The organism is Halanaerobium polyolivorans (assembly GCF_020711195.1).
Lineage (GTDB): Bacteria > Bacillota > Halanaerobiia > Halanaerobiales > Halanaerobiaceae > Halanaerobium > Halanaerobium polyolivorans.
Genome location: NZ_JAJFAT010000006.1, coordinates 57,672 through 115,342, shown reverse-complemented (window position 1 = coordinate 115,342; position 57,671 = coordinate 57,672). Strand labels below are relative to the sequence as shown.

The 57,671-nt window shown below is 33.6% G+C and carries 59 protein-coding genes and 3 tRNA genes (2 of these 62 cut by a window edge); 6 read left to right on the top strand and 56 right to left on the bottom strand.

Annotated features, from left to right (window positions below; all coding sequences use genetic code 11):
- A protein-coding gene (locus LJ207_RS05820; protein ID WP_229345049.1) for a 4Fe-4S binding protein crosses the window boundary here: on the top strand, positions 1-248 show its 3' end. The gene continues 514 nt to the left of window position 1, outside the view; 248 of the gene's 762 nt are visible here — the last part of the coding sequence; its start codon lies off the left edge, out of view; it ends in the stop codon at positions 246-248.
- A 415-nt stretch (positions 249-663) separates the two neighbouring features.
- Here the strand turns inward: LJ207_RS05820 and LJ207_RS05815 are convergent, their stop codons facing one another.
- Both LJ207_RS05815 and LJ207_RS05810 read right to left on the bottom strand, forming a co-directional pair.
- Entirely contained in the window at positions 664-1,125 is a 462-nt protein-coding gene (locus LJ207_RS05815; protein ID WP_229345048.1) for a hypothetical protein, read from the bottom strand.
- A gap of 107 nt (positions 1,126-1,232) precedes the next feature.
- Complete coding sequence (locus tag LJ207_RS05810) at positions 1,233-1,574, bottom strand: DUF4870 domain-containing protein (protein ID WP_229345044.1); 342 nt, start codon at positions 1,572-1,574, stop codon at positions 1,233-1,235.
- A 315-nt stretch (positions 1,575-1,889) separates the two neighbouring features.
- On the opposite strand from LJ207_RS05810, the gene LJ207_RS05805 reads away from it, so the two are divergent.
- Positions 1,890-3,128 carry a BaiN/RdsA family NAD(P)/FAD-dependent oxidoreductase gene (locus tag LJ207_RS05805; RefSeq protein ID WP_229345041.1) on the top strand — a complete coding sequence of 413 codons (1,239 nt, stop codon included), beginning with the start codon at positions 1,890-1,892 and terminating at the stop codon, positions 3,126-3,128.
- 54 nt (positions 3,129-3,182) lie between these two features.
- Here LJ207_RS05805 and LJ207_RS05800 read toward each other — a convergent pair whose 3' ends face one another.
- Positions 3,183-3,704 (bottom strand): peptidylprolyl isomerase, encoded by a 522-nt coding sequence (locus LJ207_RS05800; protein ID WP_229345038.1) that lies wholly within the window; start codon positions 3,702-3,704, stop codon positions 3,183-3,185.
- Between the two features lie 127 nt (positions 3,705-3,831).
- On the opposite strand from LJ207_RS05800, the gene LJ207_RS05795 reads away from it, so the two are divergent.
- On the top strand, positions 3,832-4,872 hold the full coding sequence (locus tag LJ207_RS05795) for a mechanosensitive ion channel family protein (protein ID WP_229345036.1): 1,041 nt from the start codon (positions 3,832-3,834) through the stop codon (positions 4,870-4,872).
- 15 nt (positions 4,873-4,887) lie between these two features.
- On the opposite strand, the gene LJ207_RS05790 is transcribed toward LJ207_RS05795, so the two are convergent.
- From LJ207_RS05790 to nth, 15 genes are all read right to left on the bottom strand, one after another.
- Entirely contained in the window at positions 4,888-6,294 is a 1,407-nt protein-coding gene (locus tag LJ207_RS05790; protein WP_229345033.1) for an FAD-binding oxidoreductase, read from the bottom strand.
- A gap of 35 nt (positions 6,295-6,329) precedes the next feature.
- The gene (locus LJ207_RS05785) at positions 6,330-7,301 is read right to left on the bottom strand and encodes an electron transfer flavoprotein subunit alpha/FixB family protein (protein WP_229345031.1); all 972 of its coding nucleotides are present in this window, start codon (positions 7,299-7,301) and stop codon (positions 6,330-6,332) included.
- A 2-nt stretch (positions 7,302-7,303) separates the two neighbouring features.
- On the bottom strand, positions 7,304-8,071 hold the full coding sequence (locus LJ207_RS05780) for an electron transfer flavoprotein subunit beta/FixA family protein (RefSeq protein ID WP_229345028.1): 768 nt from the start codon (positions 8,069-8,071) through the stop codon (positions 7,304-7,306).
- Between the two features lie 40 nt (positions 8,072-8,111).
- On the bottom strand, positions 8,112-9,212 hold the full coding sequence (locus LJ207_RS05775; protein ID WP_229345025.1) for a YkvI family membrane protein: 1,101 nt from the start codon (positions 9,210-9,212) through the stop codon (positions 8,112-8,114).
- 192 nt (positions 9,213-9,404) lie between these two features.
- Positions 9,405-9,480: transfer RNA gene (locus LJ207_RS05770), tRNA-Phe, on the bottom strand.
- A gap of 25 nt (positions 9,481-9,505) precedes the next feature.
- Positions 9,506-9,582 (bottom strand) — tRNA-Met (locus LJ207_RS05765).
- 8 nt (positions 9,583-9,590) lie between these two features.
- Positions 9,591-9,666, bottom strand: a tRNA-Lys gene (locus LJ207_RS05760).
- 106 nt (positions 9,667-9,772) lie between these two features.
- Complete coding sequence (locus tag LJ207_RS05755) at positions 9,773-11,005, bottom strand: LysM peptidoglycan-binding domain-containing protein (RefSeq protein WP_229345022.1); 1,233 nt, start codon at positions 11,003-11,005, stop codon at positions 9,773-9,775.
- Positions 11,006-11,051: 46 nt separating this feature from the next.
- The gene (gene trmL, locus LJ207_RS05750; RefSeq protein WP_255666775.1) at positions 11,052-11,537 is read right to left on the bottom strand and encodes a tRNA (uridine(34)/cytosine(34)/5-carboxymethylaminomethyluridine(34)-2'-O)-methyltransferase TrmL; all 486 of its coding nucleotides are present in this window, start codon (positions 11,535-11,537) and stop codon (positions 11,052-11,054) included.
- Between the two features lie 35 nt (positions 11,538-11,572).
- A complete protein-coding gene (locus LJ207_RS05745; protein ID WP_229345020.1) occupies positions 11,573-12,328 on the bottom strand; it encodes an MBL fold metallo-hydrolase in 756 nt (251 codons plus the stop codon).
- A gap of 54 nt (positions 12,329-12,382) precedes the next feature.
- Positions 12,383-12,937 (bottom strand): ECF transporter S component, encoded by a 555-nt coding sequence (locus tag LJ207_RS05740; RefSeq protein ID WP_229345017.1) that lies wholly within the window; start codon positions 12,935-12,937, stop codon positions 12,383-12,385.
- Between the two features lie 161 nt (positions 12,938-13,098).
- Positions 13,099-15,201, bottom strand: coding sequence for a SpoIID/LytB domain-containing protein (locus LJ207_RS05735; protein WP_229345015.1), 2,103 nt, complete (start codon positions 15,199-15,201; stop codon positions 13,099-13,101).
- Between the two features lie 18 nt (positions 15,202-15,219).
- Positions 15,220-16,533 (bottom strand): PhoH family protein, encoded by a 1,314-nt coding sequence (locus tag LJ207_RS05730; RefSeq protein WP_229345014.1) that lies wholly within the window; start codon positions 16,531-16,533, stop codon positions 15,220-15,222.
- A 44-nt stretch (positions 16,534-16,577) separates the two neighbouring features.
- Positions 16,578-17,006, bottom strand: a complete 429-nt coding sequence (locus LJ207_RS05725; RefSeq protein ID WP_229345012.1) for a PPC domain-containing DNA-binding protein — start codon at positions 17,004-17,006, stop codon at positions 16,578-16,580.
- A gap of 4 nt (positions 17,007-17,010) precedes the next feature.
- On the bottom strand, positions 17,011-17,664 hold the full coding sequence (nth, locus tag LJ207_RS05720; RefSeq protein ID WP_229345010.1) for an endonuclease III: 654 nt from the start codon (positions 17,662-17,664) through the stop codon (positions 17,011-17,013).
- A gap of 142 nt (positions 17,665-17,806) precedes the next feature.
- On the opposite strand from nth, the gene LJ207_RS05715 reads away from it, so the two are divergent.
- Entirely contained in the window at positions 17,807-18,406 is a 600-nt protein-coding gene (locus LJ207_RS05715) for a 5' nucleotidase, NT5C type (RefSeq protein WP_229345008.1), read from the top strand.
- Here LJ207_RS05715 and LJ207_RS05710 read toward each other — a convergent pair.
- The 29 genes from LJ207_RS05710 to pta form a co-directional block, all read right to left on the bottom strand.
- Positions 18,365-20,014: a nucleoside kinase gene (locus LJ207_RS05710; RefSeq protein ID WP_229345005.1), complete on the bottom strand. Its 1,650-nt coding sequence runs from the start codon at positions 20,012-20,014 to the stop codon at positions 18,365-18,367. The genes LJ207_RS05715 and LJ207_RS05710 overlap by 42 nt on opposite strands.
- Positions 20,015-20,027: 13 nt before the next feature.
- Positions 20,028-21,113, bottom strand: coding sequence for a tRNA epoxyqueuosine(34) reductase QueG (gene queG / locus LJ207_RS05705; RefSeq protein ID WP_229345003.1), 1,086 nt, complete (start codon positions 21,111-21,113; stop codon positions 20,028-20,030).
- Positions 21,106-22,245 carry an MFS transporter gene (locus LJ207_RS05700; RefSeq protein WP_229344990.1) on the bottom strand — a complete coding sequence of 380 codons (1,140 nt, stop codon included), beginning with the start codon at positions 22,243-22,245 and terminating at the stop codon, positions 21,106-21,108. The genes queG and LJ207_RS05700 overlap by 8 nt, the downstream gene beginning before the upstream one ends.
- 5 nt (positions 22,246-22,250) lie before the next feature.
- Positions 22,251-23,534 (bottom strand): EF-P 5-aminopentanol modification-associated protein YfmH, encoded by a 1,284-nt coding sequence (gene yfmH, locus LJ207_RS05695; protein WP_229344987.1) that lies wholly within the window; start codon positions 23,532-23,534, stop codon positions 22,251-22,253.
- Between the two features lie 5 nt (positions 23,535-23,539).
- Positions 23,540-24,811, bottom strand: a complete 1,272-nt coding sequence (yfmF, locus tag LJ207_RS05690; RefSeq protein WP_229344984.1) for an EF-P 5-aminopentanol modification-associated protein YfmF — start codon at positions 24,809-24,811, stop codon at positions 23,540-23,542.
- Between the two features lie 6 nt (positions 24,812-24,817).
- Entirely contained in the window at positions 24,818-27,631 is a 2,814-nt protein-coding gene (locus tag LJ207_RS05685; protein WP_229344982.1) for a UPF0182 family membrane protein, read from the bottom strand.
- A 23-nt stretch (positions 27,632-27,654) separates the two neighbouring features.
- A complete protein-coding gene (locus LJ207_RS05680) occupies positions 27,655-28,965 on the bottom strand; it encodes an amidohydrolase (RefSeq protein WP_229344978.1) in 1,311 nt (436 codons plus the stop codon).
- Positions 28,966-28,987: 22 nt separating this feature from the next.
- Entirely contained in the window at positions 28,988-29,509 is a 522-nt protein-coding gene (locus tag LJ207_RS05675; RefSeq protein WP_229345126.1) for a CDP-alcohol phosphatidyltransferase family protein, read from the bottom strand.
- Between the two features lie 7 nt (positions 29,510-29,516).
- On the bottom strand, positions 29,517-29,825 hold the full coding sequence (locus LJ207_RS05670; RefSeq protein ID WP_229344976.1) for a hypothetical protein: 309 nt from the start codon (positions 29,823-29,825) through the stop codon (positions 29,517-29,519).
- A 91-nt stretch (positions 29,826-29,916) separates the two neighbouring features.
- Positions 29,917-31,290, bottom strand: a complete 1,374-nt coding sequence (locus LJ207_RS05665; protein WP_229344974.1) for a deoxyribodipyrimidine photo-lyase — start codon at positions 31,288-31,290, stop codon at positions 29,917-29,919.
- A complete protein-coding gene (locus tag LJ207_RS05660; RefSeq protein WP_229344959.1) occupies positions 31,287-32,099 on the bottom strand; it encodes a mechanosensitive ion channel family protein in 813 nt (270 codons plus the stop codon). The genes LJ207_RS05665 and LJ207_RS05660 overlap by 4 nt, the downstream gene beginning before the upstream one ends.
- Positions 32,100-32,276: 177 nt before the next feature.
- Positions 32,277-32,576, bottom strand: coding sequence for an HU family DNA-binding protein (locus LJ207_RS05655; protein ID WP_229344956.1), 300 nt, complete (start codon positions 32,574-32,576; stop codon positions 32,277-32,279).
- Between the two features lie 104 nt (positions 32,577-32,680).
- Positions 32,681-33,715: an NAD(P)H-dependent glycerol-3-phosphate dehydrogenase gene (locus LJ207_RS05650; RefSeq protein ID WP_229344954.1), complete on the bottom strand. Its 1,035-nt coding sequence runs from the start codon at positions 33,713-33,715 to the stop codon at positions 32,681-32,683.
- Complete coding sequence (gene plsY, locus LJ207_RS05645) at positions 33,715-34,326, bottom strand: glycerol-3-phosphate 1-O-acyltransferase PlsY (RefSeq protein ID WP_229344951.1); 612 nt, start codon at positions 34,324-34,326, stop codon at positions 33,715-33,717. The genes LJ207_RS05650 and plsY overlap by 1 nt, the downstream gene beginning before the upstream one ends.
- 14 nt (positions 34,327-34,340) lie before the next feature.
- Entirely contained in the window at positions 34,341-35,657 is a 1,317-nt protein-coding gene (der, locus tag LJ207_RS05640; protein ID WP_229344940.1) for a ribosome biogenesis GTPase Der, read from the bottom strand.
- A complete protein-coding gene (locus LJ207_RS05635) occupies positions 35,650-36,948 on the bottom strand; it encodes a DUF512 domain-containing protein (protein ID WP_229344937.1) in 1,299 nt (432 codons plus the stop codon). The genes der and LJ207_RS05635 overlap by 8 nt, the downstream gene beginning before the upstream one ends.
- A gap of 125 nt (positions 36,949-37,073) precedes the next feature.
- Positions 37,074-39,350, bottom strand: a complete 2,277-nt coding sequence (locus LJ207_RS05630) for a bifunctional 4-hydroxy-3-methylbut-2-enyl diphosphate reductase/30S ribosomal protein S1 (protein WP_229344934.1) — start codon at positions 39,348-39,350, stop codon at positions 37,074-37,076.
- A 150-nt stretch (positions 39,351-39,500) separates the two neighbouring features.
- On the bottom strand, positions 39,501-40,088 hold the full coding sequence (locus tag LJ207_RS05625; RefSeq protein ID WP_369414162.1) for a lysophospholipid acyltransferase family protein: 588 nt from the start codon (positions 40,086-40,088) through the stop codon (positions 39,501-39,503).
- 3 nt (positions 40,089-40,091) lie between these two features.
- A complete protein-coding gene (gene cmk, locus LJ207_RS05620) occupies positions 40,092-40,745 on the bottom strand; it encodes a (d)CMP kinase (protein ID WP_229344929.1) in 654 nt (217 codons plus the stop codon).
- A 32-nt stretch (positions 40,746-40,777) separates the two neighbouring features.
- Positions 40,778-41,134: a chorismate mutase gene (gene aroH / locus LJ207_RS05615; RefSeq protein ID WP_229344926.1), complete on the bottom strand. Its 357-nt coding sequence runs from the start codon at positions 41,132-41,134 to the stop codon at positions 40,778-40,780.
- A gap of 15 nt (positions 41,135-41,149) precedes the next feature.
- Positions 41,150-41,866: a ribonuclease III gene (rnc, locus tag LJ207_RS05610; RefSeq protein WP_229344924.1), complete on the bottom strand. Its 717-nt coding sequence runs from the start codon at positions 41,864-41,866 to the stop codon at positions 41,150-41,152.
- A gap of 72 nt (positions 41,867-41,938) precedes the next feature.
- On the bottom strand, positions 41,939-42,172 hold the full coding sequence (locus LJ207_RS05605; protein WP_229344923.1) for an acyl carrier protein: 234 nt from the start codon (positions 42,170-42,172) through the stop codon (positions 41,939-41,941).
- A gap of 163 nt (positions 42,173-42,335) precedes the next feature.
- The gene (gene fabG / locus LJ207_RS05600; RefSeq protein ID WP_229344921.1) at positions 42,336-43,085 is read right to left on the bottom strand and encodes a 3-oxoacyl-[acyl-carrier-protein] reductase; all 750 of its coding nucleotides are present in this window, start codon (positions 43,083-43,085) and stop codon (positions 42,336-42,338) included.
- 29 nt (positions 43,086-43,114) lie between these two features.
- Positions 43,115-44,062 carry an enoyl-[acyl-carrier-protein] reductase FabK gene (gene fabK, locus LJ207_RS05595; RefSeq protein WP_229344919.1) on the bottom strand — a complete coding sequence of 316 codons (948 nt, stop codon included), beginning with the start codon at positions 44,060-44,062 and terminating at the stop codon, positions 43,115-43,117.
- 1 nt (position 44,063) lies between these two features.
- Positions 44,064-45,077 carry a phosphate acyltransferase PlsX gene (plsX, locus tag LJ207_RS05590; protein WP_229344917.1) on the bottom strand — a complete coding sequence of 338 codons (1,014 nt, stop codon included), beginning with the start codon at positions 45,075-45,077 and terminating at the stop codon, positions 44,064-44,066.
- 147 nt (positions 45,078-45,224) lie between these two features.
- On the bottom strand, positions 45,225-45,398 hold the full coding sequence (gene rpmF / locus LJ207_RS05585) for a 50S ribosomal protein L32 (RefSeq protein WP_229344915.1): 174 nt from the start codon (positions 45,396-45,398) through the stop codon (positions 45,225-45,227).
- A gap of 22 nt (positions 45,399-45,420) precedes the next feature.
- Positions 45,421-45,891, bottom strand: coding sequence for a YceD family protein (locus LJ207_RS05580; RefSeq protein ID WP_229344913.1), 471 nt, complete (start codon positions 45,889-45,891; stop codon positions 45,421-45,423).
- A gap of 82 nt (positions 45,892-45,973) precedes the next feature.
- Positions 45,974-47,170: an acetate/propionate family kinase gene (locus LJ207_RS05575; RefSeq protein WP_229344912.1), complete on the bottom strand. Its 1,197-nt coding sequence runs from the start codon at positions 47,168-47,170 to the stop codon at positions 45,974-45,976.
- 23 nt (positions 47,171-47,193) lie between these two features.
- Positions 47,194-48,192: a phosphate acetyltransferase gene (pta, locus tag LJ207_RS05570; RefSeq protein ID WP_229344910.1), complete on the bottom strand. Its 999-nt coding sequence runs from the start codon at positions 48,190-48,192 to the stop codon at positions 47,194-47,196.
- Positions 48,193-48,358: 166 nt separating this feature from the next.
- Between pta and LJ207_RS05565 the strand changes: the two genes are divergently transcribed.
- The gene (locus tag LJ207_RS05565; protein WP_229344908.1) at positions 48,359-49,645 is read left to right on the top strand and encodes a tRNA(Met) cytidine acetate ligase; all 1,287 of its coding nucleotides are present in this window, start codon (positions 48,359-48,361) and stop codon (positions 49,643-49,645) included.
- Between the two features lies 1 nt (position 49,646).
- Here LJ207_RS05565 and LJ207_RS05560 read toward each other — a convergent pair whose 3' ends face one another.
- The 3 genes from LJ207_RS05560 to LJ207_RS05545 form a co-directional block, all read right to left on the bottom strand.
- Entirely contained in the window at positions 49,647-50,657 is a 1,011-nt protein-coding gene (locus tag LJ207_RS05560; protein WP_229344907.1) for a PDZ domain-containing protein, read from the bottom strand.
- Positions 50,650-50,832 (bottom strand): hypothetical protein, encoded by a 183-nt coding sequence (locus LJ207_RS05555; RefSeq protein ID WP_229344905.1) that lies wholly within the window; start codon positions 50,830-50,832, stop codon positions 50,650-50,652. Before LJ207_RS05555 ends, LJ207_RS05560 begins: the two co-directional genes overlap by 8 nt.
- A gap of 290 nt (positions 50,833-51,122) precedes the next feature.
- On the bottom strand, positions 51,123-51,437 hold the full coding sequence (locus LJ207_RS05545; protein ID WP_229344903.1) for a patatin-like phospholipase family protein: 315 nt from the start codon (positions 51,435-51,437) through the stop codon (positions 51,123-51,125).
- A 288-nt stretch (positions 51,438-51,725) separates the two neighbouring features.
- Here LJ207_RS05545 and LJ207_RS05540 point away from each other — a divergent pair, with 288 nt between their 5' ends.
- Positions 51,726-53,267 (top strand): Na+/H+ antiporter NhaC family protein, encoded by a 1,542-nt coding sequence (locus LJ207_RS05540; RefSeq protein ID WP_229344902.1) that lies wholly within the window; start codon positions 51,726-51,728, stop codon positions 53,265-53,267.
- Positions 53,268-53,348: 81 nt separating this feature from the next.
- Here LJ207_RS05540 and tilS read toward each other — a convergent pair whose 3' ends face one another.
- The 6 genes in view from tilS to recG are tightly spaced (at most 35 nt apart) and all read right to left on the bottom strand, a layout consistent with a single transcriptional unit that may run on beyond the window.
- Positions 53,349-54,116: a tRNA lysidine(34) synthetase TilS gene (tilS, locus tag LJ207_RS05535; RefSeq protein ID WP_229344900.1), complete on the bottom strand. Its 768-nt coding sequence runs from the start codon at positions 54,114-54,116 to the stop codon at positions 53,349-53,351.
- A gap of 15 nt (positions 54,117-54,131) precedes the next feature.
- Complete coding sequence (locus tag LJ207_RS05530; RefSeq protein ID WP_229344899.1) at positions 54,132-54,509, bottom strand: YccF domain-containing protein; 378 nt, start codon at positions 54,507-54,509, stop codon at positions 54,132-54,134.
- 21 nt (positions 54,510-54,530) lie between these two features.
- Positions 54,531-55,469 carry a 1,4-dihydroxy-2-naphthoate polyprenyltransferase gene (locus LJ207_RS05525; RefSeq protein ID WP_255666772.1) on the bottom strand — a complete coding sequence of 313 codons (939 nt, stop codon included), beginning with the start codon at positions 55,467-55,469 and terminating at the stop codon, positions 54,531-54,533.
- 35 nt (positions 55,470-55,504) lie between these two features.
- The gene (coaD, locus tag LJ207_RS05520) at positions 55,505-55,990 is read right to left on the bottom strand and encodes a pantetheine-phosphate adenylyltransferase (RefSeq protein WP_229344897.1); all 486 of its coding nucleotides are present in this window, start codon (positions 55,988-55,990) and stop codon (positions 55,505-55,507) included.
- A 12-nt stretch (positions 55,991-56,002) separates the two neighbouring features.
- Positions 56,003-56,542, bottom strand: a complete 540-nt coding sequence (gene rsmD, locus LJ207_RS05515; RefSeq protein ID WP_229344895.1) for a 16S rRNA (guanine(966)-N(2))-methyltransferase RsmD — start codon at positions 56,540-56,542, stop codon at positions 56,003-56,005.
- A gap of 26 nt (positions 56,543-56,568) precedes the next feature.
- Positions 56,569-57,671, bottom strand: partial view of an ATP-dependent DNA helicase RecG gene (gene recG / locus LJ207_RS05510; RefSeq protein ID WP_229344894.1) — the 3' portion only. 955 nt of this gene lie beyond the right edge of the window; only the last 1,103 of its 2,058 coding nucleotides appear in the window; the start codon falls outside the window, past its right edge — the gene reads right to left on this strand; its stop codon occupies positions 56,569-56,571.

The window sequence follows — 57,671 nt, the reverse complement described above, 5'->3', positions numbered from 1 at the left end:
TCTTAAATATAGCTCCTAAAACTGATAAAAAAGTTACTATTGAGTCAAAAGAACTATGTAAAGAATGTGGACTTTGTGCTAAAACCTGTCCAATGCAGTTAGAACCATATAAAAATTTTAATGAAGATAATCAGTTTGAAAGTGAAGAATGTATTCGCTGTGATGTCTGTGTTCAGAACTGTCCAATAGATATTCTTGAAATTAAAAGCATAGATGATGATAGTGAAGAGCTAAAAAAAGCTCAATAATTATATCTTTTAATAAAGTATAATAGCTATATACAAAAGACCTCTTGGGCATATCAGAGCTTAGGAGGTCTTTACTTCTTTAGTTTGAATCATTAATTCCTATTTTAAGTTTGCAGGCTATTTCCCTTAATAAGACTTAGGGCAATTTACTTCTTTTGAAAAATTTAGCTGCTTAAACTCAAAGAGGAATCCTTTTAATAGTCGAGATATTATAATCTCAATCCATTAAGGATTCCTCTTAAATTATATTTTAGTAGTACAAACTATTTATTATTAGCAAAATTATTAGTGATTATTTTCATTGTCAAGCAAATTTAGAAAAAGTTTGAGCTAAAAAAACACCACCCTATTTGCATTAATTGCCAGGAATGGTGCTAAAAAAATGATATTTGATTAATTTTTTGCTCTATAATTTTTAAATATTAATATCTATTAAAGCTGTAACACCTACTTCTTCTATTCTTTCTACATTTTGCAAATTACCAGGATTTTTAGTATTAATAGGGACAAGAGCCCTTATTCTAAAATCTCCTCCCCTAAAATCACCTTCAAGTTGGGCCACAGCTTCAACTCTATTGATTGCTTCTTCTGGTCCTGCCACCTGAACCGCTCCTACATAAGTTCCTGAACCTACTGTAACTATAGGAACCACCTTTGTCTTCTGCTGGACCTCAACTCCTCTATTTAAAGTGAGAGTATTTATGAAATCATTGATAGGTTCTGCAAAACGATCTACAACTACTCCAATCCCGAGTGTTTTAAACAGCCTATCCAAAATACTTGAAGCATGAGCAGTCTGCATAAAAATAGGTGCTGCTATCAGCAGGCAAATCAAAATAATTAAAATTGTATTTGAAAAAATAATATTTTTAAACAAGGTCTTCCTCTCCTTTTTAGTAATTATTTTACCAAGATTAAGTGTTTTAAGTATTAAAGCCCCCCGGGATTAAATTGAATTTTTAATCCCGAAGGGTATAGAAAATATTAGTTCATTTTTGAAAGCCGCTCCTCTGCAAAATCACCAGCAATTGGTAGTTTGTAGAGTTCTCCCTGATAAGCTTTTACCATCAATATCAGCCAGAGCACTATCCCCAAAATAGAAAGCAAAAATGAAATAAGCCAGCCTAAAATAGGAATCCAACCAATTACAATTGTGATTACAAATAAGGCCAGAAAGGTTACCAATGACTGCATAGCATGAAATCTTACATATTCGTTTTCTTTTTCTAAAAACAAGAAGACAATTCCAGTAATCCACCCCAACACATAAGTCAGCAGAGCTTCAAGATTTTCATCAATACCTAAAACAGTATTCTTCTCAGCCATAATATTCTCCTTTCTTTAAAAGAGTTATTAAAAATTAAATTCGATTTTAAATGATTTAGATTTTAATTTTAAATAGTTCTCTTTTCATTAATTAAATTATCCATTCAGCTGATTATTCCTTCTTATGCTATAATAATTTTTAAGAATAGTTAGATATAAAAAATCAATTTTCTCAACTTTGATCAATCTCTATATTATTTAATCGAAAGAATAGACACATAGCCTTAGCTTTTATATAATATTATTAATGACATTATTTAGTGCAAATTCACTCAATTTCACTAGTTTAAAATATTTTTAAATAAGGATGGTTTTATGAAATTAGATCTTATCATAATTGGAGCTGGTCCTGCAGGTCTTTTTACAGCTATAGAGGCAGCTTCACCAGATAAAAAAATATTAATACTTGAAAAAAATTCTACTCCGGCTAAAAAACTTTTGATTACAGGGTCAGGTCAGTGCAATTTAACCCAAGCTGGAGATATTAATGATTTTTTCAAGCATTATGGAGAAAAAGAGAATTTTCTTAAAGGTGCACTTTATAGTTTTGATAATCAAGCTCTGCTTAATTTTTTCAGAGAAAGAGGTATTGAATTTGAAACAAGAGAAAAGTCAAAAATCTTTCCTGCTTCAGGTAAAGCAAAAGATATTCTTGAAGTTTTATTAAAAGAAATTAATCAATTAGGCATTAAAATTCAATATAATCAGCCTGTTAAAACTGTTGATTACAATCAAAACAATAACAATTTTAAAGTAAGCACTATAAATAAGGATTATTATTCCGATTTTTTAGTTATAGCTACAGGTGGAAAGTCTTATCCTAATACTGGTTCAACTGGAGATGGTTATAGATTTGCAGCTTCTCTAGGCCACAGCATAGAAAAAGTTAAAGCAGCTTTAACTCCAATTAAGATAAAAAACTATCAGTACTCTGAATTAGCAGGTGTTTCCTTAAGAAAAGTTGAACTATCACTCTGGAGAAATAAGAATTTAATTAAAAGGTGGTCAGGTGACCTTCTTTTTACCCATCAGGGTCTTTCAGGTCCTGCTATTTTAAATTATTCCAGATATATAATAAGTTCAGATATAATTAAAATCCATCTTATCAATGCAGAAAACGAAGCTATTTTAGATCAAAGATTAATCAAGTTGATCAAAAATAATGGCAGCACCCTATTTAAAAATCTGCTTAAAGATCTAAAACTACCGGCTCGTTTGAGTCAAAAAATTTCAAGAGAATTAGGAATTGATTTAAATAAAAAAGCAGCTCAAATAACTAAAGAAGAGAGAAAAAAACTTGTAAAATCACTTTATGCTTTAGAATTTGAAGTTAAAAGTTTGGGCTCTTTTAAAAAGGCAATGGTTAGTTCAGGGGGAATAAATCTCCAAGAAATCAAGCCGGCAAGCATGGAATCTAAACTAAAAGATAAACTTTTTGCAGTTGGAGAAGTCCTTGACATTGATGGAGATACAGGAGGTTATAATCTTCAGGCTGCTTTTTCTACAGCTTATCTTGCGGGAAGAGAAATTAAACAAAGATTTAAAGATAAATAAAGGCCAGCTATTTGCTGACCTTTAATTGTTGATATTTTTAGCCAATGTTTTAACTTAAACTATTTCTGGTGCTTCATATTCCTGACCAAATAGTTCTACCTCTACCTTAGAAATAACCTGGTCTTCTAAAGGCATATCACGAGCATCTGTTTTGACATCAGCAACTTTATCAACTGCATCCATACCTTCAATTACTTCACCAAAGGCTGCATACTGACCATCAAGGTGAGGTGCATCCTGATGAACTATAAAAAACTGTGATCCTGCAGAATTAGGGTTTTGACTGCGGGCCATGGAAATAACTCCTCTTTTATGGCTGAGGTCATTATCATAACCATTGCTGGCAAATTCACCTTTAATTGCATAACCTGGATTACCTCTGCCAGTACCTTCTGGACAACCGCCCTGGATCATAAAACCTTTGATTACCCGATGAAATTTTAGCCCATCATAATAATCTTTTTCGGCCAGATCGATAAAATTATTGACTGTATTTTCAGCTTGTTCAGGATATAATTCTAATTTAATCTCTTCACCACTATTTAAAATAATTTTTACTTCTGGATTTTTATCCACAATAAACCACCTTTCTTCTTAAAATAATTAATTTGACTTATTTAATTATAATAGATAATCTCTTTAAAAACAAATAATTTGCATTAAAGGGGCAACTTTTCTTATAATAGATTAGAGGTGAGTAAATATGCTGTATAATTTTGCTTTGAGTTTAGGTATATTTCTTCTTATTTATTTCATTTTGCTTCAAGCCACCAGATTAATTTTAAAAAAAGTCTCTGGAGAAAAATATAAAAAGATCAAGGAAAATCTTAAATTGCCAATCTTTTTACTCTTTTTGAATATCGCTCTTTTAATACCCTTTGCCTTTACAGAAGAACTTAATCTTTTTTGGGGGAATTTAAAACATCTCTTAGATATAACATTAATTTTTTCGATCTCCTGGATACTTATTAAACTTCTAAAAGTATTTAAAATCTTTATGGCAGAAAAACATCGGGTAGATGTTAATGATAATTTAAAAGCAAGAAAAATACACACCCAATATAATATCTTAGAAAAGGTTATTACAGTTATAATAATCTTTTTTGCAGTATCTACTGCCTTAATGACCTTTGAATCAATCCAAAAATTCGGAATAAGTCTTTTTGCCTCTGCTGGTGTGGCCAGTATTATCATAGGTTTTTCAGCTCAAAAAATAATTGCTTCCATTATTGCTGGAATTCAGCTGGCTGTAGCTCAGCCGATTAGAGTTGATGATGTGGTAATAGTTGAAGGTGAATGGGGCTGGATAGAAGAGATTAACTTAACCTATGTTGTAGTTAAAATCTGGGATCAAAGAAGGCTTGTTGTCCCAACAACCTATTTTATAGAAAACACCTTTCAAAACTGGACCCGCAAAACTTCCTCTATTTTGGGAACTGTTTTCCTTTATACTGATTACACAGTAGCAATTGATGAAATCAGAAAAGAACTAGATAGATTATTAGAAGATAATGAACTCTGGAATAATCAAGTTAAGGTGATTCAGGTAACTGATGCAACTGAAAAATCAATGCAGCTTAGAATCTTAGTCAGTGCAGATGATTCTCCAACCGCCTGGGAATTAAGGGTCTTTTTAAGAGAGCATTTAATTAAATTTATTAAAGAAAATTATCCAGAAAGCCTGCCCAAAACAAGAGTAGAATTCCCAAACAAAAACAAATCACCTAAAGCTGAGCAGCAATAGGTGATCTAAAAATTATTATTTTCTAATGATGCTTTTACCCGAATTTAAAATATCATTTGGGTCAAAAGCATCTTTTATTTTTTCCATTATTTCTAGTTCTCTCTCTGAATACATCATTTTCAAATATTCTAAACGCATTTCGCCAACTCCATGTTCACCGGTAATTGTTCCTCCGATATCCACTGCATTCTGATAGATATCCTTTTTCAAGCTTTCATAATAATCCGGTTTAGAGCCAGCTTCTTTTAAAATAATAACATGTAAATTACCATCTCCGGCATGGGCCACCACCGGACACCTAGTATTATATTTTTCTTCAAGTTCATTTAAAATATTTAAATATTCACAGAGCTTACTTCTTGGAACTGTCACATCAGGACTATCAATAATTTTATCAGAAATAGCCGGTAAAATATGGCTTCTAATCTCCAAAATATCTTTGCGCTCAGCTGTGGTCTGAGCAATTAACATATCAACCGCATTATGCTCAGCAGTAATTTGGTCAATCTGGGCTCCTATCTCAAAAAGATCATCTTCTTCTGCTTCAGAGAGCATAATCATTAAAAAATATTCTCCATTTTGAGCTGGCCATTTTTTCCCTATATCAGCTGCAGCCAATTCTATTTCATCTTTTTCCACATATTCTAAGGCCATCGGTATAATACCTTTTTTTAAAATCGCCGGAACAGCAGCAAAAGCATCTTCTCTGCTGGCAAAAGCAACAATTAAAGTTCCATTTGCCTTTGGCTCAGGATAAAGTTTAAGGCTAACTTCGGTAATAATACCAAGGGTGCCCTCACTACCTATCATCAACTGCATTAAATCATAACCGGCATTGTTTTTTAATAATTTACCTTCACTACCACCATAATGAACTATTTCTCCTGTTGGTAGTACAACTTCCATACCGAGAACCTGATTTCTCATAATACCATGCTTAACAGCTCTTACACCACCTGCATTCATAGAGGCCATTCCTCCTACCTGCGCTCCTTCATCTCCAGGATGGAGAGGAAAGTAAAGGTGGTCATTGCTTTTTAATCTTTCATTTAAATCACCCAAACTAACAGCAGCCTCACATTTTAAAAGCATATTTTCTTCATCTAATTCTAAAATTTTATTTAACCTTTCTAAAGATAAAATAATGCTTTCTTGAGCAGGAATCGTATTTGCAGAAAGTGCAGTACCCGCACCTCTGGCAATTACATTAATTTTTTCCTGATTGGCATATTTTAAAATTTGCGAAATTTCTTCTGCATCAGCAGCTTTAACAACAACTGAACCTTCTATTGGCTCAGGAGCTACCAGAGTATAATTATCATTTGTACTTTCTCTGCTGTATGATAAAACTCTTTCCGGGTTTTGATCTACCCATTTATCACCAACAATTTTTTTTAAATCATTAATAACTACTTGCTTCATTATTTTTCCTCCAATATAATTCGATAAAGATATTTTTAATTTTTAAGCATTTCAATAAGTTCCGGAATAACTTGATAGAGATCAGCTACTATTCCATAATCAGCAAGATTAAAAATTGGGGCAGAAGGATCAGTATTTACTGCCACAATAGTCTCTGCTTCTTTCATCCCTGCTAAATGCTGAGGTGCTCCAGAAATACCAAAGGCAAAATATAGTTTTGGTTTTACTCTTTGCCCACTATAACCTACCTGATATTCCTTTGCTATTAAACCAGCATCTACAACATCACGAGAAGCTGCCAGCTGGCCACCTAAAAGATCTGCTAATTCTTTAAGTAATTTAAAATCTTCTCCGTTTTTGACACCACTTCCACCAGCTACAATTATATCTGCTTCTGCAATATTAATTTCTCTATCACTCAATTTTTTTATATCCTTTAAATTAGGATTATCCTTAATCTTTGTTTCTAAAGCTATTATTTCTCCCTGTCTGGACCTATCTGCAGTACCTTTTTTGAATTCTTGATAGCGAATTGTTGCCATTTGCGGTCTGCTATCAGATTTAATGTGAGCCAGAATATTTTCACTAAAAGCAGGTCTGATCTGAATTAAATTACCAGCTTCATCGATATCTAAAGCTGTACAGTCAGCTGTTAAACCTGTTTTGAGTCCAGCAGCAATTCTAGGAGCCAGTGAACGGCCAAAATTTGTTGCTCCTGTTAAAACTATTTCTATCTGAGCCTTTGCTAAAAAGCTGAGAATGTTTTCTTTGTATATAAATTCATCTGGATTAGCAAAGACTGGATCTTCCATATAATAAACCTTATCTGCTCCATGGGCTATCAATTCAGAAAAATCTATTTTTTTCGGGAGCAAAAGTAGAACTGATAAATTCAAATCAGCTTTTTCTGCCAGTTTTTGACCCTTATTTAGAAGCTCGAATACAACCGGGTGTATTTTATTCTGACTGTATTCAGCCAGAATTAATAATTCTTTTTTTGCTGCCATAGTTAATCCTCCATCAAATTTTTTTCGATTAATATTTCTTTGATTTTGTGATAAGCACTTTCTTTTTCTTCTTCACTAAAGACCTTTGTCTTTCTACTAATTTCTGCAGGAACAACTATATTATCCACCCAGGTTGGTGAACCTTTAAATCCAACTTTATCAATTTTTAGCTTTTCTTTAATATCTGCCAGAGTTAAATTCTTTACCTCAGCTTTTCTGGCCTTCAGTTTAGCTTTAAACGAAGGTAAACGAGGTGTATTAATATCTTTGGTCACAGTTATCAATAAAGGGTAACTAAAGCTTTTACTGTAATTGGCCTGCCAGAGTGAAGTTTTAATCGTAATTTCACTTTCATTTAGAGAAATCAACTCACTAACATAGGCTGCATGATTGATATTTAAAAACTCAGCAGTCTGAGGACCTACTTGAGCTGTATCACCATCTACACTCATCTCACCTGCAATAATGAGATCATAAGCACCGATAGTTTCTACTGCTGCTGCCAGGCTGGCTGAGGTAGCAATGGTATCAGCACCTGCAAACTTTTGATCACTTAAAAGATAAGCATTATCTGCTCCTCTGGCTACAGCTTCTTTAAGAGCCTCTTCTGCTCTGTTGGGCCCCATACTTAAAACACTGATTTCTGCTCCTGTTTGTTCTTTAATCGCTACAGCAGTTTCAAGGGCATTTAAATCAAAAGGATTAACCTCTACTCCAGCTGATTTTCTATCTATTCTTCCCTTTTCAGAATCAAATAAAACTTTATCCATCTCAGGGACCTGTTTAATCAGAACTATAATATGCAAGCTATCAACTCCCAAATCTTCTTTTGATTAATCTATAAAATACCGGGATAATTAGAACTGGTATACCTAAATATCCTAAAAAGCCATATCCTCTAGCCACCAGTGGAATCAGACCAAAACGGGCTATAGACCAGGTTAATACTACAAAGACTAAAGAGGCAAATATAGAATGGCTGCGGCCTGTATTATCATTAGGCCACCAGGCAATAATTCTCTTAACTCCTCCAAAAACAAAATTAACCCCGGTTGAAATAACACCTAAAATAATCAAGGTAGAAATAACATTTTCTGCTAGAGCTCCCCCAACTCCATTATTAACCACAAAAATTGTAGGAACTGGAATTTCCAAAATATCCGGATAATAAGCTAAAACAGTTAATGAAGCTAAAGTTAGTAAAACTCCATTAATGACAAAGCCAGCCCAGGCTGCTTTTAGAGCATCTTCTCTAGTTTCTAATACATCTGCTACTGCTACATATGCTCCAACTGCAATCGCTTGAAAACTGGCATAAAGCAGCATACTCCATAAGGCTGACCAGACATTAGTTTTTGCAGTTTGATCAGATATTACTGCTATTATTCTGGGAAAACTGGCAACTGCATTTGCCCCATAAACCACAATTACACCAATAATTATTGCTATACCTATGTAAGTTGCTGCCTTTCTAACAACCTTTGCCCCAAAAATAGTGAGAAAAAAGATTATTACTGCAATAATAATTGTATTAGGTAAATAAGGTGTTCCTAATGCAGATTCAATTGTACTACCACCTGTTGCAAAAGCAACTGCTGTTGCTACTCCCATTGTCATAACAAAAATTATTTCATATAAATTAGAAAAAATTTTGTGATATGGATAATAAAACTCATCTGTCCAACTTCTGTAATCATATGTCTTGTTAACTACACTGAAATCCCAGGCATAATAAAAAATTATGGCATCTATTCCCATTGCTAAAATAGGAGTAAATACAGAATACCAACCATGCATGACAAAAAATTCTGCTGCCTGCCTACCTGAAGCAAAACCACCACCAAAATGAGTTGTAAACCAAACAAAAGCTACACTTAAAAAAACCGGAACTGCAAATTTACTTTTCTCCACTACTCAAACTCCTCTACTAAATTATTTGAAAATATTTATTGACCCTACTTTAGCACAGCAAAGTAAAGGCTTATTTAATTATAAATTAATCTTTTTTAAGTGTCAAGGAGTAGGCTGAGATTTAAAATTGTGGTATTTTTTTCTTATCTTAAATAAAAAAAAGACAAGCTACTGCCTGCCTTAATTACGAAATGGTGGTGAGAGACAGAATCGAACTGTCGACACGTGGATTTTCAATCCACTGCTCTACCAACTGAGCTATCTCACCCTATTTAAGTTTAAAAAAATAAAAATGGTTGCGGGGGCCGGATTCGAACCGACGACCTCCAGATTATGAGCCTGACGAGCTACCGGACTGCTCCACCCCGCGTCAATAAATGGTGAGCCATGGAGGAATCGAACCTCCGACAACCTGATTAAAAGTCAGGTGCTCTACCAACTGAGCTAATGGCCCATTTAACCAGCGACAGTTTATATAATATCACCCATTTTAATACTTGTCAAGAAAAAAAGCAATATAAGCAGACATTTTTGCCTGCTTATATCTTTGCTAATATTTTTTAAGGTAAGTATTTTCTTGGATCTAAGGGTTCGTCATTTCTTAAAACCCCAAAATGAAGGTGAGGGCCTGTACTCATTCCCGTATTACCAGAAAGAGCTATTCTCTGTCCTTGTTGAACATTTTCACCCCTAGAAACTAATAATCTAGAGTTATGTCCATAAAGGGTTTCTATATTATTACCATGATCAATAACCACAGTATAACCGAAACCATTCATCCAGCCACTATGTGTCACCTGACCTGAAGCTGCAGCTTTTATATCAGTTCCTGTTGGAACAGCAATATCAAGTCCATTATGAAATGATCTCTCATTATTTACCGGATGATCCCTCCAACCAAACTCTGAAGTTACTCTCCCTCTAACAGGCCAGATTATAGAACCTTTTTCTAATCGAATTGGTCCTGATCTACTGGCACCTTTAATTACTAATTCCTGTCCAGCATAAATTCTATCACCCTGAAGATCATTATTTGCTCTAATATCTGATGTTCTTGTACCATATTGTTGAGCAATAACACTTAAAGATTCTCCAGGTTGAACTTCATGTTTCAAATTATTTTCAGAACTTCCACTACTATTATCTCTATTATTTGAGCTCTGCTGACTATTTGTTGAGTTAGGAAGTCTTAGTTCCTGACCTTCTCTAATAAAGTCTGAACTGATATTATTTTTAGCAATAATATCCTCTACCTTAAGATTATTTCTATTTGCAATCTGGGAGAGTGTATCACCTCTCCTGACTGTATAAGTAGAACTTTCAGCTTCTTGCTTTTGATCATTACCACCAATAGCTTCTACCGGTATTTTTAAAGTCTGCCCATAATTAATTCTTTCAGAAGTTAATTTGTTAAAATTTTTAATTTCTGAAACAGTTAAATTACGGCTGTTTGCAATATTAGAAAGAGAATCTCCTCGACTAACTATGTATAACTCATATGACACTTTTTCAACGAAAGAATTTTTTAGTACCTGGTAAGTCTCTCTGCCAACTATACCATCAACCGTTAAGTTATTACTCCTCTGAAAGTCTTTAACTGCTTCTTCAGTTCCGCTACCAAAAATCCCATCCGTTGAAAGCTCATAACCCAGTTCTGCTAAATACTTCTGCACTTCTAGAACTTCACTTCCCCGATTATTTAATCTTAAATTATAGGCAAAAGTACTGAAACTAAAAGCCAAAAGCAAAATTACTAAAATTATTAAAATCCTATTAAATCGACTTTTTTCCATTTCTCCCCTCCTTTCACAACTCTAACTATATATTTCTAGATAAAGACTATATTTCCTTTTTGAATCTACCTTTTTTATTTAAATTATTAAAATTATTTTGTCTTAATGCCTCATAAATGATTATTGAGACAGAATTGGCAAGATTTAAGGAGCGCAAACTGTCTTTCATAGGGATTCTAATACAATATTCTAGATTATCTTTGAGTAAAGTTTCGGGAAGACCGGCAGTTTCTTTACCAAATAGAAAATAATCATCAGCTTGATAATTCATCTCATGGTAGGATTTTGGAGCTTTGGTTGTTGCATAAAAAAATCTCCCACCTTTATTTTGCTTGAAAAATTCAGCCAAAGAATCATAATAACTAATATCTAATTTATGCCAGTAATCAAGACCAGCTCTTTTTAAATGCTTATCTGAAGTTGAAAAGCCAAGTGGTCTAATCAGATGCAGAGCAGAATCTGTAACTGCACAGGTTCTGGCAATATTACCGGTGTTTTGTGGTATTTCTGGTTCTACAAGCACAATATTCAAAATGATCACCTTTAAAAATAACTTTTATTTTGTAATTAAACTTCAATCGTTAAGCCATCATAAGCAGGGCTAACATTTTTAGGTAAATATTCTGCTAACTCTTGATGTTCAAGCCTGTGTGAAATATGAGTTAAATAGCCGTGTTTTAAGTCCAGTTTATTGACAAGCTCTACAGCTTGATCAACAGACATATGAGTGGGATGCTCGGTATATCTTAAAGCATCAATTGCAGCATACTCTATCCCTGCTAAAAGTTCAAAAGATTGTTCAGGTATTTTGCTGCAGTCTGTTAAATAAGCAAAATTATTGATTCTATAAGCTAAAATTTTATTTTTGCCGTGATAAATTGGCACAGCTTTTATCTTCAAATCTCCCAGTTTAAAACTCTCTGCTGCCTCTTTTAAGATAACCTGGGGCACTCCACCTGCATTATTTCCTGAAAATATATAGGGGAAAATCCTTCTAATGTGAGCAAGGGTTTGCTGATCTGAATAAACAGGCATCGCTTTATTTTGATACCAATTAAGAGCTCTGATATCATCAAATCCCATAATATGATCTGCATGTGCATGGGTCATTAAAAGAGAATCTACATCTTTGATCTCATTTTCTAATAACTGCAGTCTCATTTCAGGTGGGGTATCTATTAATAAATTGTATTTACTGCTTTTAACATAAATTGAAGTTCGGTTTCTTTTGTTTTTTGGATTATTTGATTGACAGGTCTCACAATCACAGGCTATAACAGGAACTCCGTGGGAGGTTCCGGTTCCTAAAAATGTTATCTGCAAACTAACAGCTCCCTTCCCTATAAATTTTATCTCAGGAGATCATTTTTGTCAAACTTAGTTGATTTTTTCTACTGCTTTTATCAAACCTTTTTTGCGCAAGAAATTAGCCAGTTTTTTATAGACCAAAACTGTTATTGCTGAATTTAAAAAAGCCTTTGTTAGATTAAAAGGAATAATCCCCGGCAGCATCATCTGCCTAACCTGCTCTCTGGGAATTCCATAAAAAATAGGGTTTAAAAATAGGTTTGCAAAAGCCATTACTATAACCATTGCAGTTGAACCCAATATTAAACCTTTAATAGCTCCACTGCGGCTGTGGTGTTTTTGATAAAAATAGCCAGCAATTGCTGCAAAAGTTCCGGTAGATAAAAAATGCATAAAAGCACCAAAAGGTCCCCCTAAACCTGTAAATACTGCCATCAATATAGCAAGGATAAAGGTTGAAGCAAGAGCTGGACCTGGGCCATATAAAAAGGCTATTATTAAAATTGGAACATCACCAGGCTCATAAATTAAAAATGGTAAAAATAAAGGAAAACGAACTAATAACATTAAAACAAGTGAAAAAGCTGATAAAACAGCAATATTGGTTATTTTCTTAACTTCCATTATAGACCTCATTTCGAAATAATATTTTTAAAATATAAGAAAACTAAGCTGCTCAATAGTAATAATCATATTTATTTTTCACAATATTAATTATATACAAATCTCTTCTTAAACGCAAGTTCTTGCTGAAGTTAACCCCCAGCAAGAACAAAAATAAATATTTAATTATTGTTGTTATATTCTCTGATTTCAACTCCAGGATAAAAGTGGCTGATAATCTGGCTATAATTCCAGCCTTCAGCTGCCATTCCAGCTGCTGCTGATTGATCCATCCCAAGATTGTGTCCCCAACCAGAACCATAGATATTTAATTCTTTTAAATAGCCATTACTATCCATTATACTGTTAAATTTAAAGCGGCTGCTTCTTAATCCGCCTAAAACCCTTCTAATTTGAGAAGAGTTGAACTCTCTACTAGCATCTTCACCAACTATTCTAAGTGAAGTTATTGTACCACCTGTAGCTCTTTTTAAAACCTCAATATTTTTTATTTTACCCAGCTCGGTTCTATCTTCAATAACAGAAACAGGAACTTTGACCTGCCAGCGATAACTGCTGCTGTTGAAATCTCTAGAATAAGAAGGGGGATCATTTTTGAGCCATTCTTTAAGTTCTGCTGGAGGAAGTGGAAAATCAAAGTTTTCACCTTTCATTTGATTTGCTCCCCTTAAATAAGGTAGATCTGCAACCCAAATCTCATCACTACGTTCAGTAAAGCCTCCACTATTACTGCTGAATACAGCCTCTATAATTCTATCTCCATAATATACACTTTCTCCTCTGGTTGCCAAAACAGCATTAGAGGTTCTTGGATTTTCATTACCTACCCCATTATAAGCTGCACAGTGAACTGTAGAACAGAGATCATAACCTTCACCACTGTGACGCCCGAGATTACTTAGAGTATAGCTTCTAGCTGCAACTGCTTGAGCTTTAAGGGATTCTTCAGGCCAACTAGAATATATTTCAGATGGCACTACAGATAAAAGATAGGCTGTAAGATCAAGCTCATTTATCAAAGTAAAGCTGTTTTCAGCTCCTTTGATAATCATATCTCCTCTATATTGTCTGTCTGCTCTACCCTGCCAGAAATAACCCTGACCATATTCTACATTATAAACATAAAATGAAGAATTATCTGCTTCACTGTAAAGCTGATATTCATTTTCAAGTCTACCAAATTGAACTTTTTGCTCTCCATCACTAATAGTTAAAGAATTATCATCAATCTCCAGTAAATAGTTTTTTCTAGCCTCACCATTAAATAGAATCTTACCTTGATATATAATTGAAAAAGGATCAGAATACTGGAATAATAAAGTTCGATTGCCAGAACTGAGCCCGATTCTTAAAAGCTCAACCTCTGTTTCTGTTTCTAGCTCTTCTATATCCTGCCAATTAGCTTCTAAAATAAATGGATTTATCTCTTCTCTTTTTTCTTCCTCATCATCAGGCCTTAAATAAGGATAATGCTCTTGATAATAATCGATTCTTTGATTAGCTTCATCTATATATAAGCCAAAAGAAAGGCTTCTCTGCCAGTGATCATATGCCTTAACATCTTCACCTGCTTTTTCCAGCATTAAGGCCATTTCTCTAAAAAGATAATTCTGGGTCCTATCAGCCTGGTAGGAATTATTTAAGTCCTCATAAGCCTGATAGTAATTACCAAGCTTTTGATTTAACTCAGCTCTGAGCAACTTTACTTGAGCCCGATTAAGATTAAGTCCTTCCAGCTGTTTTAAAAATCCTTCTGCCTCAGCTAATTTATCTAATTCTAGCTGTGATTTAATTAAATAATAATATTTTTGATATTGATCTCGCTTAGATATTATATCTTCAGCTTCTATCATATTCTGCAGTAGATAATTTGCTGCCTGAGCATTATTTAACTTATAAAAACTAACTGCCAGTTCTATAATATCTGCTGCTCGATTGGATAAAATAGCGGTCTTTAACAACTCTCTATTTTCACTTAGCAAATCATTTTTATCATTATAAATTACAGCCAGGTTGCGTCTGCTTTCCAAGTTGAAAGGATCAAGCTCAAGTATCTCTTCATAGTAATTTACAGCGGTTTGATAGTTTGCAGCATAAAAAGCTTCAACTGCTTCAGCTGAATATTGAGCTATTCTTCTCTCTATATTTTCCTGAGAAAAAGTAATATTATCTCCAGGCTGTTGATTTAGGAAATGGTTAAAGCCTGGAATTAATAACCCGGTTAAAAATGTTGTAATAATTATTAATCTAAAAATCTTTTTCATTAAATACATCTCCATTAGTTAAAGAAGTTTACTAGCTATTTCAGCTAGTTCTGATCTTTCGCCCTGTTTTAACATTATATGACCTGATATTTTTTGATCATGGAATTTGTGAGCTAAATAATTCAAACCATTTTTATGAAAATTCAAATAGGGATTATCAATTTGATAAGGGTCACCGGTAAAAACGAGTTTAGTATTTTCTCCGGCTCTGGTTACAATGGTTTTTACTTCATGTAAAGAAAGGTTTTGAGCTTCATCAATGATGATAAATTGTTCTGGAACAGACCTACCCCTGATATAGGTCAAAGCTTCAATTTGAATCAGCTTTGAATTTAAAAGTTTTTCATAGGCATATTTGCTGTCATTATTACGGTGAACAATAAATTCGAGATTATCAAAAATAGGCTGCATCCAGGGAGCCATTTTTTCCTCTTTATCACCAGGTAAGTAACCGATATCCTTACCCATCGGCATTACAGGTCTAACTACAAGCAGTTTTTTATAAACACTTTCATCCACAACCTTTGCTAAACCAGCTGCAATGGCAAGCAGGGTTTTACCTGTACCAGCTTTACCAGAAATTGTAGCAAGTTTGATTTGATCATCAAGCAGAAGCTCCATTGCCAGCTGCTGTTCGCGATTGCGGGGCCTGATTTTAGCAGGTTGTTTATCATTGTATTTTAGGGGAAGTAAATTTTCCCCATCAAAACGAGTTAATGCGGTATTTTTATGCTTATCTTTGGAGCTCAGCTGTAAAAATTCATTGGGATAAAATGAATCTCTATCTTCTTGCTCTAATTCTTCAACTGCCAGTTTATTTTCGGCAAATAATTTATCGATCAACTTTGAATTAACTGATAATTCTCTAAAACCTGAATAAATCTCTTCTTCTTTTAAGCGGGAAGAGCTGTGCTCTTCTGCTCTTAAACCATAAGCATCACAAATCAACCTTAAATTAATGTCATCTGAAACCATAATAACCTTGCGGTCAGGATTTTTTTCCATGATATCAATTGCAGTTGAGATTATTCTGTTATCCATTTTACTGGAGCTAAGCCCTTTTGGTAGGCGGAGTTCACCATTTATGATGATTTTTAGCACTCCACCACCTTCTAATTTAACCCCTTTATCTAAATTTCCCTGATTTCTCAGCTCTTCTAGTAAACGCGAAGTTTCTCTAGCATTATAACCGAGATCAGAACCCTGGGTTTTTAAATTATCTATTTCTTCTAAAACCGCTAGGGGAATTATCACTTCATTATCTTCAAAACTAAAGATGGCTCGGGGATTATTTAATAAGACATTGGTATCTAAAACAAATATTTTCTTCATTCTTTTTCCCTCCAGTTCAAATGGATTATTTTATATGTGCCTAGTTACCAAAGTGTTAGTCCGGTTGCTTGATCATACTTTCTATTTTTATCTGGCTTGCTAAATTCCTCTATCTGGATTTCAGAAGCAAAGACCTTTGTTCCTTCTTCTAAATGTCCACCAAAGCTATTACCATTCTGATCTGCTAAGATGATATGAGCATGAACCATTGGCTCACCATCTTTAAGCGAAATATTGCCATTTAAATTTAATATTTCAAAATCGCCTTCCTTTTCAAGAGAAATATACTCTCTCTGCTGCTGATCATAATAAGAGAAAACAACCTTAAAAACAGCACCTAAAGCATTAATACTGCCCAATTTAATCTCATTTTCTTTGGCAATTTGACTTAAATTCTGCAGGAGATCATCACCTTTTTGCAGTCTTAAAAAATAAGTATTTTTAAGCTGATGGCCTTCAAGTTTTTTCTTCATATTATCATCCTTTCACTAAATTTTTATAATATGGACAGAGATGGCTGCAAAAACAATTTTCACAATCAGGATTCTGAGCCTTACAGATAGCCCGACCATGGTCGATCAGCCAGTGGTGTAAATCAATCCAATACTTTTTTGGGATTAGTTCTGTTAGTTCTTTTTCTGTGACCTTAGGATTTTTGGCTGAACTTAAAGCAAGTCTTGAAGAAACCCTAAATACATGGGTATCAACCGGAAAAGCAGCTTTGTTAAAAGCATTGGCTAAAACTACATTAGCGGTTTTCCTGCCAACCCCGGCTAATTTAAGTAGTTCTTTACGTTCTTGGGGAACCTTTCCCTGATAATCTTCAAGCAGCATTTTACTTGTTTTAATAATATATTTAGCTTTGTTTCTATATAAACCGATACTGTTAATCTTCTCTTCTAATTCTTTTTGGGCTAAGCCTGCAAAATCTTCAGGCTTATTATATTCTTTGAATAGTTCTGCAGTAACTTTGTTTACCTGTAAATCAGTTGTTTGGGCTGAAAGTATAGTTGCTATCAAAAGTTCAAAATCACTGTTAGAATCTAAGCTTGTACCTGGTTCTGGATAATGTTCAGCAAAAAGAGCAATTAATTCTTCTACCTTTTCTTCTTTAATATTTGGTTTTGACAAAGCAAATCCTCCTTGATCAATTTAAATAAAAATATCCTTAAATTTAAAAGTTGGAAGTTAATTAGAAACTAGACTTAGAAAGCAAAAGATGTTAAAATAATTAAAGAATCTAGAGCGATAAAATATTATTGAGGTGTTAAAAATGTATTATAATTTAGGTATTGATATAGATGGTGTTTTAACAGATGAAGGAACTGCTGAAAATAATATCTGGCAGAGAAAGATGAATGAGTATTTCTCCAGAGATATTAAACTGGGGAAATATACCTACAACCTTGCTGAAGCATATGGTTTAAGTGAAGCAGAACTTAACGATTTTCTTAAAAATAAATTATTTGAAGTCTATCAGCAGGTTAATTCAGCTCCAGGAGCCAGAGAGACTTTAAGCGAGCTGGCTGAACAGGGTCATAAATTATTTTTAATTACTGCCAGACATGAAAATTTTAGAGATCTTACAGAAGATTGGTTAGAGCAACATCAAATTCCTTATCATGAACTACACCATCAGCATGATAAAGCACCACTGGTGCTGCAAAAGAATATTTCGCTTTTCGTTGATGACAAAAAAGAAAATGCTATAAATATAGCAGCAGAAAATATTCCTGTTATCCTGGTCAGCAAATATCATAATAGTGATTTTAAAGGTAATCAAATTATAACAAAAGTAGATAATTGGGAGCAAATCAAAGAAAATATTGATTTATTTCTCTCTAAAAACACTCCCACCAGTAAACTCTCTTAAAATTGATGTAAAAGGAACTTCCTTATCAGGCATAGCTCTAAAATTGCTTAAAACTTCAAGCAGTCGTTGTGCCTGATAATAGTTTTTATCAGTCCTATCTATTTGTTTTAATAAAGGCTCAACATAACTTTTCAGCACAGAAAGCTCATAGATAAGAGCAGAATTAAACATCATATCTGCATTTTCCTGATAGGGAAAAATATTTCTTTCTTCTCCCCTTCTCACCGATTTCCAGAGTTCTAAAGTATCTGATGCAGTTAAAGCTCTATATTGATTATCTCTAACAATTCTTCTGATCAGTCTGGTATCGGTTGTGGGAATCCTATTATGACAATCAATATTTAATTGGGTAAGTGCACTAACATAGATTTTAAACTTTAGATCCTGAGGTATCACCTCTGTCATTTTATCATTTAGCCCATGAATACCCTCGATTAAAATAATTTGGTCTTCATCTAAACTCAAACTCTCCCCACTATTTTCTCTAACCCCTGTTTCAAAATTAAACTTTGGCAGTTCTATTTCTTCTCCCTGAATTAATTTCAAAAGATGATTATTTAATAGCTCTAAATCAATGGCCTTGATCGATTCAAAATCAGGCTCACCATTTTCATCTAGAGGGGTGTGTTCTCTATCAACAAAATAATTATCAACTGAGATCTGAACCGGTCTTAACGCATTTATTCTCAGTTGATTGGCCAAACGATGGGTAAAGGTCGTTTTACCTGATGAAGTTGGTCCGGCAATTAAGATAATCTTATTTCTGGGCATACCTGCTTTAATTTGATCAGCTATTTTAGCAATTTTCTTTTCATGAAAAGCTTCTGCAATTCTAATTAATTCATTATACTGCTTGTTTTTAATATTATTATTTAAATCTGGAACATTACTTACCCCAAGTATTTCTCCAAGTTCTGCATATTCTAAAAATATTTTGGCTAGTTTAGGTTGTTCTTTAAAGGTAGGAACTTTTTTCTTAGCAAAAAATTTGGGGAAAAGAAGAACAAAACCAGGTATTCTCAAATGCAGATCAAATTCCGAAAGATAAGAAGTAGAAGGTACCATATTATAATAAAAATAGTCATAATAACCATCAAGTTCATAGATGGTATAAAAATCCTTGTCCTGTTCGATAATTAATTCACTTCTAAATGAACAGTTCTCTTGTTCAATTACCTCTAATACCTCTTTTTGAGTCATTTTGTGGCTCTTTATCTCTAAATCAGCTGAGATTATTGCTTTCATTTTTGCTTTTATTTTTCTCAGATCTGCTTTACTTAAACAGCTCTTATTTTTTAATTCACAGTAAATCCCATTACTAATTGAAATACCTATTTTTAAAACGATTTCCGGGAAAATTTCATAAACTGCTTTAGCAAGCACTAGGAAAAGACTTCTTCTATAAATTCGGTTACCAATTTCTGTATTGATAGTAATCGTTTTTATTTCTGCTCCCTGCTCAAGATGATGGTTTAAATCGTAAATTTCATTTTCAATAATTACCGCCATTACATCTTTAGGATTTTCAATCCTGCTCTCTGCAATAATAGCTTCAATTTTTTTTGTATCAAATATTTTTAATTCTTCACCATCTATTTTTATATCCAATGGGATACCTCCTTTAATCATGCTTTAATATAATTCTTTTTATCTCTGCTCTAACTTTTTCGTTTGTTTCTTTTGCTAAATGTTTTTTTAAAATCCCCAGAGCTTTATCATAATCTATTTCACTCAAGCTCCAGGCAGCATAATAGCGGATGAGAGAAGAATTATCAGCAAGCTTTGCTTTAATTAAATCAAAATACTCTTTTTTCTCTAAATTGGCGGCTGCAATTAAAGCATTCCGGATTAGAATTCTGCTGCCCCTCCAATAAATTGCCGTAGTTTTGAGTTCCTCAGGAGGATCTTTCCTTCTGAGTTTTAAAAAATACTCGATATCTTTATCAAAATACTGCAGCTCTTCTTTAGTGTTAATTGGCTTAGCTTTATTATAAGGGCAAATTAGCTGACAGCTGTCACAGCCCCAGATATGGGCACCCATTTTTTTGCGTTCAGCTGGTGGGATGATTCCCTTTTTTTGAGTTAAATAAGCTATACACTTATCTGCCTCCAGCTGATAGGGAGCAGTTAAAGCATCACCTTCACAATGTTCTAGACATAAGGTGCATTCTCCACAATCTAAATCCAGTGCCTCATCTTTTTCTATTTCTAGATCTGTAAAGATCTCGCCTAAAAATATATAAGAGCCAAAATCAGGATTAATCAGAAGTGAATTTTTTGCTATAAAGCCTACTCCTGCTCTTTCTGCCAGAGCTTTTTCTAAAAATGGAGCAGCATCAACAAAAATTTTAGCTTTAAAATCTTGATTTATTTCAGCCTTTATCTTTGCCACCATTTTCTCCATAACTTCTCTTAAATAAATGTGATAGTCTTTTTGGCTAAGATAAGTTGATAGATATTTATTTGTTTTATCTGAATTATTATAATTAATTGCTATCACAATAATTGATTTTAAGCCTTTAAAATGAAGTGATGGCTTAGATAGTCTATCAATATTACTTTCTGTAAAAGGCTGAGGCCAGAGCCCTGATCGCTTACGCTCTTTTAAAATTTCTCGATATTTTTTTAGATCACTTCCATCTGTGATCCGACAAATATCAATTTCAAGTTCTTCAGCAATATTTTTAATTAGAGCTTTTTTAATCATTAGCTAAAACTTTCCTTTCAACTTTAAGCAAATATAGGCTGTAAACCAAACCAGTTAAGATAACAACAATCCCCCAAAACAAATACATTATTTCACCGCCAAAAAGCTGATAAATTTTACCACCGATTAAACTGCCGGAAATAGCACTAAGGCCCATATAAACACCTGAATAAATATTTTGCCCGGTTGCTCTAAATTTCTCACCACTAATTTTATTTACATAATCAACCCCAACTGCAAAAAAGAGGCCGAAAGTGATACTGTGAAAAAGTTGGGCTGCTAAAATAACAGCATTGATTGGGAAAAAGGCAAGTAATAACCAGCGAAAAAGAAAAGACAGACTGATTAAAAATATGATCTTGCTGAATCTATTGCTTTTTATTATTTTATCAGAAAAGAAAAAAGCAAGTATTTCACTGCCAGAAGAAATAGTCATTGCAATCCCCAGCAGGAATTCCCCACCCCCATGGTCAACAATATAGAGCGGAAAATAGGTATAATTTGCATTCATGGTAGTCTGCAGCACAAAAACAAAAATCAAAAAATATAAAAGTCTTTTCTTCTTGAAAATTTTTGTAAAATCACTTAGATTTAAAACCTCTATTTCTCTAGTGCTTTGCGGCAAAAACTTCAACAAAAAAATTGAAATCACAATTACAATAGCATAAACATAAAATAGATTAACAGAAGCAGTTTGCTCTAAAAAATAACCGAGTACTGAAACTGTCAGCATATAACCTATAGAGCCCCAGAGCCTAAAACGTCCGTAAAGACTGCTTTGATCCCCTAAATAGTCAAGTAGTAGACAATCTGAAAGGGGAACAACCGGATTCTGAAATAAGGTATGTAAGAACATGATAATTAACAAGGCTTTAAAAGAAACTGCCAGGGGGAAAATTAGAACTGTAATCAGGGTTCCAACTAAGGTAATAAATAATACCTTTTTATTTTCCTGAAAATAATCAGTCATAATTCCCCAAACAGGTAACAATAAAAGGGCAAATATTCTCGGAACTGCATTTACAAGCCCAATTTGAAAAGAATCTAAACCTACATCCCTAAAATAGATATTAAAATAGGCAAATGCAGCCATTGTTATATAAAAGATAAAATTATAAAACTTAAATACCAAGCAGATCAGTCCTTAGTTAAAATAATCGATTCTACCATTAAATCATGATTAAATATATTTGCTGAATAATTTAAGAGATCTTCTAAATTAATATTGTCAATTATTTCTGCAATATCAAAAATATCTATCCCTAACCTGCGGTAAGTAATAAACTCTGAAGCAAGATGACGGAAATTATTAAAGAGCCTTATATAGCTACCCTGATATTTCCTTTTTATTCTTTCAAAATTATCTTTAACCTCACTTTTGTCAATGTTTAATAGTTTTTCTTTAATTTTTTCTCTCATTAAATCAGGCTGATCACTCTCTCCATAAAGATGGATATAGGCATAATCAGGTTTTTTATTGTAAGTACTGGAAAAACTATCATCAATATATCCTTTTTCATATAAATCATGATAGTTTTTGCTGCTGCGACCAAATAATATATCAAGTAAGATATTTATAATATATTCTTTTTTGATGGTTTCAAGTGGTTCTTCATAATCACTAGGATCCTTAAAAGCCAGCTGAACCATGGGCCTAGCTATATTCATTTTTTCTTCAACCAGTTTTTTTGCAATTTTAGCTGGTTCTTCTTGGATAATAGTTGTCGGATTTTTAAAAGCCGGAAAACTCTTTTGAGCCTGATTTTCTTTGATTAAATTAAGAACTTGCTCTTCATCTATATCACCAATTAAAATTAAATCCATATTTGAGGGCTGATAAAAATTATAATAACAAATATAGAGGTCTTCAGGAGTTATAGAACTTACACTCGCTTCTGTCCCAGCAATATCATTTTTAACAGGATGATTGATATATAGAGCAGAAAGCAGGTTAAAATAAGAACGCCAATAAGGATTATCCTGATACATTTTAATCTCCTGAATAATAATCCCTTTTTCTTTTTCCACATTTTTTTCGTTAAAATAAGGATTTTGCACAAAATCCAGCAGATTAATTAAGGATTTATTAAAATTACCACTGCTGGAAAAGAGATAGTTTGTACTATCAAAATTGGTGAAAGCATTTGCGGAAGCACCTAAGTCAGCAAATTTATCAAAAATGCTTTCTTCTTTATCCTCAAATAATTGGTGCTCTAAAAAATGAGCAATTCCCTCTGGCATCTTCCTTCGCTTGGCATTTTTCACATCAATAAATTCAATATCATTAGAACCAAAATCTACCGAAAGCATTGCATATTGTTTGAGATAATTTTTTTTGGGAAATATATAAATATTTAAACCATTCTCCAAGCTGGTCTTTATTAATTTTTCATCTATTCTTTGATTATATATAGTTTGCAAATTTATCAAACCTCACTTTTCAAAAGGTAAACACTGTCTATTTCAATATTTCTGGCAACTTTTATTATTTCTTCTCTATCAACATTATTTACAGAAGCAATAGTTTCAGCTATAGACTCCGCTTTTTGGTTGATTAAAGATAAAAGGTAGTGAGCTGCTAAACCGCTGTTACTATCTAGATTTTGTCTTAAGCTATTAATAATACTCTTTTTGGAGCGGAGTAATTCCTCACTGCTGAAATCTCCTGCTGCAAGAGCTTTGATCTGTTCTTTTACCAGCTCAATAACCTGCTCTTTATTTTCGACATTAATTCCACTATTGATAAAAAGCAGCCCTTTTGTTGATTCTATAGAAGAATTAACATAATAGGCCAAACTTCTTTTTTCTCTAACTTCCTGAAAAAGTTTAGAATGGGTAGAGCCCCCCAAAAGACTGTTGAAGATAAGCAGAGCATAATATTCGCTCATTGCTCTATTAATTCCGCTTCTGCAGCCAATAGTTAATTTAGCCTGATTAATAGCTAGTTCTTCCTCATAATAATCGATATCTTTTTTTGCATAAATCAACTCTGTATTCTGATCATAAATATCTTCTCCTGCCAATAAAGAATTATCAGCATATATTTTTTCCAGAAAAGATTCTTTAAAATCACCAAGCAGAAAAATAGATTTTGGAGCTGTAGTTATTAGCTTTTGATAATGCTCAAATAGCTCTCTGTTGTCAATTTCGGCTAATGAATCAACATCTCCCAGTTTATAGATACCGTATTTTTCTTTTTTACACATTTTTTTGATACACTGTTCAAGAGCATAACTTCCTTTATCATTAATCAAAGCTTCAATATTGTTTTTCAAATTCTCTTTTTCCTGCAGAAAATATCTTGCTTTAAATTTATTCTTTTCACTTAAGGGATTAAACAAAATAGCTTTTAACAGCTCTAAAGCTTCCTGGCTTAAACTAGCTTGCTCAACTAAAAACTTCTCATTTACCATTTCCAGAGAAAATCTAATGATCTGATTTTCGCCTCTTTTTAAAATATTAAAGCTTAATTTAGAACCAAATAGATCTTCTAATTTTGTTCTAAGTTCTCTCTGGCTTGGATAATTATTTGTTCCTCTCCTTAAAATTGCAGGGAAAAGAGCATTCATTGCTGCCTCTTTAATAGTTTCAAGAGGCAGCAGATAATTTATTTGAATTAAATTAGTTTTGAATTTATCTGTTTTTAAATAATGTAGATTTGAATTTTTTTCTTTATTTTTAAATTTCAACTCATTCATTGCTTATTACTCTCCCGTCTCTAATAACTCTTCTAACTTAATACCTAATTCTTCAATTAATTCTCCATAGCGGGCAAAATCACCATCACGTAGAGCTTGCTGAGCTTCTTGATATAATTGATTTGCTTCTTCTGCTAATTGAGAAGATGCAGCATCAGGTATTAAAAGATCTGGGTCTACTTCTACTTCTTCCTCAACATCTTCATCTTCTAATATTTGCTGTCCGGTTTCTTCCTCAATTTCCTCGACATCTTCTTCTGGTACTGAAATTACATCACGCTCATCTAAGATAGCTTCTAAAGCATTTGTTAAATTATCTCTCATTATAATTCGATCTTTATAAGCTACTATTACCCTTCTCAATTCTGGTAAGGCATCTGAATCAGACTGCAGAAAAACTGGCTCAACATAAAGTATATTATTGTTAATTGGAATTACCAACAAATTACCCCTTATTACATTTGAGCCTCTCTGATCCCAGAGTGAAAGCAGCTGAGAAATCTCTGATTCCTGATCAATTCTTGATTCGATCTGACTGGGTCCATAGACTAACTGATCTTTAGGGAATTGATAGGCAAATAATTCTCCATAATTTTCTCCATCCATTCTTGCAGCCATCCAGGCAACCATATTATTTCTGTTAGCTGGAGTAAAGGGAGTCATTAAAATAAACTCTGCTGAATCTTCTCCAGGTAAGTTGTTCATAATATAATAAGGTTCCATATCAATATTAGTACCTGCATAATGTTCTCGAGGAATATCCCATAAATCTTCTCTATTATAGAAAACAACCGGATCTCTCATATGATAAGTGGCATAAATATTTGACTGGATCTCAAATATATCCTGGGGATAACGCAGATGAGCCCTTAATGAATCAGGCATCTCCTCAAAAGGTGTAAAGAGATCACTAAAGATTTTATCATAGGTCATAACTATCGGGTCATCTTCATCAACAATATAATAATCCATAGTACCATTATAGGCATCTACAACAACCTTGACTGAATTTCGAATATAATTTTCCTGTCCATTAAAGGGTTGAGAATATGGATATTGTTCTGAGGTAGTATAGGCATCATATATCCAGAACAATCTCCCTTGATCTAAAACTAGATAGGGATCTCTATCATATTTTAAAAAGGGTGCTGCCTTTCTTACCCGCTGATGAATATTACGGTCAAACATAACCTGACTGTCATTGCGGATATCATCTGATAAAAAGAGCCGCATAGAATTAAATCTTAAAGCAAATAATCCCTTTCTTAAAATATTATTAACCTCTACTCCACCTGTACCATCATAATGAATAAAAACATTTTCATCTCCACGTGGATAATGAAATTCAGTTTCATCAGTATTAACCACAACATAATTATCTGTTTTTTCACCATAATAGATGGCAGTGTTATCAATGTCTATTTCAACATTAGTTCTGGGCGGTATATCCTGAATATAAAATTCGGGCAGTCCACTATCTCTAATTTCTGAAACAGGACTCATTGTAAGTCCAAATCCATGCGTATATTTTAAAGTTTTATTGAGCCAGGTTTGTGCCTGGGCTGGCAGGGCACTCTGATCCAACTCACGAGCTGCAAGCATAACCTGTCTGTATTCATCTCCAAAATGATATCTATCTACATCAATATCAACAAATCTGTAGTACTGTCTTAATTCCTGCAGCTGTGAGTAAGTATCTAAAAGCGGTCTGCTGTCCCACAACCTAATATTATCAATTACAGTATCATATTCCATTAATTCTTCATAACTTATTTCTGCCTCAGATAATTCAAAATCAGCTGTTGTTATCTCATCCAGTCCATAAGCCTCAAGGGTCAGATTAATATTATTCTCAATATAGGGTCTTTCCCGACTAATCTCATTTGGTTCAACACTGAACTGCTGAACTGCAGTTGGGTAAATACCAGTGAAGATAACTGAAGTTAAAATCCAGATCCCCACTCCCCAAAGCACTAATTTATAATTCTTTTTAAAGAGACTAAATAACACAGCTGCTGCCAGAAGCAGAACTACAACCAGGAGAATCCGATACCCCAAAAGGGTTGCATTAATATCTGTATAACCTGCTCCGAAAACAACTCCTCTGGCCGAAAATAAGAGTTCATACATTTTCAATCTGTAATCCCAGGCCTTAAAGAGTAAAAAAACAAAGGTTAAAATTGATAAATGTTTTTTTGACCTGGCCGTTAATTTTCTTGAAATTTGATTAAATGAACGAGAACCGGTAAAAATAATATAGATTATCCCCACCAATATCAGGGTGATAATTACTAAGACCATTCCCATTTCTCGAAGAAATTTCAAAAAAGGAAGTGAGAAAACATAAAAACCTATATCATTATTAAAAATAGGATCAAAAGAATTAAAATCTGTTCTGTTGAAAAACTTAAGCACCATCTTCCAGCTTTCACTGGATATTGCACTAAACATATAACCAAACAAAACACTTGTCACTATATAAATAATATTAAGTCTTTTTCTACTTATCCAATCAGTAAGTTGATTTCTTTCTTCTCCAAATAAAGATTCCACATTGCTTTGTTCTTTAATACTGACATAGTTCATAATCGGTTTTTTGGTAAAATGGAGATTTATATAAATAAACCCTGCAAAAAGCACCGCAATAATAGAACGGAGGACAAAATTGGAAAAAAACATAATCAAAAAAGTTCTTTCAAATGTGAGTGCTTGAAACCAGAGCCAATCAGTATAAATATTAGCTCCATTTGTTATAAAAATAAATACAGCTGCAGCTGCTGCTATAATAATCGAAATAAAAAATTTATTTGACTTTTGCATACTTTTCTCCTTTCTGAAAAGTGCTATTTAAGTTTGTCAGCAATTCTTTTTGCTCTCTTTTCTGCTTCATAATAAATTTTCTCTTGATCTAAAGTCTTTATTTCTCCAGCCTCAACAATGATTTTCCCGTCAATAATTACTGTATCTACAACTCTACTGTCAGCTGCATAAAATAAATTAGAAAGATTATTGTGATGGGGATAAGAAAAAGAATTACTTTGGGTATCAATTAAAATCAGATCAGCTTTTTTGCCTTCTTTTATCATACCTGTCTGACTAAGATTAAGTGTTTGAGCCCCATTGATTGTCAGCATTTTCAAAAGCTGCTGGGTATCAATCAAACTGGGATCATAATTATTTACTTTTTGTAAATAAGCTGCCATTCTAGCCTCAGTTATCAAATCAAGATTATTATTGCTGGAAACACCATCAGTACCTAGACTTACATTAATATCAGCTGCTAGATAATCTATAATCGGAGCAATTCCACTGCCAAGTTTAGCATTACTTACCGGATTGTGAGCAATATTAACATTGTCATTTTTAAGAATTTTCAGGTCTCCTGGCTCAAGATGAACTACATGAGCAGCTAAAATATGATTTTCAAAAAAATTAAATTCATCCAGAAATTTAATTGGAGAAACTGAATGTTTATTTATAAAATCTTCTACTTCTGCTTTAGTTTCAGACAAATGAATATGAACTGCTAAATTATTATCTGCTGCCAATTCAGTTATTTTTGCTAAATAAGCTCTAGAACAGGTATAAGGTGCATGAGGAGCAAGCATTGTTGTAATTCTTCCCTCTGCAGTATTATTATATTCTAGGGCAAAATTAAGTGAATTCTCTAATCCTTCCTCTCCATCATTTGCTTCGATTAAACCTTCAGCAAGTACAGCTCTAATTCCACTCTTAGCAACTACTTCTGCTGCTCTATCCATGGCAAAGTACATATCAGCGAAAGCCGTTGTTCCACTTTTTAACATTTCCAGTACACCTAAAGCTGTTCCCCAATAAATATCATCTTCACTTAATTTAGCCTCAAAGGGCCAGATCTTATTCTGCAGCCATTTCTGTAGGGGCATATCATCTGCATAACCTCTCATCAAAGTCATCGCAGAATGGGTATGGGTATTAATCAGACCGGGAAGCAGAATTTTCCCTTCAGCATCTATTTGCTCAGAAAATTCTTTTTCAGAAGGACAGGATTCCATACTGGCAATTTTTTTAATCTTCTTATCTTCAATAATCAGATATTGATCCTTTAAAACTTCAGCTTTATCAGCTGGATAAATTTCCAAAATATTTTTTATTAAAATACCCAATTCAAACACCCCTCAAAAATATTTTATTTATTTAAGCAAATACTTCCCGATAAGCTTTGATAAAATATTCTACTGCAGAAATAATATTAATCGGAATAACAAGATAAAAAAGCCAATCTCCAAAAATATTAATCCCTGTCAATCTAACTGCAATAGCAAGATATAATAAAAATATAGATGTTTTACCTAATAAAGTTGGATCTATAAAATTTAAACCAAAAAAATAAGTTATAATTCCAGATAAGAAAATAAAAAGCTCTCTCCCCAAAATAATAAAGGAAACAACCCGAGGTATTAAATTTAATTTAATTAATAATAATAAAATACTTATAATGGTTAATTTATCTGCAAGTGGGTCTAATAGTTTGCCGAGCTTTGAGTGCATATTAAGTTTTCTGGCAATATAACCATCCACAAAATCACTCGCAGCAGAAAGGGAAAAAAGCCCTGCAGCTAAATAATAATTACCCTGAACAAATAAATATAAATAGATTGGGATTAATATTATTCTCATTATCGAGATAAGATTTGGAATTGTAAGCAAGTTGATCACTCCAGAGCTATTTATTAGACTCATACTCTTCTTCACTAATTATTTTACCCTTTTCAACATTCTCTGTTATTTTATTATAGTTTTTATCAAATTCAATCTGCAGATCAATTTTATTATAGCAGTTATCACAAACTGCAACTTTATTTATCTCATAAGCTGCCTGACGCTCTTCTTCATAAACCTTTTGAATATCATAACTTTTTCTAAATATTAGTTTCATTTGCTTACCACATTTCTCATCTTCTAAATAAACTTCTATCAGGGGACTGCTTTTCCCCCCACTAAAAAAATTTTTAATAGAATCAAATATACCCATCTGCAAAGTTCCCCTTCCATTAAAAATATTAACTCTTTATTATTATAAAATATTCAACAATAATCAATGATATCCTGCTTTTTACTTAGAATTAAAGCTCTGCTTCCAACTGCTCTATTTTAGCTAGATATTTTTCCATATCAAATTTTCTTTCCAAACCATTTGCATTCATATATCTGACTTTACCAAAAATATCCCTTTCCTGCCAGGCCCGGTCATGTTTGCCAAAACACCAGGCAACACCGGCATAGCTATTTGGGTCTCTACCATCAAGAGAATACTTGTTATTCAGCTTTAAAGCATATTGATAAGCTTTTTCTGGCTCAGAAACCCACTCCAGAATCTTCTTTCCCCAGTACATTCTCATATAATTATGCATTTTAGCTGTTATTTTCATTTCTTTTTGAGCAGCATTCCAGTATTTATCATGTGTATCAGCATTTTTTAATTGCTGATAACTATAATTATATTCTCTTGTATCAGAAGAATGTTCTTTTAAAGTTTCAAATGCCCAATCAGGCAAAATATCTTTAAGACTCCCATCATACTGCTGATTATAATAAACAAAATTAAAACTCAATTCTCTCCTGACAATTAACTCTTCTAAAAAATCCTCTGTAGCTTCTGCTTTTTCAAGAGTTTTTACTGCTATTTCTTGAGCAGAGATCTGCCCAAAATGGAGATAAGGACTGAGATCAGATTGATAATCTAAGTGTGGTATATTCCTTTTTTCTCCATAACTAGCAATCTTATTGGCTAAAAAATCATTTAGTTTTTTCTCAGCAGCCTGATAACCACCTTTAAAAAACTTTTTATAAGAAATCCTCTCGGCAAAATCCATTTCTGCTAGATATTGATCAAGGTCTTTGATTAAATATTCTTTGAGTTCTTCTGATAGTTTTAGCCCAGAAGTATTTTCAGGCAGAACTTGATTGTAATCATATAAATACTGATCTTTGATTTTATTAATTTTTTTTCTAATTGTATAAGCAGCATATTCTTCTTTTTCAGAAACCTCTTCAACCGGACAGATAAGATTGGTCTCTACAGTATAAAAAGCTACTTTGATCAAATCTGCTGCTTTAGTTTTCCATTTTCTTAAATTCTTTAAATATGCTTTTTCAGTGATCAGCAAACTTGCTTTTTCAGTAATTTTTTTAAAAATATCAACATCTTCATAACTAAAAATGAAAAAGTTAATATTATGCTGTTCCAGCTCTTTTTTTAATTCCTTTAAACCAGCAAACATAAATTCATAGTGTCCATACTCAGCTTCCGGATAATTTTTGTCGATTAAAAAGAAAACAAATAGAGGCTGATTTAGTTGATTCGCCCTTTGAGCAGCATAGCTCAAAGCATGATTATAACTCATCCTTTGAGCTGACTGCATCCAGTATGCTACATAGTTTGCTTTATTTAAATCAGCCTCATTGATTTTCTCTATTCTACTTTCATTTAACTTCACAGCTTAACTCCTTCGTCAAAATGAATATCCATTTGTGGATAAGGAATATTAAATCCAGCTTCATCAAAGGCATATTTAAGTTCTTCGTGAAGGTCATAATAAACTGTCCAATAATCAGTTGGTGAAACCCAGACTTTTACATCAAAGTTTAATGAACTTCCAGCATGTTCTCCAAGTCTTATTATTGGTTTAGGTTCTTTATAAATCAGTTCATGTTCTGTTACTACTTGATTAATAACCTCTTTTACTTCATTAATATCATCATCATAACCAACTCCAAAGCTTAAATCAACCCTTCTTTTATCTAAAGCACTGAAGTTAGTGATACTGTTAGTAGATATATTGGAATTTGGAATGTATATTTTCTTATTATCTGGTGATGTAATAATAGTATAAAGAAGCTCGATCTCCTGAACCTTACCTTTATATCCTGCAACTTCTATCATATCACCTGCAGTAAAAGGTCTAAACATCAAGAGCAGCACTCCACCAGCAAAGTTTGCTAAACTTCCCTGTAAAGCAAAACCAACTGCAAAACCAGCAGCACCAAGTATCGCTACAAAAGAAGTGACCTCAAAGCCCAGGGTAGAAGCTATTGAAAGAAATAATAGAATTAATAAAATAGCCCTGGTTATCGAAACTAAGAAACTGGTTAAAGTTCTATCAAACTTGCCCTGAATATTTTTTTCCATAACTTTTAGGGCAATCTTGATAACCCATAAACCTATGAGTAAAAATACAATCGCTAAAAGTAACTGCATCCCATAATTTGCAATTACAGATTCTAAACCACCAGCAATATCATTCATCTTTATATCCCCCTCCTAATCAAAATTAGAGATGTTATACAACACCTCAGTTCTAATTAATAATTATTCTCTTTATACATATTTCTAGTTAAATCTCTACTATCCTGCTTATAATTAATATTAATCTTTAAATAAAGAAGAACCGGGATTACCGGTTCCTCAATTTAATAATAAGTATTAGATATCCACGGTTTCTTTAAAAGATTTACCGCTTCTAAACACAGGTACCTTACGAGCTGGTATCTGTATTTCCTCATTAGTTTGAGGATTCCGGCCTTTTCTAGCACTTCTATCTCTTACTTCAAAAGTACCAAAGCCAATTAGTTGAACATTATCACGATCATCTTCAGGTTTTTTAGCTTCATCTCTGAGGTGGTTCATAATAGTATCAATCATATTGTTAATTACTTCTCCAGTATCTTTTTTAGTGACACCTGTATTTTCTGCAACGGCGTCAATAAGTTCATTTTTAGTCACTGAAATTCACCTCCTTTGAAAAAATAGCTTTTTTATACATATACTTACTATTCTCGCTATAACAGCGATATCCTGCATTATATAAGAAAAAATTTATCAAAAAACTAAATATTCCAAAGTGATTTATCTACTACTGCTTCCATCTCATGTTTTTTTGATCTTAACATCAGCTCATCTACTGCCTGATAAGGATCTTTATCATTAAATAAAACATTATAGACCTGATATGTAATAGGCATTTCAAGTTCTAAAGCTTCTTTTTCAAGCCATCTATAAATAGCTCTGGTTGTTTTTACTCCTTCTACAACCTGTTTAACCTTCTTTTTTGCTTCTTCAATGCTTTTACCTTTACCGAGCTCTATCCCAAAGCGTCGGTTACGGCTGTGCATACTGGTACAGGTCACAACTAAATCTCCCATACCGGATAAACCAGCTAAGGACATGGTTTTACCACCATGATAGTCTACAAAACGACCCATCTCCATTAAAGCTCTTGTTATTAAGGCTGCTCTGGTATTATCACCAAATTCTAAGCCATCACAGATCCCACTTGCTAAAGCAATAACATTTTTGACAGCTCCTCCAAGTTCGACTCCAATAAGATCAGGATTAGTATAGACCCTAAAATAAGGAGACATAAAAAGATCCTGTACTTTTTCTGCATTATCTTTGTTTTTTGCAGCAGAAACTATTGCAGTAGGAAGTTTTTTAATAACTTCTTCCGCATGGGTAGGACCTGATAAAACAACTACATTTTTAAAGCCAGCATCTTTAAAGATTTCTGAATTAAGCTTAAAACTATCTTCATCTATCCCTTTAGCAGTAGAAACTAATAAGGTGTCTTCTGCAGTATATTTTTTTAATTGCTGAGCTAGCTTTTCTGCTGCATGGGTAGGTACAGAAATAACTATCACTTCAGCCTCTGCAGCAGCTAACTCAAAATCATTAACTGCAGTGAGGTCTGGATGAAGTTTTGTCTCTGGAAAATATTTGTGATTAATATTTTTTTGATTAATTGAATCTACTACACTTTTATCCCTTGCATAAATAGTAGTTAAGTGGCCATTTTCGGCCAGAATATTTGCCAGAGAAGTGCCCCAACTACCTCCACCAATAACTGTAATTTTAGTTTTGGTCATCAGCCGCTTTGCCCCAGTTTATCTGGATCCATCCTGTTTTCTTCCCCATTCATTAATCTATTGATATTGGCTCGATGGGTAAAGATTACAAACAATGATAAAAGTGCTCCAAATAGAATATGAGCTCCACTAAATCCACTAAAATAAATTACAAAAGGAAGTGAGAGTGAACCGATTATTGAGCCCAAAGAAACATATCTAGTTTTGATAACCAAAAATAGCCAGATCAAAGCATAGATAAGAAAAGCAAGTGGATAAAGTCTTAAAATAACTCCAAAAGTTGTTGCTACACCTTTACCACCAGTAAAACCTAAAAATATTGACCAATCATGACCGGCAATTGCAGCCATTGCAACAAGTAAAACATAAACTGAAACTGGATCACCTATAATTGCCTGCCCAACTAAAACTCCTAAAAAACCCTTTAAAATATCAAAAACTGCAACTAATACCCCTGCTTTTAAGCCCATAACTCTAGCAACATTTGTTGCCCCAATATTACCACTACCATAATTACGGACATCTTTTTTTAAGACTGATTTAGTTAAAAGTAATCCGCTTGGTATAGAACCAATCAAATAACTGATTAAGATGGCGATTATAATCCTCATAATAGACCTCCTTTTTATTTGCGCTGTTTTAATTTGAAGTTAAGTGGATTACCTACATATCCAAATGCTTCTCTAAGCACATTTTCTAAATAACGCTGATAAGCAAAGTGCATTAAATTAGGATCATTAACGAAAAAGACAAAGGTAGGTGGTTTTACCCCAACCTGACTTCCATAATATAATTTAAGCCTTTTCCCTTTTCTGCTTGGTGGTTCACGCAGTTGAACTGCCTCAGAAATAACCTCGTTTAAGACTCCAGTTTTGATCCTTAAATTGCTCTGGTCAACAACATATTCAAGTAAAGAAAGCATCTCATCGATTCTTTCACCTGTTAAAGCAGATATATAGGTTATGGGAACATAGTTTAAAAACTTAAGTTCATAATATACTTCATCAGTATATCTTTTCATAGTTTTAGAATCTTTTTTCATCAAATCCCATTTGTTAATCGCAATAACCATGGCTTTACCTTCATCATGAGCATAACCAGCAATTTTTTTATCCTGATCTGATACACCTTTTGTTGCATCAATCATCATTAAAACTGCATCTGATCTATCAACAGATTTTAGGGCTCTTAAATTACTGTAATATTCTACAGATTCTTTAACCCTTGATTTACGCCTTAAACCGGCAGTATCAATAAAATTAAACTTAATGTCTTTCCATTCTATTAAAGTATCTACAGCATCTCTAGTGGTTCCCGGCATATCACTTACTATTACCCTGTTTTCACCAACAAGATGGTTGATTAAACTTGACTTGCCAACATTTGGTTTGCCTATTACAGCGATATTTATTGCTTCCCTTAGGTCTTCATCTTCTTCATATTCTGGCAGTTCGGCTGAAACCTTATCTAAAAGTTCACCCGTATTTTTACCATGTTCTGCCGAAATCAAGATAGGATCACCAAAACCCAGTGAATAAAACTCCCAACTAATTTCCTGCTGATTAGAAAAATCTTCAACTTTATTAACTACTAATAATACCTCTTTATTAGTCCTATATAAAAGCTGGGCAATTTCCTGATCTATGCCTGTCATACCAGTTCTGGCATCAACCACAAATAAAATTACATCTGCTTCTTCCATGGCCAATTCAGCCTGATATTTTATTTTGTTTTTTATCTCATCTGAATCACGGGGCACAATACCACCGGTATCTATAACATTAAAATTTCTATTAAGCCATTCTGCTTCTCCATAAATTCTATCTCTGGTAACATTTGGCTCACCTTCAACTATGGCTCTTCTACCTCCGACCAATCTATTAAAAAGGGTTGATTTCCCTACATTTGGTCTACCAACTATTGCTACTGTTGCTTTAGTCATTTTCTATCACCTCCACTAAGTCTTTTAAATTACCGACAAAATCTATCTGATAGTTTTTTAATTTCTTTTTAAATTGTTTTAAATGAGAACCATCTAAGAATTTATTTTCATCATTTAGAACAATATCTGGAATAATAATTTTTTGATATTGATCAATGGGAATTTTTTTGATTCTTTTTTCAATGTCCTCTGCGGTTAAAAGACCGGTTACTGTAACACTGCGGCCAAAAAAATCATTTTTGACCTCTAAAATATCGATCTCTAGATTTTTAATTTGATTTAATTTTTCAATTACTGCTTGAATGGCTTTTTTACCCAATTCTCCAGTTATTACTGCCATTTTATTTTTTTCTGGCAGCTGGTCTGGATAACTTAGATCATTAAAGCTATTTAAAAATAAGGCTGTTAAACCTATCCCGTTCTCTAACTGGGGAAAATCAGCATATTCTTCAAATCTAGGCAGTTTATTAGCTGTATTTAAATAGAACTCATCTGCTGCATAAATAATGTTTTCACCAAATTTAGCAGTAGATTTTTTCTGCCATTTTTTAATTTGAGAAAGAGCTTTTTTCATTTCTGCTTCAGTTAAAGTTCTAAGTTCAGCCAGTCCTTCTCTGTGTTTTGTAATCCCAACCGGAACAACTCCGATTGAAAGTAGGGCTGGATACAGCTCTAAAAGATCTTTTAAAGTCCTATCTAATTCCTGACCATCATTATAATCTGGACATAAAACAATTTGGGTGTGAAATTCTATCCCATTTTCTTTTAAGAGCTTCAGTAATTGATTGATCTCTGCAGCCCGTTTATTTTTCATCATTTTGACCCTTAACTCTGGATTAGTTGTGTGAACAGAGATATTTAAAGGGCTTAATCTTTTTTCAATAATTCTCTGCAGTTCAGATTGATTCAAATTGGTCAGAGTAATAAAACTGCCCTGCAGGAATGAAAACCTATAATCATCATCTTTCTGCATCAAACTATCTCTCATCTTTGGCGGCTGCTGTTTGACAAAACAAAATACACAGTTATTTTTACACTGTTTTAAACCATCAAAAATAATTTCTTTAAATTCTATGCCCAATTCTTCATCAAGCTTCCTCTGCAGCTGAAATTCCTGAATAGTATTATCAGCTCTTTGAACCTGCAAATTAATTATCGGCTCAGAAATTTGATATAAATAATCTATATAGTCATTTATTTTTTGATTATTGATTGTAATAATTTTATCACTTGCTTTTAAACCAGCTTTAAAAGCGGTTGATCCTTCAATTATTTTTTCGATTTTAACCATCTTCTGCCTCCTGTTTCCTTGATAATATCATATTTTAGCAGACTAAGCAAAAGCAGACAGCAAGCTGGTTTTAACGCAAAAAAACCCGCCGCCCAAATAATATTGGACAGCGGGTGCTTTTTTAATTATTCACCCTGCTCAAAGATATCTCCTACTATTTCTCTAATGGTTGCACCACCGCTAGAAGATTCATCAGCTTTGTCATCTTTTCCTTTTGAGCTCTTAGAGCTGCTGGAACTGCTCGAGCTAGAAGCTGTAGATTTTTTAGGTTCTGGTTTTTCTTCTAATTCTTTTAAACTTAAACCTACTCTTTCCTGCTCAGCATCAATATTAATTATTTTTGCTTCTTTAACATCTCCTACACTAACAACTTCGTCTGCAGTTTTAACATGACGATGTGAAAGTTGAGAAATGTGAATTAAGCCTTCAATACCTTTTTCAACTTCCATAAAAGCACCAAAGTCAACTATTTTAGTAATCTTACCTTCAACAACTTCACCTTCATAATGCTTTTCAGCAAATTCTTCCCATGGATCTGGAAGCAGCTGTTTTAAGCCAAGTGAAATTCTCTCATCTTCTTTGTTAACTCCAAGCACCTTAACTTCAACTTCTTCTCCTTCAGAAAGAACTTCAGATGGACTTTCAATTCTACCCCATGACATTTCAGAAATATGGAGTAAACCTTCGATTCCACCAAGATCGATAAAGGCACCAAAGTCAACTAACTTTGTAACCTTACCGTTAACTGTTTGTCCTTCTTCTAAGGATTCTAAGGTCTCTTCTTTTTGAGCTGCTCTTTCTTTTTCCAGAACTTTTTTGGCGGAAAGAACAACATTATTATTATCTCTTTCAACTTCAATTACTTTTAAGCGAAGAGTTTGACCAACATAATCACTTAAGTCATCTACATAGCCAATAGCTACATGAGAAGCAGGTATAAATCCTCTTACACCAACATTTACAACCAAACCACCTTTAACTTCTTTTGTAACTTCAGCTTCAATTACTTCGTCATTTTCATGAGCCTCTACAATTTTTTCCCAGGCTTTTTCATAGTCTGCCTGTTTTTTAGAAAGAATCATATTACCTTCATCATCTTCTAAGGTAAGAATAACTACTTCTATTTTTTGATCCATTTCTACAACTTCTCTTGGATCTTCAACAGGACTATGACTTAAATGACGTAATGGTATAAATCCATCAGTTTTATAATTTACATCAACATAAACACCATTGTCATTAATCTCAACTACAGTTCCTTCTACTTTTTGTCCTTTACTGAGATCAGCAATATCATTATCGCTATATTTGAATTCCGCTGCTTCTTCAGCTTCTTCGGCTTCTTCTGCAGTTTCTTCTCTAGCTTCTTCTGCAGTTTCAAGCTCCTCACTGTCATCAGCTTCTTTATCATCTGTAGTTTCTACTACTGTTTCTTCTGTTGTTTCTTCAGCAGTTTCTTCTGTAGTTTCTTCGCTGACTTCCTTAACCTCCTCTACAACTTCTTCAGCCTTCTCTTCAACAATTTCATTTTCTTCTTTTTCTACTTTTGTTTCTTTGTTTTCTTCGTTCATTAACTGAATAACCTCCCTTATTAACCAGTCTGGAGTCGATGCTCCAGCTGTAATTCCAACTTTATTTTTTCCTTTTAGCCAAGTTCTGTCTATTTCATTGGCTGTTTCTATATGATAAGTAGGGGTACCTGTTGCTGAACATATTTCTGCCAATCTAGTGGTATTAGCACTATTACGGCCCCCTATTACGAACATGATATCTACCTCTTCAGCCAATTTTTTAGCTGAAGATTGTCTGACATCAGTGGTATTACAAATAGTATTATAAACTTTTAACTCTTTAACCTCAGTAATAATATAAGATATTATATCTCTGAAAGACTCAGGTGACTTAGTTGTTTGCGCAACAAAGCCAACTTTATTGCTTAAATCGTCTCTATCTAAATCTTCTTTATCTTTAATTATAATAGCTTGTTTATCTGTTGAACCATAGATCCCTTTTACTTCTGGATGATCCTTATCTCCATAAATAAATGTTTGATAACCTTCATCTACCAGCTGTCTGGCATATTTCTGAGCATTTTTAACAAAGGGACATGTTGCATCAATAATCTTTAAGCCTTTTGCCCTAGCTTTTTCCATAATCTCTGGTGCCACTCCATGAGAGCGGATGATAATAATTCCAGATTCAATTTCTGATAATGATGAGGCAACTTTAACATTCTTTTTTTCTAATTTTTCTACTACCTGTGGATTATGAATTAAAGGACCCAGTGTATAAACAGGAGTATCTTTGTTCTGGCCGGCAGCTTCTAAAACCATATCAATTGCTCTTTCTACCCCAAAACAAAATCCTGCTTCTTCTGAAGTAATAACCTCCAGAATACTCACCTCCTTCCAACAATACCAACAAATAGAAAAATACACAGTTAAGCTTTTATTGCCTCTTAACCTTTTTCTCTATTTGTCGTCAAATTCCTTCATTAAACATAAAAAAATATGAAAAATATATAGAGATTTGAAATTATTCTTGATTTTAAATTAAGAATTTACTAATTTAACAATTTTTTCTTTGATAAATTCCCCAGCCTCTTTTCGCTGCTGATCACTTAAACGCTTTTTGGGAAAGTTTTCCATGGTAAAAGGCTCACCAATATTAATCGTAACTCTGCCTTTTTTCTTGATATTTTTTATTCCCACCGGTAAAATTGGAACCCTGCTTCTAACAGCAAGCATTACCGAACCATCTTTTAAATCTGCTACTTCACTTTCATCTCCCCTGGTCCCTTCGGGAAATAAGCCGAGCACTTCACCATTTTTCAAGATATTTAATGCTTTTTTAACTGCTTTGATATCTGTACTTTCTCTATCAACAGGAAAAGCATCAGCAATATATAATATTAATCTCAAAATCGGATTCTCAAAAAGCTCTTTTTTTGCCATAAAATGAACAGGCCTATCCAATACAGAAGCAATCAAGGGTGGATCTAATAAGCTGATGTGATTAGACATAATTATAACCCCTCCCTCTTCCGGAAGGTTTTTTTGGCCCCTAACCTTTGCTCTAAAAAATAGCTTAAAAACAAAGTAGATAATTTTAGAAATAAATTTGTAAATAAATTCCCTCACTGCTTATTCACCTGCAATTATGGCTTTGATTTTTGAAACTACCTCTTCTATGGAAAGGTCAGTGCTGTCTATAACTACCGCGTCATCTGCGATCTTTAAAGGAGAATGCTCTCTCTGACTATCAAGTTCATCTCTTCTGGCAATATTCTCTTTTATTTCTTTATAGTTAGCCTCTTTATTTTTTGCTTTCATTTCTTCAAAGCGCCTTCTTGCTCTTTCTTCTATTGAGGCGGTTAAATAAAATTTATGTTCAGCCTCTGTTAAAACAACAGTAGTTATATCTCTACCATCCATAACCACTTTATGCTGAGCCGCTAATTCTTGCTGTTTTTCAACTAGAATCTCACGAACTCCTTTAACAGCTGCTGTTTTTGAGACATTTTGATTAACTTCTGGGCTTCTAATTTCTTGACTGACATTTTTGCCATTCAAAAATATTTCTCCAGCCTGATTAAAATCTATCTCTATTGAGTTAGCTAATTTAACTAATGCTTCATTATCATTAAAATCAAGGCCTTTCTGTAGAGCAGCATAAGTTACAGCTCTATACATAGCCCCAGTGTCAAGATGAAGATAACCAAGTTCTTCAGCCAGCCTGCGGGCAATAGTACTTTTACCTGCCCCACCCGGGCCATCAATCGCAACTACATTATCCATTATAAACACATCTCTTTCAGAAAAGTTCTTATTTAATTTAATAAATCTGGTCTTAATTTTTCTGCTTTTTTAAGATATTGATGTTTTATTTTTTCTTTGTTTTTCTTACCTTCTACATGTATTAATAATCTTATCATTTTACTACTACTATTTTCAACCTTCATTTCCTGTAAACACAGAATTGGGGTTAGCTTAAAACCCAGTTCTCGAATCGCTTTGCCTGGATAAACCTTATCTAAATCATCAGTAGCAGAGCTAATAATGCTAACTAAATCTTCTTCAGCTAGATTATTTTCCTCTATTAATTTAGCTAATAGTTCTTTAGTAGCCTCGGTTATAGCTTTTTCTGTATTTTCTTCAACACTAATTGCTCCTCGAAGTGCGTACATCAAAATTCCTCCTGATTAATTATCAATTTTATCTAGTTTATGCAAAGCAAATTTTGCTGCTTCCTGTTCAGCTTCTTTTTTACTTGAACCCTGTCCTGAGCCAAGACTATTTTCTTTAAGTTTAACAGCAACAATAAAAGTTTTGTTGTGGTCAGGGCCTTTTTCTTCTATAACTTCATATTCTGGTCTGATATTACCATCCTGCTGAATTATCTCCTGCAGCATAGTCTTATAATCCTGAATATGATTACCCTGTGCAACTTCTTTTATATCTTCTTTTAATATTTTTAAGACAAAATCACTGGCTGCTGTAAAACCCTGATCAAGGTATAAAGCACCAAAAATTGCTTCCATAGTATCTGCAAGAATAGAATCTCTTTCTCTACCACCCGTCATCTCTTCACCCTTACCTAAAAAGAGATATCTTCCTAAATCTAATTTCTTAGCAGCTTCTGCCAAAATAGGTGCACTAACAACAACAGCCCTCATTTTTGCCAATTCTCCCTCAGGAAAATCAGAAAACTTATTAAAAATATAAGTGCTGACTGCAAGGCTTAAAACAGAATCTCCTAAAAATTCAAGTCTTTCATTATCTTTTAGCGAAAGTTTTTTGTTTTCATTAGGAAAAGATTTATGGGTTAAAGCTCTCTGCAATAATTTCTTATCGGAAAATTCGATTTTAATTTCTTGCTCAAACTCTAAAATGTTTTTTTCACTATTTAACTCATCCATCTAAAATTCACCACCTAAAAAATATAAAAATGGATGAAAACTCCACAATGGGAGCTTCATCCTGGATTATTCTTAAAGAATTTCTTCTAAATAATTTACTGCATCCTCAACAGTACGAATATTTTCAGCATCCTCATCAGGGATTTCTACATCAAATTCTTCTTCAAATGCCATAACTAATTCTACAACATCTAAAGAATCTGCTCCTAAGTCTTCTATAAATGAAGATTCTTCAGTTATCTCATCTTTATCAACTGCTAATTCTTCTGCTACAATTTCAATAATTTTATCAAGGGTATCTGCCACTCCATTCACCTCCTTTCACTGAGTCTTCATTTTAATAACGCATGGTCGACTCAGCACTTGCATATCGAATGCGTCGCACTAACCCTTCATTGTATTACGCATAGTTGGGTTAGCATTAGGTCATCGAGACCGTCACACTCGTCTTCATTTTAATAACGCATGGTTAAGCTAAACTCATTCCTCCATCAATGCCAATAACCTGACCATTTATGTAGTTTGCTTTATCAGAAGCTAGAAAAGCTACTAAATCAGCAACTTCTTCAGCTTTACCAAAGCGAGCTAATGGTACTCTATTTATTATATCATCTTTTATGCTATCTTTTAACTCATTGGTCATTTCTGTTTCTATAAAGCCTGGAGCAATAGCATTACTGCAGACTCCTTTGGAAGCTAATTCTTTAGCTAATGTTTTAGTAAAACCTATCATCCCTGCTTTAGCGGCAGAATAGTTTGCCTGACCGGGATTACCAATTAAGCCAATCACAGAAGAAATATTAATTATTTTCCCATTATCTGCTTTCAAAAGATAACGAACTGCATTTTTTGTACAGTTAAAGGTACCTTTTAAATTGATATCCATTACCTTATCCCAGTCTTCTTCTTTCATTCTTAACAGCAGTTTATCTCTTGTTATACCGGCATTATTAACTAAAACATCCAGACCACCAAGGGTTTTATAAGCTTTTTTGACAAGTTCAGCTGCCTGCTCAAAGTCACTAATATCTGCCTGAATTACATAAGCCCTACCTCCAGATTCCTCAATAGAAGCTTTAAGCTCATTTGCTTTTTCTTCAGAACTAGCATAATTAATTATAACATCTGCACCTGAATCTGCCAACTTCTTTGCTATTTCTGCTCCAATACCTCGCGAGCTACCTGTAATTAAAACTTTTTTATCTTGAAGATCAATCAAATCTGCCACCTCTTTATAATAAATATTAATTATTTAATCAAATTAAAATTATTCTTTATTACTGACTCTGCATCTCTTATTATATCATCTATAATATCTTTTACATCTTTAATTTCAGCTATCATTCCAGAAACTTGACCAGCCATAACACTGCCCTCTTTAATATCTCCATCAACAACTGCATCTCTCAGTTTACCAGAACCGATTTCTTCAATCTTTTTGGGGTCTACTCCCTCTTTTTCTAATTTATCTAATTTTCTTGTTAATGAATTTTTTAGATTGCGGACTGGGTGACCTGTACTTCTACCGGTTACTACTGCATCTCTATCTCTTGCCTTTACAATTGCTTCCTTATATTCTTCTGCTGCAGTACATTCAGTTGAACAAACAAATCTTGTTCCAATCTGAGCTCCAGCTGCTCCAAGTGCAAGTACAGCTGCCAGGGTTCTGCCATCTGCAATGCCCCCTGCAGCAATTACAGGTATAGCAACAGCATCAACAACCTGAGTTACCAGGGCCATAGTTGTTAATTCTCCAATATGACCTCCTGCTTCAGTACCCTCAACTATAACGGCATCTACATCTAAACGCTCCATTCTTTTGGCAAGGGCAACAGAAGGAACTACCGGGATAACTTTAGAGCCATTTTCCTGAAATCTTTTTACATGTTTTCCCGGGTTGCCGGCCCCAGTTGTAATTATCGGGACATTTTTTTCTATAGCTAATTCAATAATATCATCAGCAAAAGGTGATAATAACATAATATTTAAGCCAAAGTTTTTATCAGTTAAAGACTTCACCTTATCGATTTCTTTTTCTATTACATCTGCAGGAGCATTTCCGGCTCCAATTACACCTAATCCTCCAGCCTGTGATACAGCTGCAGCAAGTTCTCCGGTTGCTACCCAGGCCATACCACCCTGTATAATAGGACTCTCTATTTCCAGAATATCACATAATTCAGTTTTTAATGACATTTTAATCCAACTCCTCATTCTTTTCCACTTCAGTTTTAATTAAAGAAACAATATTCTCTTTTACCGAATTTTTTGCTGCTTTAACTGCATTACAAATTGCAGTTGCATCAGAACTACCATGAGCAATTATTACAACACCTTTAACACCTAGAAGTGGTGCTCCACCATATTGGCGGTAATCAATCTTATTTAAAACCTTTTTTAAATAAGGTTTGATCAATAATCCAGCTAATTTAGATCTTAGATCACTTTCAAAACTCTCTTTGATTAATTCCACAAAAAAAGAGGCTGCTCCTTCTGTAGTTTTTAATACAACATTTCCTACAAAGCCATCAGTGACTAAGACATCACATTTATCTTCAAAAATATCTCTACCTTCACAGTTGCCAATAAAATTTTTGATTCTGGGGTCTTTATCTAAAAGCTCATAACTTTCTTTGCTCAAATTATTACCCTTAGACTTTTCTTCCCCAATATTTAATAGTGCAACCCTGGGTTCAGCAATTTTCATTATGTGTTTTGCATAAAGCTGTCCCATTAAGGCAAATTGAAGCATGTTTTCTGGACTACAGTCAGTGTTTGCTCCATTGTCAAGAACAAGGGTGCTTCCTTTTTTGGCCGGGAAATTTACCGCTATAGGGGGTCTTGATATTCCTTTGATTCGACCGACCCGCAGCAAACTACCTGCCATAACTGAACCTGTATTACCTGGAGAGATAAAAGCATCTATCTCACCAGATCTAAGTAACTTAGCTCCTACATTAACTGTGGCATTTTTTTTCTTTTTTAAAGCTTTGATTGGTGCTTCATCCATAGTTATTATTTGATCTGCTTTTTCGATTTTTACTCTATTTTTATCAAAATTTAATTTTGCTAACTCCTGATTTATAATATCATATCTACCAATAAGGGTCAATTCAATATCAGGGTCTTCTTCAGCAGCATTAACTGCTCCTTTTATTAATTCCTCTGCAGCTTTTTCTCCACTCATTACATCAACTGCTATTTTATACATATTGCTGCCTCCTTATGATAAAAGAAGAAAAAATATCTTAATCATTTGCAAAACATTATATCTCAACCGCCGGTCAAATGCAAGCTTTTGCAAAGAAAAAACAGAGACCTCCTAAGCAAGGATATCTCTGCCTTTTAATACAATTATTTAATTTCCGCTCACCTTTTTTCCTTTATAATGTCCACATTCTGGACAAACATGATGAGGTAAAATCTTTTCATGGCAATTTGAGCATTCAACAAGAGTTGGAGCACTCAAATTTTTATGGGTACGTCTTTTACGCTTGCGTGTTTTTGAAGTCCGTTTCTTAGGTACAGCCATATTCTCCCACCTCCTTTAATAATCAGTCATCATAAAACTCTTTAAGTTTTTCTAGACGAGGATCAATACTTTCTATCTCACAATCACACTCAGCTTCATTTAAGTCCTGACCACATTGTGGGCAAAGACCTTTACAGTCTTCAGAACAGAGTGGTTTGATTGGCAAAGATAAAATAATATTGTCGACTATTATTTCGTCTATAAAAAGTTTTTCTAAGTCTTCCATATCTTTTTTTAATACTTCTTCAGAGATTTCTATTAGAGCTGAAGATCGATAGTTTTCTAAGCAGCGACTACAGCTTAAAATTAAATTAACTTCCATCTCACCTTCGACTAGAAAAGAATCGCTGGTGTGATAAATTTCAATTTCAAGCTTAATATCATCTTTGATCTCTACTTCTTGATCTCTAAAATTAAGATCAGCTATTTCAATCTCCATTGAAACATTTTTTTTGCCGCCAATATCACCTAAATCATTGAGGTTAATATACAATTTAATTAATCACCCCTGTAAAATAGCCACATTTTATTATATAAAAAGGAGGAGTAACTGTCAAGAAAAATATATCTGCACTTTATTCACTAACTATTTCCATAGTATCTCTTGCTATAACTAGCTCTTCATTTGTAGGTATAACAAGAGCTTTAACTTTAGAATCTTCTGTGCTTATAATTTGTTCTTTAGATCTACAGTTATTTGCTTCTTTATCAAGCTCTAAACCGAGATACTCTAATCCTCCTAAGATGTTTTCTCTGGTTTCAATGGAGTTTTCTCCAATTCCAGCTGTAAAGACAATGGCATCTACTCCACCCATAGCAGCTGTATAAGCTCCGATATATTTTTTAACCCTATAATCAAAGATTTTTAGTGCTACTTCTGCCTGATGATTACCTGCTTCTGCAGCCTCTTCTACATCACGAGAATCATTACTTATACCTGAAACCCCATAGAGACCACTTTCTTTGTTCATAATAGTATCCATTTCTTCAGCAGAAATATCAAGTTTATTCATCATAAAAGGAACTATAGCTGGATCAATATCTCCACAGCGGGTACCCATTACAAGTCCCTCTAAAGGAGTAAGTCCCATACTGGTATCAACAGATTTACCATTTTTAACAGCTGCTACACTGGCACCATTACCAAGATGACAGGTAATTATTTTTAATTCTGAATATGGCTTATCCAGGATTTGAGCAGCCCTTTTACTTACATAGCCGTGAGATGTACCGTGAAAACCATATCTTCTAACACCATATTTTTCATAAAATTCATAAGGTAGTGCATAAATATATGCTTTTTCAGGCATTGTTTGATGGAAGGCGGTATCAAAAACTCCTACCTGAGGTTTATCAGGCATTAATTCCTGACAGACCTTAATTCCCATAATATTAGGGGGGTTATGTAAGGGAGCTAAATCAGCTACATCTTCCATAGTTTCAACTAATTTATCATCAATTAAAACAGAACCAGAAAATTCTTCTGCTCCATGAACAACCCTATGTCCTACCGCTTGAACATCATCCATATCATCTAAAACACCGTATTCTTCATTTAATAGGGTGTCAATAAGCAGTTTAATACCTTCTTTATGGTTGCTGATATCTTTTTCAATTGTTATTTCCTGGCCATCACCATTTTCATAACTAATAAAAGAATCATCAATCCCAATTCTTTCTACCACACCTTTTGCCAATACACTCTCATCTTCCATGTTAAATAATTGATACTTTATGGAAGAACTACCACTGTTAATTACTAAAATTTGCATTACTTTCCCTCCTCGAAATATTATCATCCATTTTGTGCTTGTAGAGCTGTAATAGCAGTTAAATTAATGATATCTTCAACTGAACAGCCTCTAGATAAATCATTTATTGGGGCTGCAAGACCCTGTAATATTGGTCCAACCGCCTCTGCACCAGCTAATCTCTGTACCAATTTATAGCCAATATTACCTGACTGTAGATCAGGGAATATTAATACATTTGCATCACCCTTTAATTTGCTATCAGGAGCTTTTCTAGCACTAACACTTTCAACAATTGCTGCATCTAATTGTAGTTCTCCATCTAATTTTAAATCTGGGGCATTTTGATGAGCAATTTCTACAGCTTTTTGAACTTTTTCTACATATTCATGTCTGGCACTACCTTTGGTTGAAAAAGACAGCATAGCTACTTTAGGCTCAATATCCATCAACCTTCTTGTAGTATCTGCTGTAGCAAGAGCGATCTCTGCTAACTGTTCAGAATTTGGGGCTGGATTAACAGCACAATCTGAAAAGACCATTATCCCCTCATGACCAAATGATTTGTCTTTTAAAACCATAATTATTGCACTAGACACAGTAGAAATTCCAGCTTCGGTTTTAACAATTTGAAAAGCAGGTCTTAATACATTACCAGTAGCATTAACAGCACCAGCTACCATACCATCTGCTTTATTACAGTAAATCATCATTGTTGCAAAATAAAGGGGGTCTAATATAATTTCTTCAGCCTTTTCTTTGCTAAGTCCTTTGTGTTTTCTGAGTTCATAAAATTCATCTCTAAATTCTGCTACATAATCAGAATTTTCTGGCTCAATTATATTTACTGAATTTAAAGATACATCATGGTAAATTGCAGTAGACATAATTTTTGATCTGTTACCTAAAATAGTTACTTCAGCGATGTTTTCTTTTGCTATTGCTCGAGCTGCTTTAATTATTCTTTCGTCTTCTCCCTCAGCAAGAACAATCTTTTTTAGATCTGACTTTGCTCTTGCCTTGAAATCTTTTAATAAATCCATTTAATTTCCTCCCCCGTGGTTTGAAAAATCACATTTGTTCTTTTTTTTATAATTTGATATCATATATATAATACAATATTAATTGACGAAATCCTTTAAAAAATAAAGAAGTTTGAATTGTAAAAATATTTGCTATTATCTTTTAATTTAGTGAGGTGTTTAAAAAATGAGTAATACAGCCTTAATTACTGAATATAATCCCTTTCACAACGGGCATCTTTATCATCTTAAAAAAAGTAAAGAAATAACTGATAGCGAAAATATAATTGTTATTATGAATGGCAATTTTAGTCAAAGAGCTGAAGCTGCCCTAATAAATAAATGGTCAAGAAGCAAACAGGCCTTAAGTTGTGGAGCAGACCTGGTAATCGAGCTCCCCTTAGCATTTGGTATTAGAAGCGCAGAATATTTTGCCCATTTTTCTGTTAAAACACTGCAGGAAAGCAAAATAGTCGATACAATAGTCTTTGGCAGTGAAAGTGGAGATATTGAACTGCTTAAAGCTATTGCTGCAGCTTTTAATAATGAAAATGATTTTTTTAAAGCTAAGCTTTTAGATTACTTAAATAATGGTCATAATTATCCTACTGCCCGCCGCAGAGCTTTAATGGATTCAGCCCATCTGTACCCTGAACTAAATAAATATCAGCCAAAAGAACTTAAAAAGACTTTAGAAAACCCCAATAATATCTTAGGAATTGAATATCTTAAAGCTTTAGATAAATTAAATTCAGCAATTACTGCCAAGACAATTAAAAGAATAGGACCAGCCTATTACAGCAATCAGATCCAAAAAAGCATCGGTAGTGCAAGCTTGATTAGAGAGATTATTCAAAGCGAAAAAAAAGGTCAAGCACTTTTAAAATGCAGAAAATTAATGCCAAAAAAATCATGGGAAATCTTAAAGGCTGATATCAAACAAGGTCTCTTTATTCCCGACAAAGAAATGAATATGCTTTATTTAAAAATAATTGATAAAATAAGAAGATTAAATGCTGCCCAGTTAAAAGAATTTGCGGGAATTGAAAATGGTTTAGAAAACAGAATCTTAGATTCAGCCTTAAAAAGCGGTAGAGCAGCTGATTTCATCAAAAAGATCAAAAGTAAAAATTATACAGAAAGCAGAATCAAAAGAAAGCTGCTGCAAATTTATTTTGATCTAAATGAAGAAAAATTAGAAATCATCACTCAATCTGCACCTCAATATATCAGGGTGCTGGGTCTGAAAAAATCCAAAGAGCATCTACTCTCAGAACTCCAGGAAAAATCAAATCTAAAATTAGTTATTAACCCTGCAGAAATAATCAGAGAAAAGAATTTAAACAGTAATGATCCTCTGGAATTATCTTTGAGTTATGATATTTTGGCTTCAGACCTATATTCACTTCATTATCAAAACTCTGAACTGAGAAGATCAGGCAGAGATTATTACCAGAAATTAATTAAAGTCTAATTTATGATTCAAGCAGATTATTTAAATAGTCGATTATATCATCTATTCTATCTGCTGCAATCACCTCTAAATTAACGGCAGCTGCTGCGGCTTCTTCATAATTTTCACTTGTGACGAGAAAAATATCAACCCCTGCTTCTTCAGCTGCTATTACTTTATATTTTATACCTGAAACTCGACCTACCTCACCATCTAGGTTAACTGTACCGGTTCCTGCAATCCTTTTTCCACCGGTGATATCTTCTTCAGTTAGCTGATTATAGATTTCCATTGTAAAAACACTTCCCGCTGAGGGACCAATTATATTATCTGTTTCAAACTCAACCTGACGGGGAATTTCATAATCAAGCCCTTTACTTCTGATTAAAACTCCAATCGAAGCATTCCCCTCACTACCTTCAAGTTCAAGTGTTTCCAGCTCAAATTCTAGTTCTTCATCAGCTCTTAACACTTTAAGCCTGACTGTATCACCAATGTTCCTGTCTCTAATTATATTAACTGCATCTGCAGCCATCTCAACTTTTTTCCCATCAATCTCTATTATTAGATCATTCTTTTCTAAATTTTGATAGGCACTTCCATCTCTCATAACTTCTACAACTTCAGCACCCTCACCAGAAACAGTTACTTCATAACCAGCTCTTCTAAAAGCAACTGTCTGGGCCTGAAGCTTACTTTCTTCCATCATTTCCGCCATCAAATTTATATATTCGTTCATATCCATATCTTCTGGCAGATGTTGACCCATCAATTCTAATTCCCTATCATCTGGCTGAAATAAGTTGATATAAATATAATCCCAGACAACAGCCCTTCTACTTCTGACTGCAGTCAGTAAAAACTCACCTTCGTTTTGATAACCAGCTTCTACCTGAATCACAGTTGATAGTTCAGTAGCGAGACCAGCTTCATTAACATGAAAGGGAGTTGGAATATAATGGCTTACCACAAATAAGATGAATATAATTCCAATAATTTTCGATATTGTTTTGTTATTTCTATTTTTAGGCATAAATATCTTCCTCTAATAATTTTTTTATAGTATCTAAAGAATCAGCTGCTGCCTTTCGACCTGCTTCTATACAGGCTGCTGCTTTATCAAGTTCAAAGGCAGAAATATTATCTAATTCGGGTTCAATTGTTAACTCAACCTGCCAATCACTGCTTTGTGTATATTTAAGCTGCATAATATCAAAGGTATTTAATAAAACATCAAAAATATTATTGGCCGGATTATCCAGTTTTTTTATTCCTACATCAACCGCTATAACAATATCTGCTCCTAAATTATAACAACTGCTTACTGGAAGTGGATCTATAATTCCACCATCAATTAACTTTTGATTTTGAGCTTCAAAGGGAACAAAAACTCCCGGGATTGCAGTACTGGCCCGAATAGCTTCTGCAGTTGAACCCTCTTTTAAAATTACATGTTCCCCATTTTCAATATTACAGGCTACAGCAGCAAAGGGAATCTTTAAGTCTTCAATCTTTTTTTTTTTGTCATTATTTTTAAAAAGCTTAAAAGTTTATCTCCTTTAAGTAATCCCTGTCTGGGAAAGGTAAAGTCTGATAAATGTTCCCAATCCAGTTCTTCAGCTAAAGCTCTAATATATCTTAAAGGTACACCACAGGCATATAATCCTCCAATTAAACTTCCCATACTTGAGCCGCTGAGATAATCAATTTTTATCTCAGCCTCTTGAAAAACTTCTAAGACACCAAGATGAGCTAAACCTCTTGCTCCTCCCGAACCTAAAGCAAGGCCAAGTTTTGCTTTATTACTTTCCATTTATCTCACCTCAAAATTTAGTCAACATATTTATTATATATTATCTTGACCTAAAAATGCAAAAAACTTTGCTGCTTTTTCTGGCCTCCTCAAGTATTTTATTTAAAAAAGAAATTTACTAAATTTTAGTTGTAATTTTTTTCAAAATTCTAGAATATTTATGTTTTTCTTGACAGTTTTAAGCTGCTGAGATATACTTTAAACAAATATATTTTGGCTTTTTTCCGGCTCTACTGCCGGTTATTTTAATGTTTATAGAAAAATATAACAAGGAGGTTTTATTTAAAAATGGACAGTTATGGTATTATATCTTTACTTCCACCGATTTTAGCAATTGTATTAGCCTGGTGGAGCAAACAGGTAGTCTTATCATTATTTTTAGGTGTTTTTGCTGGAGCTTTTATTCTTAATACATATAATCCAATCTTAGCTTTTATGGCTACTTTTGATAATTATGTTCTAGCATCACTTGCTGATCCCTGGAATGCAGGTATTATCTTATTCTTGCTTGCCATGGGAGGAATGATCGGAATAATTAATAAATCCGGGGGAATAATGGCAATTGGAGAATATATCGCTGATAGAGCTAATTCAGTTGCTAAAACACAATTTGCTACCTGGTTAATGGGAATTTTAATTTTCTTTGATGATTATGCAAATACTCTTATCGTGGGTAATACGATGCGGCCGATTACAGATAAGATGAAAATTTCCCGCGAAAAACTATCTTTTATCGTTGACCTTACTGCTGCAGCTGTTTCCAGTATCGTGCCTATTTCAACCTGGATCGCATTTGAGGTTGGAGTAATTAGGGATGGCTTTGATACAATTGGAGTAGAATTAAATGCATATACAACCTTTATTCAAACAATTCCCTATCGTTTTTACAGTTTGCTGGCCCTGGCCTTTGCCTTAATAATCATTTTTACTGGCAAAGATTATGGAGCAATGTTAGAAGCTGAAAAAAGAGCCCGTTCTACAGGTGAAACATTAAGACCTGGTTCTACACCAATGGTTTCTGATGAGATTGAAGAATATAAGAAGACTGAAGGTAAAAGTTTTACCTTTTTCAACTCTTTTGCACCTATAATTGGGGTGATCATAGTTACCCTAATCGGTCTCTGGTATAGTGGTGGTGGTATGGAAGCTGGAGTTACAATTCAGCAGGCTTATGGTGATGCAGATGCAAGTGTTGTTTTACTTTGGGCTGCAGTAAGTGGTAGTTTAATTGCTGGAATATTAACCTTAGCTAAAAAAGTCCTTTCCTTAGAAGAAGCAGTTGATGGCTGGATAGATGGTGCTAAATCGATGTTTGTAGCCTGTTTAATCCTTGTTTTAGCCTGGTCAATAGGTAGTATAGCTGATGACCTGGGAACCGCTAGCTATCTTGTTTCAGTGCTGGAAGGTAATATTATCCCAGAAATAGTTCCTGTTATGATTTTTGCTTTTTCTGCCTTTATTGCTTTCACAATCGGAAGCTCCTGGGGTACAGTTGCTATAGTAATGCCTTTAGCAATTCCACTGGCCCACTCTATAGCTATTCCAATGCTGCCTACAATCGGTGCAGTTTTAACAGCTGCAGTTATGGGAGATCACTGTTCACCTATCTCTGACACAACTATTATGTCCTCTACAGCCTCTGCAGTAGACCATATGGACCATGTAAGGACTCAGATGCCTTATGCCCTTACTGTTGGTATTGTAGCTGCTTTATTCGGCTTTTTACCGGCAGGATTCGGTATCTCTGCTTTTTATCTGCTGCCAGTAGGATTAATAGTGCTTTATCTAATAGTTAATATCTTTGGTAAAAAAGCAGAAGATCTAATTTAAACTAAACAATATATAAAATAAATAGACCCTTCTAGTCTGAAAAGATTAGAAGGGTTTTTTATCTTTGCTTAAGAAAGTTAATTATTTCCAGTAGCTCTGCATCTTCTTTTTTAAAAGATCATAATCCTCTTTTGCCGGCCAAAGTTCAAGCTTATCTTTTTCCCTCATAGCTGAGATTAAATTTGCAAATAGTTGTTCATCTGCAAAAAATGCTTCAAAATCCTCCCTTATTTTTGAACGGGCAGAATTATCATCATAAGGACAGCTGCTTTTAGCAATTTTAAAGTTCTTTTTTTCAATTTCTTTAATTATCTGGGCCTCTCTTAAATAGATAAGAGGTCTGATGAGAGTGATCTGATTATCACTTAAATAGCGATTGGCCTTTAATGTCTGTAATTGACCGGAATAAAAAATACTTAACAAAAATGTTTCTACAGCATCATCCAGGTGATGACCAAAAGCAAGTTTATTGTAATTTATCTCCTTTAGATACTCTATAACTGCACCTTTACGAAAATGAGCACATTTTGAACAGGGATTAGAAGCTGTTTGAATATAATCTTTGATATTAGTCTGAATAACTTTAAATTCTACTTTTAACTCATTGCAAAAATCTCTTAAATTAGTCTCTGCTTTTGAATCTTCAAAACCTGGGTCTACATAAACGGCTTGCAGAGAAAAATCTATTTTAAAATGAAGTTGTAATATTTTTAGACAGTATAATAAAAAGCTGCTGTCTTTACCTCCAGAAACTCCAACTGCTATTTTGTCACCATCATCAATCAAATTAAATTCTGCAATTGCTTTTACAATCTCAGCAGTTATACTGCTCTCTAAACTTAGCTGCATCTTATTTTTTTACACCTACCTCTTTTCACTTTTAACAATATCCTTACCAAAAGGCATTAATGATAAATAGGCTAATTTAAGGCTCTGTTTGGCAAAAGGAATCCCAATAATTGTCACAGCAAAAATCAAGGCAGAAATTAGATTTACTAAGGCAAGCTCCCAGCCAAAAAATATAATCCAAATTATATTTGCAATCATACCTAATGAAGATCTTTTCTTTTCTACAACCTCTTTGCCAAATGGGGCAATCTGCATTTTTGCCATTTTAAAACACTGCTTCCCAACTGGTATACCAATAATTGTTATAGACCATATAATACCAAAAAACACCCACAAAACAGCCTCTATAAAACCACCAAAAATAAACCAGATTATATTACCTAATAATGTCATATCAATTTCTCCTTAATTTGCTTAAAAGATTAAAGCAATAATTAATGTTAAAGCAGTTGCATAATTAATAATTAAAAAGTTCTGTACTGCAAGTTCAAATGTTTCTTTTTTGCTCTGTTTTTTAAAAAAAGTATTTATATTTTTCTCTACTAAGAAAAATGTCAGCAGTGACAAAAGCGAATAAATAGGCAGTATATTTAATATCACAGAAATGAGAATCGATAAATAACTGAGATAATAGAGATATTTAAATAAATTTAAACTTTTAAGCTTACCTATGTAAATTGGCAGGGTATAACGATCATTTGCAAGGTCATCTTCTATATCACAGATATTATTGGCTAACATAATATTTGAAATCCCTAAAATTAGGGGTAAGGTAAAAATAAAGATCTTGATAATATCATAATAGACCATTTCAATAATAACTTGATTTGATTCGCGAAAAATATTTAATAATTGTAGATTATGAATGTATATTGCTAAAAAAATAATAAAAAACCCCATAAAAAGGCCAGAAAATATTTCTCCCAAAGGTGTTCTAGAAATGGGAACAGGTCCAGATGTATAAATTATTCCGACCAGAAACGAAAGAGCACCGATTAAAAGAACCACTATATCAGTTCTTAAAAAAAGGACTATACCTATGAGAACAGCAGCTCCAAAGAGGCTTAATATTGTCTTTTTTACTGTTTTTTCACTTAAATCATATTTTACTATTGCATTATGTAATTCATAATTATAGCCCTCTTTTTTTTGGGCTCTCTTAAAATCTTGATAATTATTAACTGCAGTAGTTCCCATATCCGCTGCTAATAAGGATAGAAAAAACAAGCTAAAATTCACAAAGTTGAAACTATCATATTGATAAAGCAAAAATAAATTAGCTAAAATAAAAGGTGTTATACTTGCAACTTTAGTTTGTATTTCTACCAGTTTTAAAAATGATTTTATATCCAAAATATTCACCTCTATCAATTTTTAGCTCTGCTAAATTAATTATTGGTGATTCTTTCTTTTAATTTTTTATAAACAAATTTCGGCACTAACTCTTTTATATCTCCATCAAAATAAGCTGCCTCTTTAATAACACTGGAGCTCAAAAATGCATATTTAGTATCTGTCATCAAGAAAATTGTTTCTATATCTTCATCAAGATGTTTGTTCATAGAGGCCATTTGAAATTCTCCCTCAAAGTCAGAGACTGCTCTTAAACCTCTCAGGATTGCACCTCCACCAATTGAATGAACATATTTGGTTGTTAAACCAGAAAAAGAATCAACAGTAACATTTTCAAAAGACTCGGTTGCTAAATCTAGCATTTCTACCCTTTCTTCCATTGAAAAGATCGGTTCTTTATTGGGATTAAAAAAAACAGCAACTACTACCTGATCAAACATATTAGCTGCTCTTTCAACTATATCAAGATGGCCGTTTGTAACTGGATCAAAACTACCTGGATAGACAACCTTATTTATCATTTTACCACACCTTTATATTAATTTATAAATTACTATTAGTGTATTTCCATAGCTTCTATTTTTTATTATTTCTAGTTCCTGATACTCTTTTATTTTTTCTTCTGCATCTTTTTCGATAACTAAAATAGCATTTTTATTTAAGAGCTTATTTTTTAAAATTAGCTCTACTGCTTGATCAGCTAATTGCTTTTTATAGGGAGGATCCATAAAAATTAGATCATATTTTTTTGCAGTTGATTCTAAATATTTATCAAAATCACTTCTAAAAACATTAGCTTGTTTAGCTAAATTACATTTTGCCAGGTTCTCTTCAATCAAAGCACAATGTTTAGACTTAAGTTCAACAAAATCTGCTTCTTTAGCCCCTCTGCTTAAAGCTTCTATACCTAAATTACCAAAACCAGCAAATAAGTCTAAAACAACAGCATCAACAATATAATAGGCTATCATACTAAACAGTGATTCTTTAACCCTATCTAAAGTTGGTCTAACATTTCTACCTTTAATACTTTTTAATTGAATTCCACCAGCACTTCCTGCGATAACTCTCATTTTAAAAATTCCTCCAAGAATCTAAATTATATTTTTAAATCTATCTTTGCGATGATTTCCAGCAGCTCTTCATACTGCTGCCGCCAATTATCACTTTCAACTAAAGCTATTGCCTCAGCTCTAGCTTTTTCCAGCAGAGCCTGATCTTCAGTTAAGCTGCCTACTTTAAGATCATCAAGTCCATGCTGTCTGGTCCCAAAAAATTCACCAGGACCCCGCATTTTAAGATCTTCTTCAGCAATATAAAAACCATCACTACTTTTTGTCATTATCTCCAGTCTTTTTTCAGCTTCTTCACCGGGAGGGTTTGAAATCAAAATACAATAAGCCTGATCACGGCCTCGACCAACCCTTCCCCGCAGTTGATGTAATTGGGCAAGTCCAAATCTTTCCGCATTTTCAATGACCATTAAACTGGCATTACTAACATCAACCCCAACCTCAATCACTGTGGTAGCGATTAAAATATCAATCTTGCCATTGCGAAACTGCAGCATAATCTCTTTTTTCTCATCTTCTTTGATCCCACTGTGTAAAAGAGCTAAATTAAATTCGGCAAAAAAGCCAGTTCTTAATTCTTCATATAAATCTTCTGCAGAGATTAGATCTGGCATTTCTTCTGATGCTTCAATCAAAGGACAAACTATATAGGCCTGTCTTCCTTCTTTAATTTTTTCTTTAAGAAATGAATAAATCTTTTCTCGCCTGTTTTCTCGCCGCCAAAAAGTAGCAGTCCTTTTCCGACCTGGTGGCATTTCATCGATTACAGAAAGATCTAAATCACCATAGACCAACATCGCCATAGAACGGGGAATAGGAGTAGCGGTCATTATTAAAAGATCAGGGTTATCTCCTTTTTCTTTTAAACTATGTCTTTGTTCTACTCCAAAACGATGCTGTTCATCGATAACAACAAGGCCCAGTTTTTGATATTCAATGCTTTCCTGAAAAAGCGCATGGGTGCCAATTATTAAATCAATTTGGCCTGAACTTATTTTTTCCTCAATTTCTCGGCGTTCCGAGTTTTTTAAACTTCCTGTCACAAGGGTGATTTGATAATCAAAGTTATTAAATAACTCCAAAAAGTTTAAATAATGCTGTTCAGCCAATATCTCGGTTGGAGCCATAA

Excerpts from the sequence above, each read along its gene's own strand:
- LJ207_RS05725 (WP_229345012.1), bottom strand. The coding sequence starts at position 17,006 with ATGAAGAAAAAACTTGAAGGCCATCAGCTTAAAAATACTTATTTTTTA.
- LJ207_RS05795 (WP_229345036.1), top strand. The coding sequence starts at position 3,832 with ATGCTGTATAATTTTGCTTTGAGTTTAGGTATATTTCTTCTTATTTAT.
- plsX (WP_229344917.1), bottom strand. The coding sequence starts at position 45,077 with ATGTATAAAATAGCAGTTGATGTAATGAGTGGAGAAAAAGCTGCAGAG.
- LJ207_RS05730 (WP_229345014.1), bottom strand. The coding sequence starts at position 16,533 with ATGAAGAAAATATTTGTTTTAGATACCAATGTCTTATTAAATAATCCC.
- cmk (WP_229344929.1), bottom strand. The coding sequence starts at position 40,745 with ATGGATAATGTAGTTGCGATTGATGGCCCGGGTGGGGCAGGTAAAAGT.
- aroH (WP_229344926.1), bottom strand. The coding sequence starts at position 41,134 with ATGTACGCACTTCGAGGAGCAATTAGTGTTGAAGAAAATACAGAAAAA.
- pta (WP_229344910.1), bottom strand. The coding sequence starts at position 48,192 with ATGGATTTATTAAAAGATTTCAAGGCAAGAGCAAAGTCAGATCTAAAA.
- LJ207_RS05545 (WP_229344903.1), bottom strand. The coding sequence starts at position 51,437 with ATGGAAAGTAATAAAGCAAAACTTGGCCTTGCTTTAGGTTCGGGAGGA.
- LJ207_RS05530 (WP_229344899.1), bottom strand. The coding sequence starts at position 54,509 with ATGACATTATTAGGTAATATAATCTGGTTTATTTTTGGTGGTTTTATA.
- der (WP_229344940.1), bottom strand. The coding sequence starts at position 35,657 with ATGACTAAAGCAACAGTAGCAATAGTTGGTAGACCAAATGTAGGGAAA.
- LJ207_RS05805 (WP_229345041.1), top strand. The coding sequence starts at position 1,890 with ATGAAATTAGATCTTATCATAATTGGAGCTGGTCCTGCAGGTCTTTTT.
- LJ207_RS05565 (WP_229344908.1), top strand. The coding sequence starts at position 48,359 with ATGAGTAATACAGCCTTAATTACTGAATATAATCCCTTTCACAACGGG.
- LJ207_RS05685 (WP_229344982.1), bottom strand. The coding sequence starts at position 27,631 with ATGCAAAAGTCAAATAAATTTTTTATTTCGATTATTATAGCAGCAGCT.
- LJ207_RS05650 (WP_229344954.1), bottom strand. The coding sequence starts at position 33,715 with ATGACCAAAACTAAAATTACAGTTATTGGTGGAGGTAGTTGGGGCACT.
- LJ207_RS05755 (WP_229345022.1), bottom strand. The coding sequence starts at position 11,005 with ATGGAAAAAAGTCGATTTAATAGGATTTTAATAATTTTAGTAATTTTG.
- LJ207_RS05735 (WP_229345015.1), bottom strand. The coding sequence starts at position 15,201 with ATGAAAAAGATTTTTAGATTAATAATTATTACAACATTTTTAACCGGG.
- LJ207_RS05785 (WP_229345031.1), bottom strand. The coding sequence starts at position 7,301 with ATGGCAGCAAAAAAAGAATTATTAATTCTGGCTGAATACAGTCAGAAT.
- LJ207_RS05540 (WP_229344902.1), top strand. The coding sequence starts at position 51,726 with ATGGACAGTTATGGTATTATATCTTTACTTCCACCGATTTTAGCAATT.
- LJ207_RS05670 (WP_229344976.1), bottom strand. The coding sequence starts at position 29,825 with ATGGGTATATTTGATTCTATTAAAAATTTTTTTAGTGGGGGGAAAAGC.
- LJ207_RS05810 (WP_229345044.1), bottom strand. The coding sequence starts at position 1,574 with ATGGCTGAGAAGAATACTGTTTTAGGTATTGATGAAAATCTTGAAGCT.
- queG (WP_229345003.1), bottom strand. The coding sequence starts at position 21,113 with ATGATTAAAAAAGCTCTAATTAAAAATATTGCTGAAGAACTTGAAATT.
- tilS (WP_229344900.1), bottom strand. The coding sequence starts at position 54,116 with ATGCAGCTAAGTTTAGAGAGCAGTATAACTGCTGAGATTGTAAAAGCA.
- rsmD (WP_229344895.1), bottom strand. The coding sequence starts at position 56,542 with ATGAGAGTTATCGCAGGAAGTGCTGGTGGAATTCAATTAAAAAGTATT.
- plsY (WP_229344951.1), bottom strand. The coding sequence starts at position 34,326 with ATGAGGATTATAATCGCCATCTTAATCAGTTATTTGATTGGTTCTATA.
- LJ207_RS05635 (WP_229344937.1), bottom strand. The coding sequence starts at position 36,948 with ATGGTTAAAATCGAAAAAATAATTGAAGGATCAACCGCTTTTAAAGCT.
- LJ207_RS05715 (WP_229345008.1), top strand. The coding sequence starts at position 17,807 with ATGTATTATAATTTAGGTATTGATATAGATGGTGTTTTAACAGATGAA.
- yfmF (WP_229344984.1), bottom strand. The coding sequence starts at position 24,811 with ATGAATGAGTTGAAATTTAAAAATAAAGAAAAAAATTCAAATCTACAT.
- LJ207_RS05740 (WP_229345017.1), bottom strand. The coding sequence starts at position 12,937 with ATGGAAGTTAAGAAAATAACCAATATTGCTGTTTTATCAGCTTTTTCA.
- LJ207_RS05790 (WP_229345033.1), bottom strand. The coding sequence starts at position 6,294 with ATGAAGCAAGTAGTTATTAATGATTTAAAAAAAATTGTTGGTGATAAA.
- LJ207_RS05780 (WP_229345028.1), bottom strand. The coding sequence starts at position 8,071 with ATGGATAAAGTTTTATTTGATTCTGAAAAGGGAAGAATAGATAGAAAA.
- LJ207_RS05560 (WP_229344907.1), bottom strand. The coding sequence starts at position 50,657 with ATGCCTAAAAATAGAAATAACAAAACAATATCGAAAATTATTGGAATT.
- LJ207_RS05660 (WP_229344959.1), bottom strand. The coding sequence starts at position 32,099 with ATGAATGATATTGCTGGTGGTTTAGAATCTGTAATTGCAAATTATGGG.
- fabK (WP_229344919.1), bottom strand. The coding sequence starts at position 44,062 with ATGTCATTAAAAACTGAATTATGTGATATTCTGGAAATAGAGAGTCCT.
- rnc (WP_229344924.1), bottom strand. The coding sequence starts at position 41,866 with ATGGATGAGTTAAATAGTGAAAAAAACATTTTAGAGTTTGAGCAAGAA.
- coaD (WP_229344897.1), bottom strand. The coding sequence starts at position 55,990 with ATGATAAATAAGGTTGTCTATCCAGGTAGTTTTGATCCAGTTACAAAC.
- rpmF (WP_229344915.1), bottom strand. The coding sequence starts at position 45,398 with ATGGCTGTACCTAAGAAACGGACTTCAAAAACACGCAAGCGTAAAAGA.
- LJ207_RS05575 (WP_229344912.1), bottom strand. The coding sequence starts at position 47,170 with ATGCAAATTTTAGTAATTAACAGTGGTAGTTCTTCCATAAAGTATCAA.
- LJ207_RS05555 (WP_229344905.1), bottom strand. The coding sequence starts at position 50,832 with ATGCAGCTTAAATATACACAAAGCAGTGATTGGCAGGTTGAGTTAACA.